The organism is Micrococcus sp. Mcc89, from assembly GCF_024519795.1.
GTDB lineage: Bacteria > Actinomycetota > Actinomycetes > Actinomycetales > Micrococcaceae > Micrococcus > Micrococcus luteus.
Genome location: NZ_JALJRI010000030.1, coordinates 112,372 through 162,616 on the forward strand (window position 1 = coordinate 112,372; position 50,245 = coordinate 162,616).

The following is a 50,245-nucleotide window of genomic DNA, read 5'->3' on the forward strand; positions in this document are numbered from 1 at the left end:
GCGCGATCCGCGCCCCGCGCGACGGCGAGAAGCAGCAGCACCACGGTGGCGGCTCCAACCGTCAGAAGTTCAACGCCCTGGTGAAGATCTCCTCGGTCAACGGTCAGCCCGCCGTCGAGCACCCGCAGCGCGTGGAGTTCGGCAAGCTCGTGCCCCTGTACCCGCAGGAGCGCCTGCGCCTGGAGACCGATCCCAAGCTGATCGGCCCCCGCGTGATCGATCTGGTCAGCCCCATCGGCAAGGGCCAGCGTGGCCTCATCGTCTCCCCGCCCAAGGCCGGCAAGACGATGATCCTGCAGTCGATCGCCAACGCGATCAAGACGAACAACCCCGAGGTCCACCTCATGATGGTGCTCGTCGACGAGCGCCCCGAGGAGGTCACCGACATGCAGCGGTCGGTGGACGGCGAGGTCATCGCCTCCACGTTCGACCGCCCGGCGGACGACCACACCACTCTCGCCGAGCTGGCCATCGAGCGCGCCAAGCGCCTCGTGGAGATGGGCCGCGACGTCGTCGTGCTGCTCGACTCCATGACCCGCCTGGGCCGCGCCTACAACCTGGCCGCCCCGGCCTCGGGCCGCATCCTCTCCGGCGGTGTGGACTCCTCGGCGCTGTACCCGCCGAAGAAGTTCTTCGGCGCCGCCCGCAACATCGAGAACGGCGGCTCGCTGACCATCCTGGCCACAGCGCTGGTCGAGACCGGCTCGCGCATGGACGAGGTGATCTTCGAGGAGTTCAAGGGCACCGGCAACATGGAGCTGCGCCTGTCCCGCCACCTCGCGGAGCGCCGCATCTTCCCGGCGGTGGACGTCAACGCGTCCGGCACCCGCCGCGAGGAGGCCCTGCTCTCGCAGGAGGAGGTCAAGATCATGTGGAAGCTGCGCCGGGTGCTCTCCGGCCTCGAGCAGCAGCAGGCCCTCGACCTGCTCACCAACAAGATCAAGGACACCGCGTCCAACGCCGAGTTCCTCATGCTGGTCTCCAAGACCACGCTGGGGTCCAAGGGCGACGACTGACCGTCCCGTCGCACGGCCCCGTCTCGCCCGGGGGAGCTCGTCTCCGCCGGACGGGGCGGGGCCGTCCGCGTCGGACAGCCCGGCCCGTTGAGGCCGGAGGAGGAGAGGCACGCACGTGTTCGATTCGGACCAGCGGCGCGAGGCCGTGGATCGGCTCCTGGCGGAGCATCGCGAGCTGACGGCGCGCCTGTCCGACCCGGCGGTGCACCAGGACCCGGCACTCGCCCGGCGGCTGAACCGGCGGTTCGCCGAGCTCGGCGCCGTGGTGACGGCCCACCGCGCCTGGTCGGCGGCGGCGGAGGAGCTGGCCGACGCGCGGGAGCTGGCCGCGGCCGGCGACGACGACGCGGCGGCCTTCGCGGCCGAGGTGCCCGGTCTGGAGGCGGCCGAGGCGGAGGCCGCCGAACGGCTGCGCCGGCTGCTGATCCCGCGCGACCCCGACGACGCGCGCGACGTGATCCTCGAGATCAAGGGCGGCGAGGGCGGCGAGGAGGCGGCCCTGTTCGCCGGCGACCTGCTGCGCATGTACCTGCGCTACGCCGAGTCCCGGGGCTGGAAGACGGAGGTCCTCTCCGCCACGCACTCCGACCTGGGCGGCTACAAGGACGTCCATGTGGCGGTGCGGGGGAGCGCGGCCGACCCGGCCGACGGCGTCTACGCCCGGCTCAAGTTCGAGGGCGGCGTGCACCGCGTGCAACGCGTGCCCGTCACCGAGTCCCAGGGCCGCATCCACACCTCCGCCGCCGGCGTGCTCGTGCTGCCCGAGGTGGACGCCCCGGACGAGGTCCACCTCGATCCGAACGACCTCAAGGTGGACGTCTTCCGCTCCTCCGGGCCGGGCGGCCAGTCCGTCAACACGACCGACTCCGCGGTGCGCCTGACGCACCTGCCCACGGGGATCGTCGTCTCCATGCAGAACGAGAAGTCCCAGATCCAGAACCGCGAGGCCGCGCTGCGCGTGCTGCGGTCGCGGCTGCTCGAGCGGCAGCGGGCGGAGCAGGACGCCGAGGACTCCGCGGCGCGCGCCGCGCAGGTGCGCACCATGGACCGCTCGGAACGCATCCGCACCTACAACTTCCCGGAGAACCGGATCGCGGACCACCGCACCGGCTACAAGGCGCACAACCTCGACGCGGTCCTCGACGGCGACCTCGAGGCCGTGATCGCCTCCTGCCTCGCCCTCGACGAGGAGCGGCGGCTCGCCGCGCTGGGCGGGGACGCGTGAGCGCACCGGCCTGGTCCGCGCTGCTGCGCGACGCCGCCGCCCGCCTGACCGCGGCGGGCGCCGACTCGCCGCGCGTGGACGCCGAGCTGCTGCTGGCCCATGTGCTCGGACTCGACCGCGGCGCGCTGCTGGCCCGGGTGTTCGCCGGGGCCGTGGCCGAACCCGCGCAGGCGGCGGCGTTCGAGGCGCTCGTCGGGCGCCGCGCCGCCCGCGAGCCCGTCCAGCACCTGACCGGTGTCGCGCACTTCCACGGGCTCGACCTGGCGGTCGGCCCGGGCGTCTTCGTTCCGCGGCCGGAGACCGAGCTGCTCGTGGAGACCGTCGTGGCCGACCTGGCCGCGCGGCCCGCGGCGGGCGTCGTGGTGGACCTGTGCACCGGCTCCGGTGCGATCGCCGCGGCCGTCGCGGCGTGGGGCGAGGCGCGGGGCCGCCCGCTCGCCGTCACCGCCGTCGAGCTCGACCCGACGGCGGCCGACTGGGCCCGGCGGAACCTCGCCCCGCGCGGGGTCGACCTGCGACAAGGTGATGCCCTTGTCGCATGCCCCGACCTCGAGGGCCGCGTGGACGTCGTCGTGAGCAACCCGCCCTACGTGCCCGAGGCCGAGGTGCCCGTCCAACCGGAGGCCCGACTGGACCCGGCGCGGGCGCTCTACGGCGGGGACGCGCCCGGGCTGCGGATCCCGCGGGCCATCGCGCACCGGGCGGCGGACCTGCTCGCCCCGGGCGGCCTCTTCGCCATGGAGCACCACGAGACGCAGGGCCCGGCCCTCCTGGCCGCCCTCGGCGCGGACCCCCGGTTCACGGGCGTCCGCGTGCACCCGGACCTCACCGGACGAGACCGGTTCCTGACGGCGCGCCGGTCCTGCGAAGCCGCGGCGGGCGCGGAGGTGGAAGAATGACCTACGTGAGTGACTTCATCGACGTCTCGGATCCGGCCGCCCTCGAGAATGCCGTGGCCCGCGCCCGCGAGGTCCTCGCGGACCGCGGCTGCGTGGTCCTGCCGACGGACACCGTCTACGGCATCGGAGCGGACGCGTTCTCCCCCCTGGCCGTGGCCGTGCTGCTGGCCGCCAAGGGCCGTGGCCGCACCATGCCGCCGCCCGTGCTCATCGCGGACCGCCGCGTCATGGCCGGCCTCGCGTACGACGTGCCGGAGGAGGCCGAGGCCCTCGCCGAGCGCTTCTGGCCCGGCGCCCTCACGCTCATCCTCAAGTCCCAGCCCACGCTGACCTGGGACCTCGGCGAGACCCGCGGCACCGTCGCCCTGCGCGTGCCCGACGACGCGGTGGCCCGCGAACTGCTCTACGCCGTCGGCCCCATGGCCGTCTCCAGCGCGAACCGCACCGGCATGGACGCCGCCACCACCGCCGACGCCGCCCGCTCGATGCTGGGGGAGTCCGTGGCCCTCTACCTCGACGCCGGCCCCCGCGAGAGCCGGGATCCCTCGACGATCGTGGACTGCACCGTCACCCCGTTCCGCGTCGCCCGGCAGGGCTCCGTGCCCCTGGAGGAACTGCGCGCGGTGGTGCCGGACCTGCTCGCCGAGGGCGAGGAGCCGCCGGTCGCCGCCGAGCGGATCGCGGCCGCCGAGGACACCGCTGCGGCGCGCCCCGCCGACCGGGAGGCCTGACCGGCCCCCATGCGCGCGTATCTCGTCCTGGTCATGGTCACGGCCGTCGCCTGCGGGGCCCTGACGCCCCTCATGCGCCGGCTGGGGCTGCGCGCGCGCGTGTTCACCCCGCTGCGCCAGCGGGATGTGCACCGGCACCCCGTGCCGAAGCTGGGCGGCGTGGCCATGGCCGCGGCCGTGCTGGTGGGATTCGCCGTCGGGGGCATCGTGCCGTTCCTCCAGGGGATCTACGCGGACGACGCCGCGATGCGCGGGCTCCTGGTCGCCGTCGCCGTCGTGCTCGTCGTGGGCATCGCCGACGACATGTGGGACCTGCGCTGGTGGGTGAAGATGGCCGGCCAGGTGCTGGCCGGACTCGCGGTGGCCCTCGGCGGGATCCGCATCGAGGCGATGCCGGTGGGCTGGATCCCGGTGGGGAACGAGACCACGCAGGTCATCCTCACGGTGTTCGCCGTGGTGCTGACGATGAACGCGATCAACTTCGTGGACGGTCTGGACGGCCTGGCGGCGGGCGTCGCGCTGATCGGCGGCTCGGCCTTCTTCGTCTACTCATATCTGCTGACGCGGACCATCAACCAGTTCGACTACGCCAACCTCGCCACCCTGCTCATGGCCCTGCTCGTCGGCGCGTGCGTGGGCTTCCTGCCGTGGAACCTTGCCCCGGCCCGCATCTTCATGGGCGAGGTGGGGGCCATGCTCATCGGCCTGCTGATGGCCGCGGCCGCGGTCGCCGTGACCGCCGACGTGAACGCCCTGGACGGGATGCGCTTCCGCAACGTCCCCGCCTACATGCCGATCCTGCTGCCCGTCGCCGTCCTCGCCCTGCCGCTCGCGGACCTCGCCCTGGCCGTGCTGCGACGGACGGCCAAGGGCACCAGCCCCTTCTCGGCGGACCGCGGGCACCTGCACCACAAGCTCGTGGACGGCGGCTACACCCAGGCGCAGGCCGTCGCGCTGCTCTGGCTCTGGGCGTTCCTCGTGGCATGGGGCGCTGTGTCCCTGAACTTCGTGGACCACATGATCGTCCTGCCCGTGCTCGCCGTGGCCCTGGCCGGAGCCGGCTACCTCACCCTGCATCCGATCGTGGAGCGCCGTCGCGCGGTCCGGAACGACGCCGCGGCCCACCCGGACGAGCGGGGGGACGCGTGACCGGGGCGGGCGGCCGCCGACGCCGGCGCCGCTGGGAGAACCGCCGTGGCTGGTGGGGGATCCTCGGGTGGTCCCTGGCCGCGGCGGGGGCTGCCCTGGCGATCACGTGCGCCGCGTGGCTGCTCTCCGCCGGCGGGGAGGCGGCCGGGAGCGCCCTGCTGGGCGGCGGCGCGGTGCTTGCGCTCTCGGCGCTCACCGGGGCGACGACGGCACTCGTCTGGGACCGGGCGCGCGAGGCGGCGCTGCCGGTCAGCGTGGGGCTGTTCGTGCTCAAGATCGCGGTGTTCGCGGTGCTGCTGGGGGTCCTGCCCCGCCCCGGCTGGGTCCGGGCGGACGCGGCGGCGATCGCCGCCCTCGTGACGATCCTCGTCTGGCAGGCCGCGGAGGTCCTCGTGTTCGCCCGGACCCGCCGCGGGATCTACGCCGACTGACCCGCCCGAGGGGCGAAGACACCGAGCCGGGGGCCATGCCGTGGGTCCCTTCTGCGGTACGGAGCACGGGTCACCGTTTGGTATCGTTGGCGGCGAACACTTCGACGGCGCCCATCTGCCGCCATCCGTGTCTCGCATCGCACCGGTACCCCCGCAATGTCGCGGCGCCCGCCTGTGGTCCGGGGACGAGGCTGCGGTCCCGTCGACTGCATCACTTCGGAGAGGAACCGCGTGCTGACCCTCGTGCTGGCCAACGCATCATTCGTGCCCCCCACCATCTCTGATGGTCACCTCCCGGAGATCTTCCCCTGGGGTGCGGAGTACGGCACCGGCTTCGGCAAGCAGATGCTGCTCGTCCTGCTCTCCGTGGTGCTCATCACCGCCTTCTTCGCGTGGGCCATGCGCCGTCCCCGGCTCGTGCCCGGCAAGGCCCAGTGGCTCGCCGAGTCCGGCTACTCCTTCGTCCGGAACGACATCGCGAAGGACATCCTGGGCGAGAAGAACTTCAAGCAGTGGGTCCCGCTGCTCTTCTCCATCTTCTTCTTCGTGCTGCTGAACAACCTGTTCGGCGCCATCCCGGTGCTGCAGCTGCCGACCTTCTCCCACGCGGGCGCCGCCTACGGCCTGGCCCTCATCGTCTACGCGATCTGGATCGGCGTCGGCATCAAGCGCCACGGCGTGCGCTACCTGAAGCTGGCCGTCGTGCCCTCCGGTGTGCCCGGCTGGATCCTGCCGCTGCTCGTGCCGCTGGAGATCATCTCCAACTTCATCGTGCGCCCGCTGACCCACTCCCTGCGTCTGATGGCCACCATGCTCTCCGGCCACATGATCGTGATGCTGGCCGGCGCCGGCGCCGCCTACCTGATCACGCAGACCGGCAGCCTGGCCCTGCAGGGGACCGGCATCCTGGTCATCCTCGGCTCGGTGGCCCTGTACTTCCTCGAGCTGCTGATCATGTACCTGCAGGCCTTCGTCTTCACGCTGCTGACCGCGATCTACATCCAGGGCGCGATCGACGCGAACGACCACTGATCTTCCGGGGCCGCCTCGGGCACGACCCAGGCGGCCGCGGTACGGCGGGAGAGCCCGCCACCAGTCTTCCCGGCCCTCCGCAGGAGGACCACCCGGGAGGCCGACCCTCCACAACCCGGCCGGACACCTCGGCCTCGTGAAAGGAACACCATGGAACTGCACGGTTCGCTCAACATGATCGGCTACGGCCTCGCCGCCATCGGCTCCGCCATCGGCGTGGGCCTGATCTTCGCCGCCTACATCAACGGCGTCGCCCGTCAGCCGGAGGCCCAGCGCATCCTGCAGCCGATCGCCCTCCTGGGCTTCGCGCTCGCCGAGGCCCTCGCCATCCTGGGCCTCGTCTTCGCCTTCGTCATCGGCGCCTGACGCGCCGCGTCCACGGAGCGCCCGCACGGTGTGACCGTCGGTGCTCCCTCTCCACAGGACTCTTGACCGAAGGATGGTTGAAACATGATCAGCAACGGACTGATCCTCGCGGCGGCTGAGGGGGCCAACCCCCTGATCCCCAACCCGTGGGAGATCCTCGTCGTCGTGGTGGGCTTCGCCCTGCTCATGTTCATCGTCATCAAGTTCATCGTCCCGACCCTCGAGAAGTCCTACCAGGACCGTGTCGAGGCGATCGAGGGCGGTCTGGCCAAGGCTGAGAAGGCCCAGGCCGAGGCGAACGCGATGATGGCGGACTACGAGTCGCAGCTGGCGGACGCCCGCACCGAGGCGAATCGCATCCGCGAGGATGCCCGCACCGAGGCCGCCGAGATCGTGGCCGAGGCGCGCGAGCGCGCGACCGCCGAGGCGACGCGCATCTCCGAGCAGGCGCAGGCGCAGATCGCCGCCGAGCGTCAGCAGGCCGCCGCGCAGCTCAAGGCCGAGGTCGGCTCGCTGGCCACGACCCTGGCCGGCAAGATCGTGGGCGAGTCCCTCGAGGACGACGCCCGCTCGCAGCGCGTGGTCGACCGCTTCCTGGCTGACCTGGACCGTCACCAGAGCGCAGGTGTCGCCGAATGATGACGGGCGCATCGAGGGACTCCCTGGCCGCCTCCCTGGAGGCTGTCGGTCCGGTGCTGGACGAGGGCGGCGTGGCCCTGGCACGCGAGCTGTTCGGCGCGCTGGACGTGGTGGACGAGCACGGCGCCCTGCGCCGCGCCCTGACCGACCCCGCCTGGACCACCGAGCGCCGTCACGGCCTCGTCGACTCGCTGTTCGGCGCCCGGGTGACCCCCGGTGCACTGCAGGTCCTCAAGGACCTGGCCGGCCGCCGCTGGTCGGCGGAGCGCGATCTCGGGGACGCCCTCGAGACGGTGGCCGCGCACGCGGCCGCCGCGGAGGCCGCACGCGGCGGACACGCGGGCCTGGCTGCCCTCTCGGGCGAGCTGCTGGCCTTCAACCGCACGGTCGAGGACTCGCACGAGGTGCAGCGGGCGCTCACCGATCAGCACGCACCCCTCGAGGCACGGGCCGCTCTGGCCGGTCGTCTCCTGGGTGAGTCGGCCAGCCCGGCCGGCCGACTGCTGGTCGAACGCGCCGTCTCGGCCCCGCGCGGCCTGAAGCCGTCCGCCGCCGTCCGCAAGGCCGCGGACGTCGTCGCCGAGCGGCAGCGCCAGTGGATCGCCGAGGTGACCGTGGCCCGGCCGCTCGAGGCCGAGCAGCAGGAGCGGCTGGCCCTGGGCCTGCGCCGCGCCTTCGGCCGCGATCTCGTCATGGACGTGACGGTGGACCCCCACGTGGTGGGCGGCATCCGCGTCCAGGTCGGCGACGACGTCGTCGACGGGTCCATGGCCTCGCGTCTCCACGACCTCCAGCGGCGGATGGCCGGCTGACGCCGGCTCCCGCCCGTATCCGGAACACCCACGAACGTAAGCATCATCGTCACGTCGATGATCACCAAGCACAGAGAGCAGGGACTGCAGATGGCCGAATTGACCATCAACGCTGACGATGTCCGCAATGCCTTGAACGATTTCGCGGCATCGTACGAACCGTCGGGCACCGATCGCACCGAGGTCGGCCGTGTCATCTCCGCGGCGGACGGCATCGCTCGTGTGGAGGGTCTGCCCTCCGTCATGGCGAACGAGCTGCTGCGCTTCGAGAACGGCATCCAGGGCCTGGCCCAGAACCTCGACACCCGCGAGATCGGTGTCGTCGTCCTCGGCGAGTTCCAGGAGATCCGCGAGGGCATGGAGGTGCAGCGCACCGGCGAGATCCTCTCCGTCCCGGTGGGCGACGCCTTCCTGGGCCGCGTGGTGGACCCGCTGGGCCAGCCCATCGACGACCTGGGCCCGATCGAGGCCGAGGGCCGCCGTGCCCTCGAGCTGCAGGCGCCGACCGTGACCGAGCGCAAGTCGGTCCACGAACCGCTGCAGACCGGCATGAAGGCCATCGACGCCATGATCCCGATCGGCCGTGGCCAGCGTCAGCTGATCATCGGTGACCGCCAGACCGGCAAGACCGCGATCGCCGTCGACACGATCCTCAACCAGAAGGCCAACTGGGAGTCGGGCGACGTCGAGAAGCAGGTCCGCTGCGTCTACGTGGCCGTGGGCCAGAAGGCCTCCACCATCGCCGGCGTCCGCGCGACGCTGGAGGAGCACGGCGCCCTGGAGTACACCACCATCGTGGCCTCCCCGGCGTCCGACCCGGCCGGCTTCAAGTACCTCGCCCCCTACGCCGGCTCGGCCATCGGCCAGCACTGGATGTACGGCGGCAAGCACGTGCTGATCATCTTCGACGACCTGTCGAAGCAGGCCGAGGCCTACCGCGCCGTCTCCCTGCTGCTGCGCCGCCCGCCGGGCCGCGAGGCCTACCCGGGCGACGTCTTCTACCTGCACTCCCGGCTCCTCGAGCGCTGCGCCAAGCTCTCGGACGAGATGGGCGCGGGCTCGATGACCGGCCTGCCGATCATCGAGACCAAGGCGAACGACGTCTCGGCCTACATCCCGACCAACGTCATCTCCATCACCGACGGCCAGATCTTCCTGCAGTCGGACCTGTTCAACGCCAACCAGCGTCCCGCCGTGGACGTGGGCATCTCGGTGTCCCGCGTGGGCGGCGCCGCCCAGGTCAAGGCCATGAAGAAGGTCTCCGGCACGCTGAAGCTGGACCTGGCGCAGTACCGCGACCAGCAGGCGTTCTCCATGTTCGCCTCGGACCTGGACCCGGCCACCCGCCGCCAGCTCGCCCGCGGTGAGCGCCTCATGGAGCTGCTCAAGCAGCCGCAGTACTCGCCCTACCCGGTCGAGGAGCAGGTCGTGTCCATCTGGGCCGGCTCCAAGGGCCACCTCGACGAGGTGCCGGTGCAGGACGTGCTGCGCTTCGAGCGCGAGTTCATCGACCACCTGCGTCGCCACACCTCCGTCCTGACCGACATCGCCTCCACCGGCAAGCTCGAGGACGGCACCGTGTCCGCGCTCGAGTCTGCCGTCGCCGAGTTCTCCAAGGGCTTCCAGTCCTCCGAGGACGGCGGCGTGCAGGCCGGCCACGAGGAGCACCGCGCGATCGAGCAGGACCAGGTCGCGCAGGAGCAGATCACCAAGCAGAAGCGCTGACCGCCGGTCGGTGAGGGAGCGGTCCGGCGTCGGACCCCACGGGGACGACGCCGGACCGCCCTCCCGCCAGGGAAAGGACCACCATGGGAGCCCAGATCCGGGTCTACCGTCAGAAGATCGCGTCGACGTCGTCGATGAAGAAGATCTTCAAGGCGATGGAGCTGATCGCCACGTCTCGCATCACCAAGGCACGTGAGCGCGTCAGCGCGTCGCTGCCCTACGCGAACGCGATCACCCGCGCCGTCTCGGCCGTGTCGAGCCAGCACGATATCGATCATGTCCTCACCACGGAGCCCGAGAACCCGACCCGGGCGGCCGTGCTCATCATGTCCTCGGACCGCGGCCTCGCCGGCGCGTACTCCGCGAACGTGCTGCGCAAGGCCGAGCAGCTCCTCTCCCGCCTCGGCGAGGAGGGCAAGGACGTGGACGTGTACGTCGTCGGCCGCAAGGCGCAGACGTACTTCGACTTCCGCGGCCGCGGCTACAAGAAGCTGTGGACCGGTCAGACGGACGCCCCCGTCGCCGAGCGCGCCGCCGAGATCGGCGAGGTGCTCGTGGACGCGTTCCTCACGGACACGGCGGACGGCGGCGTGGACGAGATCCACGTCGTGTTCACCGAGTTCGTCTCGCTCGTGAAGCAGAACCCCCACGTGGTGCGCCTGCTGCCCCTCGAGGTCGTCGAGGAGGAGGCCGCCACCGCCGAGGACGTGCTGCCGCTCTACGAGTACGAGCCGGACGCGGAGGAGGTCCTCGACGCACTGCTGCCCAAGTACATCGAGTCGCGCATCTTCAACGCGATGCTGCAGTCGGCGGCCTCGGAGCTCGCCAACCGTCAGCGCGCCATGAAGTCGGCGGGCGACAACGCCACGAGCCTCATCAAGGACTACACGCTCCTGATGAACAACGCCCGTCAGGCCGAGATCACCCAGGAGCTCACCGAGCTCATCGCGGGCGCGGACGCGCTCAACAACTCCTGAGCCCGTTCGGGACTCACCAGACTCGCCATCCACACACGATAGAAGTGAGAGAGATGACTGCCACCATCACTGACCAGGGCACCGGGACCCCCACCGGCGGTGCCACCGGACGCGTGTCCCGCGTCATCGGCCCCGTGATCGACGCCGAGTTCCCGGCCAACGCGATGCCGGAGATCTACAACGCGCTGACCACCGAGATCGACCTCAACGGCCAGCGCCGCACGGTCACCTTCGAGGTCGCCCAGCACCTCGGCGACAACATGGTCCGCGCCATCTCCCTGCAGTCCACCGACGGCCTGGTGCGCGGCACCGACGTCGTGGACACCGGCGCCCCCATCTCGGTGCCGGTCGGCGACGCCGTGAAGGGCCACATCTTCAACGTGCTCGGCGAGACCCTGGACATGCCCGCCTCGCAGCTGCAGGCCGAGGACCGCTGGCCGATCCACCGCCCGGCCCCGAACTTCGCGTCCCTCGAGGGCTCCACCGAGATGCTGGAGACCGGCATCAAGGTCATCGACCTGCTGACCCCCTACATCAAGGGCGGCAAGATCGGCCTGTTCGGCGGCGCCGGCGTGGGCAAGACCGTGCTCATCCAGGAGATGATCACCCGTGTGGCCCGCAACTTCGGCGGCACCTCCGTGTTCGCCGGCGTCGGCGAGCGCACCCGTGAGGGCAACGACCTCTGGGTCGAGATGGACGAGGCGGACGTCCTGAAGGACACCGCCCTCGTGTTCGGCCAGATGGACGAGCCGCCGGGCACGCGTCTGCGTGTGGCCCTGTCCGCGCTGACCATGGCGGAGTACTTCCGCGATGTGCAGAACCAGGACGTGCTGCTGTTCATCGACAACATCTTCCGCTTCTCGCAGGCCGGTTCCGAGGTCTCCACGCTGCTGGGCCGCATGCCCTCCGCCGTGGGCTACCAGCCGAACCTGGCGGACGAGATGGGTGTGCTCCAGGAGCGCATCACCTCGACCCGCGGCCACTCCATCACCTCGATGCAGGCCGTGTACGTCCCCGCGGACGACTACACCGACCCGGCCCCGGCCAACGTGTTCGCGCACCTGGACGCGACCACCAACCTGACCCGTGACCTCGCGTCCCGTGGCCTGTACCCGGCCGTGGACCCGCTGGCCTCGACCTCGCGCATCCTCGACCCGCAGTACGTGGGCCAGGACCACTACGACGTGGCCATCCGCGTGAAGCAGATCCTGCAGAAGAACAAGGAGCTGCAGGACATCATCGCGATCCTCGGTGTGGACGAGCTCTCCGAGGAGGACAAGATCACCGTGGGCCGCGCCCGCAAGATCGAGCAGTTCCTCTCGCAGAACACCTACACCGCCAAGCAGTTCACCGGCGTCGAGGGCTCCACCGTGCCGGTCAAGGACACCGTCGAGGGCTTCAAGGCCATCGCCGACGGCGACCTGGACCACGTCGCGGAGCAGGCCTTCTACAACGTGGGCGGCCTGGACGACGTCGAGCGCGAGTGGGCCAAGATCCAGGCCGAGGGCTGATCGATCATGGCTGAGCTCAACGTCGAGATCGTCTCCGAGGAGCGGTCCATCTGGTCGGGCGCCGCGTCGGCCGTGTCGGCGCGCACCGTCAACGGTGAGATCGGCATCCTCCCGGGCCACACCCCGATGCTCGCCGTCCTCGGCGACGGCGAGGTCGTGGTGCGGACCACGGACGGCGGCACCGTCACCGCGCAGGCCCGCGGCGGCTTCTTCTCCGTGGACCACGACCGTGTCGTGATCGCCGCGACGTCCGCCCGGCTGGGCGACGCCGCGGCGGCCTGACGCGGCGCGGCAGGACCTGACGGTGGAGGGCCCGGTGCTCATCGCCTCGGCGACCGTGGTGGCAGTCATCGTGCTGTCGGCACTCGCCCTGGTGATGCGGCGCCGGGCCCTCGCCCGTGTCACGGCCGCCTTCCCTGCGGTCCTGGAGCGGGAGGGCCCGGGGCGTGAGCGTGTGATCGGCGTGTACGACGAGTCCCGCCTGCGCCTCACCGGGGGCTGGCGCCTCTCGCGAGAGCGCTGGAGCGCGGACCGGAGCCGCCTGCAGATCGACCGCCTCCCGGCGGACGAGGCCGGCCGGGCCGTCCTGGAGCTGAGCGCCGGCACACGTCCGGTGCGCGTCGTCGTCGACCCCGACGACGCCGGCGCCCTGCGCGCCTGGAGCGAGGCGGGGCCGTCCGCGGCGTCGTCCTTCTGGCGCCGCTGAGCCCGCCCGGCGCCTCAGAACAGGCGGGACTCGGCGTCGTCCACGCCGCGCATCGCGTCGTAGTCGAGGGTGACGCAGCGGATGCCGCGGTCCTCGGCGAGGGTGCGGGCCTGGGGCTTGATCTGCTGGGCCGCGAACACGCCGCGCACGGGCGCCAGGAGCGGGTCCCGGTTCATCAGCTCGAGGTAGCGGGTGAGCTGCTCGACCCCGTCGATGTCCCCACGGCGCTTGAGCTCGACCGCCACGGTGCCGCCGTCGGCGTCGCGGGCCAGGATGTCCACGGGGCCGATCGCCGTCATATACTCGCGGCGCACGAGGGTGTGGCCGTCGCCGAGCAGGCTGATCTGCTCGGCCAGCAGACGCTGCAGATCCGCCTCCACGCCGTCCTTGACGAGGCCGGGGTCCACGCCGAGCTCGTGGGAGTCGTCCGCCAGGACCTCCTCGATGAGCACGATGAGTCGGTCGTCGGACTTCTTGGCCTGCACGCGCCAGACCTGCGTCACCCCCTGGTCGGCCTGATCGGGGGAGGGCTCCTCCACGTGCAGGGTCGCGGGCGGCGACATCCAGTTGAGGGGCTTGTAGGAACCGCCGTCGGAGTGCACCAGCACCGAGCCGTCCGCCTTCACCATGAGCAGGCGGGTGGCGGTGGGCAGGTGGGCGTTCAGGCGGCCCTCATAGGTCACGGAGCAGCGGGCAATGACGAGTCGCACCGGTCCATCCTAGGCGGACCGTGCCCACCCGCTCGTGTGTCAGCATGGGGACATGCCCCGTTCGAACCGTCCCCGCCGCTCGTCCGCGCCTCGGCGGAGCGAGCGCGGGGCCTCCGGCGTCTCCCGGCGGTCCCGGCCGTCGCCGGGGCGGTCCGACCCGCTCGAGGAGCTCCTCGGCCTGGACGCGGGCTACTCGCGCCATTCCGGGTCCGACGGCGGCTGGCACGTCCGGCAGATCCCCGCGTGGCGCGCGGTGAAGGACTACACGTGCCCCGGCTGCGGCCGGGTGATCCGGCAGGGCCAGGCGCACCTCGTGGCCTGGCGCGCCGACTGGATCATGGGGGACGAGGACGCGGGAGCGGACCGGCGGCACTGGCACCCGGTGTGCTGGCGCACCCGCCCGAGCCGCTGACCGCGACGGTCCGGGCCGCGCCGCCGTCGTGGGCCTACCGGGCGTCCTGACGGGGGATGAAGACCTCGCGGACCAGCAGCAGCAGCGCGGCGGCGAGCGGGATCGCCATGAGGGCGCCGAGGACGCCCAGCAGCGCGCCTCCGGCGATCACCGCGATCACGGCCACGGCCGCCGGCACGGACACCGCGCGCGCCATGACGCGCGGCGAGATGACGTAGGCCTCGATCTGCAGATAGACGAAGTAGATGGCCGCGAACACGGCGGCGGTCTGCCACGACGTCAGCAGGCTCACGAGGGTCAGCAGCGTGCCGCCGATCGCGGCGCCCACCAGCGGGATGAACGCCATGAAGGCGGCGATCGCGGCGAGCAGGACGGCGAAGGGGGCGCCGGCGATGGCCAGCGCCGTGAACGCCACCGCGCCGTTGAGGGCGGCCACGAAGGACTGGCCCATCACGTAGTGGCCGACCGAGGAGGTGATCTGCTCGGACAGCGCCTCGATCCGGGGCCGGCGCGAGCGCGGTGCGAGCCGGTAGGCCCAGTACTTCATGTGCGGCAGGGAGGAGAGGAAGTACAGCGTCAGCACGACCACCACGAGCACCGAGAAGACGGCGTTCAGCACGGTCTGGCCGAAGCCGAGGAGCCCGCCGAACAGGTCGGTGACGGCGACGCCGTCGGCGGCGAGGCGCTCGGTCTGGGCGCGAACGGCCTCCTGGAGGTGGAACTCCTCGTCGAGCTGCACGAACCACTCGGCGGTCATCACCCCGTCGATGATGGCCGGCAGGTCCTGGACCAGCTGCGTGGACTGCTCGATCACCGTGGGGACCAGGAGGGCGACGAACGCCCCGGCCACGGCGGCCAGGCCGAGCGCGGCCGTGAGCACGCCGACCCAGCGGGGCGCGCCCCAGGACTCGACCCGGCGCACCAGCGGATCCAGGCCCAGGGCGATGAACAGGGCCGCGGCGATCCACACGATGAGCTGTCCGTTCGTGCGCAGCACCGAGACGACGCCGATGGCCAGGGCCACGCCGACTGCGAGCAGGAAGCCGGTCAGCCCGGGGGACTCGACGGCCACGGCCGCGACCGCCGGATCCTCGGCGCCGTCGACGGGGACCGACTCGGGGTCCACCCGGTCCTCCTCGAGGAAGGGTCGGCGCCGCCGCAGGACGGAGCCCAGGCGGGGCAGTCGACGACGCCCGGCGGGCGTCGGCCCGTGCGACGGCGGCGCGGCGGCCACCCCGACCGGCTCCACGGGGATGCCGGCCACGGGCGGCTGCTCGGTGCCCTCGGGCTCGGCCGGGGCGCGGACGTCGGCGACGCCGGCGGCGTCCGGGCCGGATGCGGTCTCCTTCTCCTCCACGCGCTCAGCGTACGTCAGGGCCCCGGCCTGACCGCGCCACGCCGGGGAGGCTACCGTGGGGCGCAGTGACAACGCCCCTCGCGCCGGCGACGGGGCGGACCCGGACCGGAAGGATCGTGACCGACGTGACCGCCCAGCCCCCCTCCGACGCCCCGTCCCACCTGCGCGGCGCCGTCGACCTGTCCTCGCTCGGCACCCCGGCCCCGGCCGGGCGGACCGCGCCGGGGGCCGACGCCGGCGCCGGCGGCGGCTCGTGGGTGATCGCGGACGCCGACCAGGGTCTGCTGCAGCAGCTGGTCCAGCTCTCCGCCCAGGTGCCGGTGCTGCTGCACCTGCACGTGCCCGGGGACGCGGCGAGCGAGGCGCTCTACCGGCAGTTCGCGGACGCGGTCGACGCCCAGGCGGGACGGCTCGTGCTCGCGCGTCTGGACGTGGCGAAGGAGCCCGCCGTGCTGCAGGCGCTCGGCCTGGGGGCCGGCCCCGCGGTCATGGCCGTGGTGGCGGGGCAGCCGGTGCCGCTGGTCAATCAGGAGGTGCCGGAGGAGACGCTGCGCCAGCTCATGGGGGAGATCCTCGAGGTGGCCCGTCAGAACGGCGTCGCCGGCACCGTGCCCCCCGTCGCCCCGGCGCGCCAGGACGCCGACGCCGCGGCCGCGGAGGCTCCGCCCGTGCCGCCGCTGCACCGGGCCGCCCATGAGGCCCTCGCCGCCGACGACCTGCCCGGGGCCGTCTCGGCGTGGGAGGCGGCGCTGGCCGACAGCCCCGCGGACGCCGTGGCCCAGCAGGGCCTGTCCGCGGCCCGCCTCATGCTGCGCACCCGTGACGCCGACGCTGCGGCGGTGCGCGCGGCCGCCGCGGACGGCCCGGACGACGTCGCCGCCCAGCTCGCCGTCGCCGACCTGGACGTGCTCGGCGGCCACGTGGAGGACGCCTTCGCCCGGCTCGTGCGGTTCATCGCCCTCCACCCCGGCGACGACCGGGAGACGGCGCGCGCCCACCTCGTGGACCTCTACACCGTGGTGGGCACGGACGACCCCCGTGTGCAGGCCTCGCGGCGTCGGCTGGCCGCAGCGCTGTTCTGAGGGACCCTCAGTTCATCCCTGAGGAGGACGCCGTGTCCGCCTGACGGTGGGTAAGGTCCCAGGCATGTCTCCGCATGCGCCCGAGCCTGCCCCCGCCCACCTGGCGGCCGCCGCCCGTCGGCGTGCGGCCGACGCCCCCGATCCGGACCTCGCCCTCGTCACGCGCGGGCTGACCCAGCGGTTCGGGGACAAGCTGGCGCTGGACGCGCTGGACCTGGACGTCCCGGCCGGATCGTTCTTCGGGGTGGTCGGGCCCAACGGGGCGGGCAAGACCACGGCCCTGTCGATGGCCACCGGGCTGCTGCGCCCGGACCACGGCCGCGCCTGGATCCACGGCGTCGACGTGTGGGAGCAGCCCCTCGAGGCCAAGCGACGGGTCGGCGTGCTCGCCGACGGCGTGCGCACCTTCGACCGCCTCACGGGCACGCAGCTCATGACCTACGCCGGGCTGCTGCATGGCCTCGACGCGGACACCGTGGCCGAGCGGACCGCGGACCTGCTGCGGGTGATGGACCTGGAGGACGCCGGCCGCAAGCTCGTGGCCGACTACTCCGCCGGCATGACCAAGAAGGTGTCCCTGGCGGCCGCCATGGTCCACGCCCCGGACCTGCTCGTCCTGGACGAGCCGTTCGAGGCCGTGGACCCGGTCTCCGCCGCGAACATCCGGGACATCCTGCACTCGTACGTGGAGCGGGGCGGCACCGTGATCGTCTCGAGCCACGTGATGGACCTCGTCCAGCGCATGTGCACCCACGTCGCCGTGATCGCGGCCGGGACGCTGCGGGCCGCCGGCACGCTCGAGGAGGTCCGGGACGGGCACGACCTCGAGGACCGCTTCGTGGACCTCGTCGGCGGCCGCCACGGCTCGGAGGGGCTGGCATGGCTCTGACGCTCGTCCGACTGCGCTGGACGCTGACCCTGAACCAGTGGCGGCGGTCCCCGTTCACCCTGGTGATGAGCGTGCTCGGCGCGCTGTACGTGCTCGGCATGGCCGCCGTGGCGGTGACGCTGCTCGTCACGGGCCTGCCCGCCCTGCCGGACGAGGCCCGCGGCGCCACGACCGTGCTGGCCGCCGCCGTCGTGGTGCTCGCCTGGCTCGTCATCCCGCCGTTCGTCACGGGCGTGGACGCCACCCTCGACCCGCACAGCTTCGTGCTCTTCCCCGTCCCGGCCCGCACCCTCATCGCCGGGCTGGTCCTGAGCGCCTTCACGACGCCGGTCGGGCTCGCCACGCTGGCCGTGCTGGTGGGCCTGGGGGCCAGCTGGTGGGACCGGCCGGCCGCGCTGGCGGCGGGCCTGGCCGGGGGCGCGCTGACCGCGGTGACCGCCGTGGCGATCGGCTCCGGCCTCGCCGGCCTCCTGGCCGCCTACGCGAGCCGGCGTCGGGTGCGGGACGTCGTCTCCGTCCTGCTGTTCATCCCGCTCATGCTCGGCGGCGTCGCCCTCTCGCAGGCCATCGCGTCGTTCGAGGACTTCCTGGCGATCGCGCCCCAGGTCGCCCGCGGCGCGGCGTGGACCCCGTTCGGGGCGGGCCCCGCCGCGGCGTGGGCGGCCGCCGAGGGCCGCGGCGCCGCCGTCGCGCTCCACCTCGCGGTGGCGGCGGCCTGGTGCCTGGCCGCCCTGGCCCTGTGGCACCTGGCCGTGCGCCGCACCGTGGAGCCGGTGGCCGTGGGCGGCGGTCGGTCCCGCCGCGTCGCCGCGGGAGCGGACCCGATGCCGCTGCGCTGGCTGGGCCGACGGGCCACGGGCCCGCGCACCGCGATCGCGGCCCGCGCCCAGCGCTACTGGCTGGCCGATCCGCGGTACGCGGCCGGGCTCATCATCATCCCGCTCATGGCCGTCCTGCTGTGGTTCACCGGGGGCATGGCCGCGGAGGGGGGTCCCGGACTGGGCCTGCTGCTGATCCTCGGGCCGATCACCGCCTGGTCCCTGGCCTACTCGATCTCCGCGGACATCGCCTACGACCACACGGCGTTCCACCTGCAGGTCGTCTCGGGCGTGCGGGGCGTGGACGACCGCTGGGGCCGGGTCCTGGGCCTGGCGGGCTGGGGCGTGCCGATGATCCTGCTCGTGACGACGGCGACGGTGGCGGCGGCGGGGGACTGGTCCCTGCTGGCGCCGATGCTGGGCCTGGCCCTCGGCCTGTTCGGGACGACCGCCGGGCTGTCCGCGTTCGTCTCCGCCCGCTTCGTCTACCCGGTTCCGAAGCCGGGGGACAGCCCGTTCGCGACGCCGCAGGGCGCGGCCATGCGCACGATGCTCGTCCAGGGCGCCGCGATGCTGGTCAGCCTGGCGCTCGCGGTGCCGTTCCTGGTGCCCTTCGTCGTCCGGCTCGTCACCGGGGCCGCCGTGTGGGGGTGGGTGACGGTGGCGCTCGGGCTCGCGTGGGGCGCCGTCGCGCTGTGGCTGGGTGTGCGCCTGGGGGCGCGCTGGTACGACCGCGCGCAGGCCGAGACCTACCAGGCCGTGGCCGCCTTCTGAGGGGCGCGGCTAGACTGGCCCGCATGAGTGTGACCGGCGAACCCGACCTGAACGACCCCTTCGCGCCCGCCGGCGGCGGCACGTCCGTCCTCGAGCGTGAGGAGCTGCGCCAGGAGATCGAGCCGGGCGACCACGAGCGCTTCGCCCACTACGTCCGCAAGGAGAAGATCACGGAGTCCGCCGTCACCGGTGCCCCCGTGATCGCCCTGTGCGGCAAGGTGTGGGTGCCGGGCCGGGACCCGAACAAGTTCCCCGTGTGCCCCACGTGCAAGGAGATCTACGAGGGCCTGCGCGAGCCGCAGGACGGCGGCGACGGCGACGGCAAGCGCGGTGGCTGGTTCGGAGGCCGCGGCCGTGGCTGACGGCCGCTCCCTGACGAGCGGCACCCCGGACGGCAGCGTCCAGCACGACCTGTTCCACATCGGCGAGGACCTTCCCCCCGCCATGCCCGAGCGCGCGGCGTGGGGGACGGCCCCCAAGCTGCGCCAGTGGCAGCAGGAGGCGCTGGAGCGCTACCTCCAGACCGCGCCGCAGGACTTCCTGGCGGTCGCGACCCCCGGCGCGGGCAAGACGACGTTCGCGCTGCGCGTGGCCAAGATCCTGATGGACTCCGGCGTCGTGCAGCGACTGACCGTCGTCGCGCCCACGGACCACCTCAAGCGCCAGTGGGCGGACAACGCCGCGCGCGTCGGCATCGCGATCGACCCGAACTTCAAGAACGCCGACGGGCGGCACGGCGCCGAGTACCGCGGGGTGGCGCTGACGTACGCCCAGGTGGCGAACAAGCCCGTCCTGCACCGGAACCGCACCGAGGCCGCCAAGACGCTGGTGATCCTGGACGAGATCCACCACGGCGGCGACGCCCTGAGCTGGGGCGAGGGCATCCGTGAGGCGTTCGAGCCGGCCACGCGGCGGCTGTCCCTGACCGGCACGCCCTTCCGCTCGGATACCGCCTCCATCCCCTTCGTCCGCTACGAGCTCGGCCAGGACGGCATCGAGCGCTCCAAGGCCGACTACACGTACGGCTACGGGCCGGCGCTGCGCGACCACGTGGTCCGCCCCGTGATCTTCATGGCCTACTCGGGCCAGATGCGCTGGAAGACCTCCACCGGCGAGGTCATGGAGGCTCAGCTCGGCGAGGCCGCCACGAAGGACATCACCGCCTCCGCCTGGCGCACCGCGCTGGACCCGGCGGGCGAGTGGATCCCGTCCGTGCTGCGCGCGGCCGACCGCCGGCTCAGCGAGGTGCGCCGCAACGTGCCCGACGCCGGCGGCCTCGTGATCGCCACGGACCACCAGGACGCGCGCGCGTACGCCGCGCAGCTCGAGGCGCTGACCGGCCAGCGGCCGGCCGTGATCCTCTCGGACGACAAGGGGGCCTCGGATCGCATCGAGGAGTTCGCCGCGTCGGACGAGCGGTGGATGGTGGCGGTGCGCATGGTGTCCGAGGGCGTGGACGTGCCCCGCCTGTGCGTGGGCGTGTACGCCACGTCCACGTCCACGCCCCTGTTCTTCGCCCAGGCCGTGGGCCGCTTCGTGCGCTCCCGCCGGCGTGGGGAGACCGCCTCGGTGTTCCTGCCGTCCGTGCCCGCGCTCATGCTGCTGGCCAACGAGATGGAGCTCGAGCGGGACCACGCGCTGGACCGCAAGGAGGGCGCCGTCGACGTCGAGGACCTCGAGGACGCCCCCGAGGAGGACCTCATCGCGGAGGCCAACCGGGCCGAGAGCGGCTCGGACGCGCTGACGCGGGAGAAGTTCGAGGCCCTCGAGTCCCGGGCGAGCTTCGACAAGGTGCTCTTCGACGGCGGCGAGTTCGGTCTCGGCGGCGCGGTCGGCTCGGAGGAGGAGCAGGACTTCCTCGGCATCCCGGGCCTGCTGGACGCCGAGCAGGTCTCCGCCCTGCTGCGGCAGCGGCAGGCCGAGCAGATCCAGCGCCGGCCGCGTGCGCAGGCGGTCGAGCCCGCCGACGTCGTGGACCACCGGCGGATGAAGGAGCTGCGCGCGGAGCTGTCCAAGACGGTGTCCGCCTGGGCGGCCCGGTCCGGCCAGCCGCACGGGGTGATCCACAACCGCCTGCGGGAGATCTCCGGCGGCCCCGCCGTGGCCCAGGCCTCCCGGGAGCAGCTGGAGAAGCGGCTGAGCACCCTGCGCGGGTGGTTCGTCGGCCGGACCTGAGGTTCAGATTCGAGACTCTAGGGGGCGGGTGTGTCAATCGTAATCGGATCTTTAGGGGGAATATTTTTATGGCTAATTTACCAGGCTATTGGTACTAGATGGCCCGAAGTTTATGCGACAGCTCGGGACTCTCTTGATTTAATGCCAAGAAGAAGCTCGGTAAAGTATCTACTTATATACAGGGGAATACCTACGTTTTCCGTGACTGTCCTGGCCCTGAACTTGGCCGTGGAGTCGGGAGGGGACCCGTATTGGACGTCAGCATTCGTATTTTGGACCTATTCGACCTTGGCGGAAATTCGGTCTACTTTCAGCCCAAAGGGCGCATTGAGACAATTGTCTACAGTGAATACTGTCTATCTTTCGGCGTCTGTAGTCGTCACAACGATTTATTGCAGTGTCGCAGTATTGGTATACCCGCACTTCTCTGTCCTGGTTCCGTCGGTCAGGGAGCTTGTTATTGCACTCTGGACAGCCCTGTTCGCTTCCGTTTTGGCGATATCTTTCCAGCGATTCAACACCCGGTCCGGTCCGGATGTGCAAATGGAAATCGATTACTCCATTAAGGACATCGGACAGAAGACGTGGTCTCAAATCGATTCCATATGTATGCGTGAAAATATTGACCCTTGCCTCATTAAGGCCCTTGCTGCTGCCGAAGCGCAGCAGCGGCCTCGGTGGATCCGGCAGGCGGAGCGCGTGGCGGGGCGACTCTTCGGCGGTGGGACTTTTGGTGTCGGCCAATGGCCGTCATCACGGCCAATTGATGATCTAACGTCTATAGAGTTCCGCGCTAAGCAGCTGGCGCCTGTGGGCGCAACTCCGCATGAGTGCGACATTGCTGAGGTCTATGATTTCCTTGATATTGACTATTTCATCTATTCATGGAACTCGGATGAATCATTTGCAGATAGCGCGAGGGGATTTTACTCTGCATTCAGGAGGGCAAAGATGGTTGAGCATGTTGCCGAAAGCGATGCGTGACATGCCATCCCGTCAGCGAGGCGCTCCGCCGACTTGGCCTGAAGGCCCGCACGCGGCGGTCTGAGGTTCGCCTCCCCTGGCTGGCACCCGGCACGGGGACGGGCTGGAATGGGGGCACGATGTCAGGAGTCGCCATGCCCGTGTCCGCCCCGTCCCCGTCACGTCCCGCCGTCCTCGGCTTCGCCGCGCGGTACCCGTGGGTGCTCGCGACGCTGGTCGTCGTCGCCCTCACCCTCGGCCTGCACCTGGCGGGGGCGGAGGATCCGGCGCGCTGGATCGCCTCGGCGTATGCCCTGGTGGTGGCCGCGTGGACCTCGGTGGGCATGGTCAGGGACCTGATGCGCGGGCACTGGGGTGTGGACATCCTCGCCGTCACCGCGATCGTCGCCACCGTGCTGGTGGGGGAGCACCTCGCCGCCGTGCTCGTCTGCCTGATGCTCACCGGTGGGGAGGCCCTCGAGGACTACGCGGCCGGCCGCGCTCGGCGGGATCTGTCCGCCCTGCTGGACCGCGCCCCGCAGCGCGCGCATCGCCTGGGCCCGGACGGCTCCGTGGAGGACGTGCCGGTGGAGGAGGTGAGTGCCGGCGACCGGCTCCTGGTGCGTCCCGCCGAGGTGCTTCCCGTGGACGGCACCGTGGCTTCCGCCGAGGACGGCGGGGAGGTCGCCGTGGACCTGGACGAGTCCTCCCTGACCGGCGAGTCCCTGCCCGTCACGCGCCGCACCGGCTCGGCCGTGATGTCCGGCGCGCTCAACGGCACCCGCGCCTTCGTGCTCGAGGCGACCGCCTCCGCGGCCGACTCGCAGTACGCGGCCATCGTCTCCCTCGTGCAGCAGGCGGCCGAGTCCCGCGCCCCCATGGTGCGCCTGGCCGACCGCTACGCCGTGCCGTTCACCGCCGTCGCCTACCTGATCGCCGGCCTGGCCTGGTGGCTGTCCCAGGACCCGGTCCGCTTCGCCGAGGTGCTCGTGGTGGCCACGCCGTGTCCGCTGCTCATCGCCGCTCCGGTGGCCTTCCTCGGCGGCATGTCCCGCGCCGCCACGTCCGGGGTGATCGTGAAGTCGGGTGGGACCATCGAGGCCCTCGGCTCCGTGCAGACCGTGGGCTTCGACAAGACCGGCACCCTCACCGCCGGCCGCCCCGAGCTGGTCGGCGTGCGCCCGGCCGCCGGCTTCGCCCAGGACGAGCTGCTGCGCCTGGCCGCCTCCGCCGAGCAGTACTCCGTGCACGTGCTCGCCGACGCCATCCGCGCGGCGGCCGAGGAGCGCGGGCTGTCCCTGGCGACCGCGCAGGATGCCACGGAGGAGGCCACCCACGGGGTCGTGGCGGTGCTCGAGGGTCGGCGCGTCGTCGTCGGCAAGCGCGCCTACGTCACGCAGGCCGCCCCGGACACCGTCACCGCCGACCTCGCCCCCGGTCAGTCCGCCGTCTACGTGGCCGTGGACGGCGCCTTCGCCGGCGTCCTGCTGCTGGCCGACCGCATCCGCCCCGAGTCCGCCGCCACCGTGCAGGCGCTCCACCGCCTCGGCGCACGACAGGTCCTCATGCTCACCGGCGACGCCGAGGCCACCGGACGGCACATCGCCAGGGAGGCGGGCATCGACGAGGTCCACGCGGACCTGCTGCCCGCGGACAAGGTCCGCCTGCTCTCCGAGCGCCCGGAGCGCCCGGTGATGATGGTCGGCGACGGCGTCAACGACGTCCCCGTGCTCGCCGCCGCGGACGTGGGCGTGGCCATGGGCGCCCGCGGCTCGACCGCCGCCTCCGAGTCCGCCGACGTGGTGGTGCTCGCCGACGACGTCTCCAAGGTCGCCGTCGCCGTGGCCGCCGGCCAGCGCACCCTGCAGGTGGCCACGCAGTCGATCTGGGTCGGCATCGCGCTCTCCCTGGTCCTGATGGTCATCGCCGCCACGGGCGCCATCCCGGCTCTGGTCGGCGCGCTGTTCCAGGAGCTCGTGGACGTCGTGGCCATCGTCAACGCGCTGCGCGCCATGAAGCCCGGCCCGCACGAGGCCGAGCGGCTCGGCGATCTCGCCGCCGCCCCCGCCCGGGGGGAGCGGCAGGCCGTGTCGGCCTGAGCGCCGGGCTCAGCCGTCCCGGGACTGGAAGCGCACGAAGGCGCGCAGCTCGTCACCCTCCACGTCACGGGACTCGCGGAATCCATGGGCCTCGTAGAAGGCGCGCTGGCGCTCCTCGGTGTCCGTGAGCAGCACGTGCTGACGCACCTGGCCGAACCGGGCGAAAACGCGGCGCAGCAGCTCGGAGGCGATGCCGCGGCGCTGGTGCCCCGGATCCACGAGGATGTCCTGCAGGTAGGCGATGGTGTGGCCGTCGGAGACCACGCGGGCCAGGCCGACCAGACGGCCGCCGTCGAAGGCGGTCACCACGGTGGCCGAGCCCTGCAGCCCGCCCATGAGCGTGTCCATGTCCGCCGTGGAGGCGGACCAGCCCACGGCGTCGTAGAGGGCGCGGACGTCGTCGGCGGCCGGGATCGCCCCGGAGAGGTAGCGGATGCCGTCCCGGTCTGCGGCGATGGGGGAGTCGGTCATGGCTGCTCTCCTCGTCGACGTCGGGCACCGGCTCCGGCACGCCCGCCGGGGCCGCGTGCCTCCATCATGCCGCATCGAGTGACATTCGTCACTGTCTCGGCGTGCGGCGCCTCAGAGGCGACGCCGGTGCCGCTCGGGGCCGAACCCGCTCACGAGGTCGCCAGGATGGCCCCGGCGGCCTCCATCTCGTGGAGCGCGGCCTGGGCGGCCGCCTCGTCGACGCCGGCCACCAGGTCGGTCAGCACGGTGACCTCGTAGCCGGCGTCGAGGGCGTCGAGCACGGTGGCGCGCACGCAGTGGTCCGTGGCGATGCCCACCACGGTGATCGCGTCCACGCCCTGCTCACGGAGCCACTCGTCGAGGCCGGGGGCGCCGGACTCGACGGCGGCCGCGGCCACGGCGGTGGCCCCGTACGGGCCGACGGTCCCGGAGGGGCGCTCGCCCGCGGCCCCGGTCGGGACGGCGTCGGGCTCGCCGAGGGCGCCGTCGAAGCCGGAGTAGGCGTCCGTGTGCAGGCCCTTGAGGAACTCGGCGTCGAGGTGCTCGGCGTCCAGGTCGGGATGCAGCTCGGCGCCGGCGGTGCCGGCCACGCAGTGCACCGGCCAGGTGGTGCGGAAATCCGGCTCGGCGCCGGTGGCCGCGGCGAAGTGCGTGCCCGGGTCGACGTGCCAGTCGCGCGTGGCGGCCACGGACGCGTAGGCGTCCGCGTGCTCGGCCAGGTGCTCGCTGACCCCGGCCGCGACGGCGGCGCCGCCGGTCACGCCGAGGGCGCCGCCCTCGCAGAAGTCGTTCTGCACGTCCACGATCACCAGGGCGCGGTTCAGGTTCTCCATGGGTCAGTCCTCCAGGAAGATGGTCGGGATGGCGGGGTCGCCCGGCTGCAGGCGGCCCACCGAGGCGGGCAGCTCGCGCAGGGAGGCGGCGTGCCGCTCGGCGGCGCGGGTGACGGCCTCGGGGCCGGTCCAGCCCTCGGCCAGCTCGCCGGCGTGCACGAAACGGTGCAGCAGGGGACGGTCGTCGGCGTCGGGCGCGGCGCCGCGGTTGACGCCGATCACCTCGGCGGTGGCCCGGCCCCGCGGGTCGCGGCGGCGCGCGGCCTCCTTGCGGCCGCCCCGGCTGGCCTTGCCGGAACTGGCCTTGGCCACGTCCACCCACGTGCCGTCGTCGTCCTGGCGGGCCACGAGCTTGTAGACCATGGAGGCGGTGGGCGCGCCGGACCCGGTGACCAGGCGCGTGCCCACGCCGTACGAGCTGACGGGGGCGGAGCGCAGGGCGGCGATCGCGTACTCGTCCAGGTCCGAGGTGACCATGATCCCGGTCTCGGTGTTGCCCAGCTCGTCGAGCAGCTCGCGCACGCGGTGAGCCTGGATCACGAGGTCGCCGGAGTCGACCCGGACGTTCCGCAGGGCCGGGCCGGCAACCTCGACCGCGGTGCGCACGCCCTGCTCCACGTCATACGTGTCCACGAGGAGGGTGGTGTCCGCCCCGAGCGCGGCGACCTGGGCCTCGAAGGCGGCGCGCTCCGAGTCGTGCAGCAGGGTGAAGGAGTGGGCGGCGGTGCCGACGGTCGGGATGCCGTACCGGCGGCCCGCCTCGAGGTTCGAGGTGGCGGTGAAGCCCGCGATGGCCGCGGCGCGGGCGGCGGCCACGGCAGACTCCTCGTGCGTGCGGCGCGAGCCCATCTCGGCGCACGGGCGGCCGTCCGCGACGGCCGTCATGCGGGAGGCTGCGGAGGCCACGGCGGAGTCGTAGTTGTAGATGGAGAGCAGGTAGGTCTCCAGGATGCACGCCTCGGCGAACGTCGACTCCACCTGCAGGAGGGGGGAGTGCGGGAAGTAGGCCTCGCCCTCGGCGTAGCCCACGATGTCACCCGTGAACTCGTAGTCGGCCAGCCAGGCCAGCGTGGCGTCGTCGAGGGCGGTGGTGTCCGCGAGGAAGTCGAGCTCGGGCGTGTCGAACCGGAAGCGGGACAGGCCCTCCAGCGCGCGGCCCACGCCGGCCACCACGCCGTAGCGGCGGCCGCTGGGCAGGCGTCGGGTGAACAGCTCGAAGCGGGAGCGGCGGTGCGCGGTGCCGGCCTTCAGCGCGGCCTGGAGCATGGTCAGCTCGTAGTGGTCGGTCATCAGCGCCGTGGGGATCTGCCAGTCGTCGGCGGTCCGCGGGGCGCTGGGCACGGGGTTCTGGCTCACGCCCCCACCCTAGTGGACCGTGGCGGGGCCGGTCCTGGCCCGCCCGCCTCGTACACTGGGGCGCATGTCCGTGCTGACCCGCCACGATCCGTCCGCGCCGCGCGCCGTGCGTCCGGCGCCGGGTGAGTCCGTCCCCGCCGGCGCCACCGACACCGCCCTGCTGGAGCGGCCTCACGAGGACACAGCCCGGGACCGGCCGTGGAACGTGGTGGTGTGGAACGACCCGGTGAACCTGATGAGCTACGTGGCCTACGTGTTCCGCACCCACTTCGGCTACTCCGCGGCCAAGGCGCAGCGGCTCATGCTCGAGGTCCACGAGCGGGGCCGGTCCGTGGTGGCGACGGGCACCAAGGAGAAGGCCGAGCTGCACGTGGGCGCGATGCACGGCTACGGGCTGTGGGCCACGCTGGAGCAGGCGGAGGACTGAGGAGGGGCATGGCAGAACGGTTCCGCTGGACGCGGCGGGGGTACACGGCGCAGCTGGAGCTGCCGGAGGTGCGCCTGCTGCGCGGGCTGGTCAGGGACGTCGTCGCCCTGCTCGAGGGCCGACGCGCGGACGTGCGCCCCGCCGAGGCGGACCCCGCCGAGGCCCCGGCCGCCGAGGACGGCGTCGACACGCCCGAAGATCCCCCGGCGGCGCCGCCGTCCGTGTCCGCCGCGCAGGACGCGGGCCCCGTGGCCGGGCTGGACGCGTCCGACGCCGCGTTCTGGGGGCTGGTCTCCGGGCTGCACCTGAGCCAGGACCCGGAGCCGCAGCGTTCGGCCCCCACCGACCCGGCCGTCGCACGCCTCCTGCCGGATGCGATGCCCCAGGCCGGCGCCGCCGAACAGGGCGCCCACCGGGCCCTGACCGAGGACGCCCTGTCGGAGGGGAAGCTCGCGGACGCGCGCCTGGCACTCGAGCTGCTGCGCTCGACGCGCGTGGAGGTCCCGCACGACCAGGCGCCGGCCTTCGGCCGCGCGCTCAACGACGTGCGCCTCGTCCTCGCGGCCCGCCTGGGCGTCGAGACCGAGGAGGACGCCGCCCGCGTGCACGCCGTGGACGACTGGCGCAGCGCGGAGGACGTCGAGTCCACCATGGCCCTGCTCTACAACTTCACCTCGTGGCTGCTGGAGACGCTCATGACGGAGATGCTCAGCGAGCTGCCCGAGGGCGCGGACGAGTCCGCGCCGGGCGCCGGGGACGCGGAGGGCGAGCAGTGAGCGGCCAGCGCGCCGCCGTGGACGCCGCCGCGCCGATCGGCGTGTTCGACTCGGGCGTGGGCGGGCTGACCGTGGCCCGGGCGATCATGGACCAGCTGCCCCACGAGTCCATCCTCTACGTGGGCGACACGGAGCACTCGCCGTACGGCCCGCGGCCCATCGCCGAGGTACGGGCCCTCGCCCTGGCGATCATGGACGAGCTCGTCGCGCGCGGCGTCAAGGCGCTCGTGATCGCGTGCAACTCCGCGTCGGCCGCCGTGCTGCGCGACGCCCGCGAGCGCTACACGGGAGGCCACGGCATCCCCGTGATCGAGGTGATCCAGCCCGCCGTGCGCCGCGCCGTGGCAGCCACCCGCACGGGCCGGATCGGTGTGATCGGCACCGAGGCGACCGTCGGGTCCCGCGCCTACGAGGACTCGTTCTCGGCCGCCCCGCACCTCGAGATCACCTCGGTCGCGTGCCCGCGGTTCGTGGAGTTCGTGGAGGCCGGCATCACCACCGGCCCCGAACTGCTGGAGACCGCCCGGGAGTACACGGCCCCGCTGCGTGCGGCGGGCGTGGACACCCTCGTGCTGGGATGCACCCACTACCCGCTGCTGACCGGCGCGCTCTCCCTCGTGATGGGGGAGGACGTCACGCTCGTCTCCTCCGCGGAGGAGACCGCCAAGGACCTCTACCGGGAGCTGGTCCGCCTCGGCCTCGAGCACCCCCACTCGGCCGCGGGCTCCGGCCAGGCCACCCGCCACCGCTTCGCCGCCACCGGCGACCCCGACCACTTCCAGGCCCTCGCGCGCCGCTTCCTCGGACCCGAGGTCGAGTCCGTGCGACGCCTGGAGACGATCGGCGCGCCCCGCCCCGCGGCCGCGCCGGTCCCGACGCGCTCGGCGGCCTCCGTCCGGCCGGGCCCCGAGCAGGAGGGTGTGACGTGAAGCTGACCATCATCGGGGCCTCCGGGTCCTTCCCCGGCCCGGGCTCGCCCGCCTCGTGCTACCTCCTCACCGCCGAGGGCGTGGCCGAGGACGGCGTCACCCCGCGCACGTGGCGGATCCTGCTCGACCTCGGCAACGGCGCCCTCGGCGTGCTGCAGCGCTACGTCGAGCTCGAGGACCTGGACGGCATCCTGCTCTCCCACCTGCACCCGGACCACTTCATGGACCTGTGCGGGATGCACGTGGCCATCCGCTGGAACCCGGCCGGCTGGGGACGCGGCCGGCTGCCCGTCTACGGACCCGCCGGCACCGCCGACCGCATCGCCGAGGCGTACGGGATGGACCCCGAGCCGGGGATGCACCAGGACTTCGAGTTCCGGTGCTGGGCCGCCGGCCGCCCCGAGCGGCTCGGTCCGTTCCGGTTCACCCCGGTCCCCGTGCGCCATCCCATCGACGAGGCCTACGCGATCCGGGTCGAGGTGGACCGCGTCGACGACGACGGCGACGTCACCACCCGCGTGCTCACCTACTCCGGGGACACCGACGCGTGTGAGGGGCTCGTCGAGGCCGCGCGGGACGCGGACGTGTTCCTGTGCGAGGCCGCCTTCCACGAGGGCCGGGACGACGGCATCGACGGCGTCCACCTGACCGGCCGACGGGCCGGCGAGACGGCGGCGCAGGCCGGGGCCCGGAAGCTGCTGCTCACACACCTGCCGGTGTGGAACGATCCGCAGCGCGCCGTCCAGGAGGCCCGCGAGGTGTACGACGGCCCGCTGGCCGTCGCCGTCTCGGGGCTGAGCTACGGCGTCTGAGGGCGTGCCTAGACTGGAGGCCATGAGCTCTCCCGCCCCCACCGCCCCCCGCCCGGACGGCCGCGCCGTCGACGAGCTGCGCCCCATCACCATCACCCGGGGCTGGTCCCGGCAGGCGGAGGGCTCGGCCCTGATCGAGTTCGGGAACACCCGCGTGCTGTGCACCGCCTCCTTCACCGAGGGCGTGCCGCGCTGGCTCAAGGGCGAGGGGACCGGCTGGGTCACCGCCGAGTACGCGATGCTCCCGCGGGCCACCAACGAGCGCAGCCAGCGCGAGTCCGTCAAGGGCCGGATCGGCGGGCGCACCCACGAGATCTCCCGCCTGATCGGCCGGTCCCTGCGCGCCGTCATCGACCTGTCCGCCCTGGGGGAGAACACCATCGTCCTGGACTGCGACGTCCTCGACGCCGACGGCGGCACCCGCACCGCCGCCATCACGGGCGCCTACGTCGCCCTCGCCGAGGCGGTGGCCTGGGCGCGGCGCGAGGGGATCCTCGCCAAGGGCGCTGCCGTCCTCAAGGACTCCGTCGCCGCGGTGTCCGTGGGCATCGTGGACGGGGTGCCCGTCCTCGACCTGCCGTACGTGGAGGACGTGAAGGCGGAGACGGACATGAACGTGGTCGTCACCGGGGCCGGGGAGTTCGTGGAGGTGCAGGGCACCGCCGAGGGCGCGCCGTTCACCCGCGCCGAGCTGGACACCCTGCTGGACCTGGCCCTGATCGGCACGGGTGAGCTGGCCCGCATCCAGGCCGAGACCCTGGCCGCCGCCACGGAGGACCGGGCGTGAGCGCGCCCGCCTCCTCGTCGGCGGGCCTGCCGGAGGGCGCCCGCATCGTGCTCGCCACGCACAACGCGGGCAAGGTGCGCGAGCTGCGGCAGCTGCTCGCCGGCGCCGTGCCCGGCCTCGACGTGGAGGCCGCGGTGGTGGACGCGGGCGCCGTGGGCGCCCCGGACGTCGTCGAGGACGGCGTCACGTTCGCCCAGAACGCGCTGAAGAAGGCCCGCGCCGTGGCCGCGCACACCGGGCTGATCGCCGTCGCGGACGACTCCGGTCTGGCCGTGGACGTGCTGCACGGCGCCCCCGGGATCTTCTCGGCCCGCTGGGCCGGGCGCCACGGGGACGACCGTGCCAACCTCGAGCTGCTGCTGGCCCAGCTGGCCGACGTGCCGGACGAGCATCGGGGTGCCCAGTTCGTGTGCGCCGCCGCGCTCGCGGTCCCCAGCGGCCCGGACGCCGCGGGCGCCCGGGCCATCCACGTCGAGCACGTCGAGCACGGCCGCCTGCCCGGCACGCTGCTGCGCGAGCCCGTGGGGGACGGCGGCTTCGGCTACGACCCGATCCTGCGGCCCGAGGGCCGGGACGTGTCCACCGCGCAGCTGAGCCCCGAGGACAAGAACGCGATCAGCCACCGGGGGCACGCCTTCCGCGCCCTGCTGCCCTACCTGGTGGACGCGCTCGACGCGCGCCCGTGAGCGGCGGGCGCGTCCCCGTGCCGGGGCTGGACTTCACCGCGATCGACTTCGAGACCGCCAACGGCTTCCGCGGCTCCCCGTGCGCCGTGGGCGCCGTCCGGGTGCGGGACGGGGTCATGGTGGACCGTGCCGAGTGGCTGATCCGTCCGCCCGTCGGCTTCGACCGGTTCGATCCCCGCAACGTGCGCATCCACGGCATCACCGAGGACCGCGTCCTGGACGCCCCCCGGTTCGCGCAGGTGTACGACGAGCTCGCGGACTTCGTGGGGACGGACGTGCTCGCGGCGCACAACGCGGGCTTCGACGTCGGCGTCATCGAGTCCGGCCTCGAGGTCTCCGGCCGGGACGTGCCGGGCCTGGAGTTCGTGTGCACCCTGGTGCTGGCGCGCCGCGTCTACGACCTGCCCTCGTACGCCCTGCCCTCCGCGGCGCGCGAGGCCGGGTTCACCCCGGGGCGCCACCACGACGCACTGGCCGACGCCGAGGCCTGCGCGGCCATCCTCGTGGACATCGGCCGGCGCGTGCTGGGGGCGCCGCCGGCCGACGCGGAGATTCTGCCCGGGCTGACCGACGCGCCGGCCGGCCGCGGCGTCGACCGCCTGATGCGGGCCCAGGGGCTGAGCGTCAGCGTCCTCGCCCCCCGGGCGGCGGGATCGGGCGCCGAGTCGAAGGCCACCCGCCAGGCCCGGCGTACCGAGGGCGTCTTCGACGCGCGGGTCCCGCTGCGGGACGAACGCGCCATGCCCGACTTCATGCGCTGGCCGGACGAGGGCGTCAATCCGCTCCCGAACCCGGCCGCCGACCCGGGCCACCCCCTGTTCGGCCAGACCGTGGTGTTCACGGGCGGCATCGGCATGTCGCGTCAGAGTGCCAAGACGCGCGCGGCCGCGCACGGCGCGCAGACCGCGAACCGGGTGGGCGCGGCCACCACGATGCTCGTCGTGGGGGACGGCTTCGAGGCCGCGGACCTGCACCGCCCGCGCGCCGAGGACGGGGCACCGCAGGCCGTGACCACGGCGCTGGCGCACCGCAAGACGCGGGACGCCCTGCGCCGGCGGGACCGTGGGCAGGCCATCGCCCTGGTCTCCGAGGGGGAGTTCCTGCAGATGCTCGACGGGAACTGGCCGGACGCCGCGCGCTGAACCACTCAGGTGGTCGCGGCGCTCCAGCGCCGGGCGGCCTCCAGGACGACCTCGCGCTCGGCGACCCACCCCGGGACGGAGGCCTCGGCCGCGGCGCGGTCCGCGGGGTCGTGCGCACCGAACACGGCGGTGCCGTGCGCCACGCCGAGCACCTGCCCGGCCAGCGAGGCCGTGGAGTCGGAGTCGCCGTCGTGGTTCACGCCGATCCGCAGCGCCAGGGCGAGCGCCGCCGCCGGATCGGCCGGGTGCACCGCCTGCGCGGTGAGCGCGGCATACAGCGCGATCGCCAGGGCCTCCTCCGCGACCCAGCCCTCGCCGAGCGCGGTGGGGAGGGCGCCGGGGGCGCCGGGGTCGGCGTCGACGGTGCCGGCCAGGTCGACCGCCGCGGTCACGGCGGCGCGGGTCTCCGCGGCCTCCTCGCCCAGGCCGTCGAGCCACGCGCGGGCGTGCGCGACCGCGGCGGCCAGGTCCAGGCCGCGCAGCAGGGCCGCGATGACGAGGGCGTACGCGCCCGCCGCGACCCACGCGGTGGGGTGGCCGTGCGTGAGGACGGCCCCCTGGCGGGCGAGGGACACGACGTGCGGGTCCTCGAGCCCCGGCACCATCCCGTACGGGGCCGAGCGCATGACCGTCCCGCAGCCCTTCGAACCCGGGTTGTGCGGGTCGCCCGGCAGGCCCATCCCCGGTTCGGCGAGCCCGGTCAGGCACGCGGTGCCCGGCGCGCGGCGCACCTTCAGCTCCGCGTGCGCGTCGATCCAGCGGGGCGGGGCCGGGGGAGCGCCCTCGGGCAGCGCGCCGTCCTGCGTGGCGAACCAGCGCAGGCACGCGAGCCACACGCACGCCGCAGGATCGGCCGGGACGCCGTCGTTCTGCCACTCGATCCACTCGAGCAGGCCGTCGAGCACGTACAGCGTCAGCTGCGTGTCGTCGGTGATCGGCAGGGCGTGGGCGCCCTCCTGGGCGAGCAGGTCCGCGGCGTCGGTGACGCCGGCGGGGCCGTGCACCGCCGCGATCCCCGACGCGGGGGTGAACTCGACGACGCCGCCCAGCGCGTCCCCGGCGGCACCGGCCGCGAGGAGGGCCAGGACCCGGTCGGCGTGCTCGGGGCCGGGCAGGGGCGTGGACGAGGAGGCGGTGGGCTCGGGCGCGGTGGCGGACATGCCGCCATCGTACGAGCTGCACCGCGTCGTGCTTATCCCGTCCACACCCTCCCTAGAGTGGGCCGCATGATCCTGCTGCACACCTCGGACTGGCATCTGGGCCGGTCGTTCCACGGCACCGGGCTGCTCGAGGCCCAGGAGGAGGTCCTGGACGCCCTCGTCGCGACCGTGACGGAGCGCGGCGTGGACGCCGTCCTGCTGGCCGGGGACGTGTACGACCGCGCGCTGCCGCCGGCGGACGCCGTCCGGCTGCTGGACCGGACGCTCACCCGGCTGCACGCGGCCGGCGCCCAGGTGGTGCTCACGAGCGGCAACCACGACTCGGCGGTGCGCCTCGGCTTCGGCGGCGGACTCCTGGCGGCCGCGGGCGTGCACGTGCGCGCGGACGCGGCGGAGCTGGACCGCCCCGTGCTGCTCACCGAGCCCGGGGTCGACGGCGGCGCGGGCCAGACCGTGGCCGTCTACGGCATCCCCTACCTCGAACCGCGCCACCAGGGACCGGCCTGGGGCGTGGAGCCCCACCACACGGCCGTGCTGACGGAGGCGGTCCGCCGCGTCCACGCCGATCTGGCCGCCCGCCGCGCCGAGACGCCGGAGCCGGTGGCCGCCGTCGTGCTGGCCCACCTGTTCGCGGCCGGGGGCCACGGCTCCGAGTCCGAACGGGACATCGGCGAGGGCGAGCACGTCGAGCCGGACGCCCCGCCCGAGATGCTGGTGGGCACGCTGGGGCAGGTGCCGGTCTCCGTGTTCGACGGGCTCGACTACGCGGCCCTGGGCCACCTGCACGGCCGCCAGCGGCTGGCAGAGCACGTGCGGTACTCCGGCTCACCGCTGCCGTACTCCTTCTCCGAGGCGGGCCACCGCAAGGGCGGCTGGCTCGTCCACGTCACGGGCGGGGCCGTCACCGACGTCGAGGCCGTGGACTGGGACGCCGGACGGCGCCTGGCGGTGCTGTCCGGGCCGATCGAGGACCTGCTGGAGTCCCCGGAGTTCGCGTGGGCGGAGCAGTGCTGGGTGCAGGTCACCGTCACCGACGACGAACGCCCCGAGCGGGCCCTGGAGCGCCTGAAGACCCGGTTCCCCTCCGTGCTCGTCTTCCGCCACGAACCGGCCGGCGGGAGGCGGGCCCGGGAGCGGACCTACGCCCAGGTCCTGCGGCAGGCACCCTCGGACCACGCGCTCGCGGTCGGTTTCGTGGACCACGTCCGGCAGCGGCCGGCCAGCGGGGCCGAGCAGGACCTGCTGCGGGACGCCCTCGAGGCCGCTCGCGCGGGGGAGGTGCGCGCATGAGGATCCATCGGATGCGCCTGGAGGGGCTCGGGCCCTACGCCCAGGCGCAGGACGTCGACTTCGACCGGCTCAACGCGGGCGGCCTGTTCCTGCTGGACGGGCCCACCGGCGCGGGCAAGTCCACGGTGCTGGCCGCGCTGTGCTTCGCCCTCTACGGGACCGTGCCGGGCGGACGGTCGGCCGAGTCGCTCGTGACCACGCTGCGCGAGCCCGGCGCGGTGATCCCCGAGGTGCAGGTCGAGTTCACCGTGCAGGGCCGGCGCTTCGAGGTGGTCCGCTCGCCCAAGCACGAGCGGCCCCGCCGGAGACGCAGCGCGGCGGGCGGCGCCACCGTCACCACGCAGGCCACGGTCTCCCTGCGGGAACGCGTGGACGGGGAATGGACGGCGCCGCTCACCCGGGCGGACGAGGTCGGCCAGCAGATCGCGGCCGTCCTGCACCTGGACGCCGAGCAGTTCATGCAGGTGGTCCTGCTGCCTCAGGGACAGTTCGCCCAGTTCCTCACCGCGAAGTCGGATGAGCGCCGCGTCCTGCTGCGGCGGCTCTTCGGCACGCAGCGCTTCGACGGCGTCGAGGAGCACCTGCGCGTCGAGACGGCCCGGCTGGACACCGCGGTGGCCGTGGACGCGGACGTGGCCCGGACCGCGCGGGCACAGCTGGCCGAGGCGCTCCACGAGGCGCTCGGCCCGGACTGGCATGCGCCGGAGCCGTCACCGGACACGGACGACCGGCTGCTCGGCCTCGCCGCCGAGCGCGCAGGTCGCGCCCACGAGGACGCGCGGGCCGACCTCGCCACGGCCCGCGCCGCGGAGCAGCGGGCCCGGGTGACGGCGCGTGAGCTGGAGACCCGCGGGCGGGACCTGGCCGCGGCCGAGGCGTGGGCGAGCCGTCGACGCGACCACGACGCCGAGGCCGAGACCGCCGCGGCGCGGCGCCGCGCCGTCGACGCCCATGAGCGCGCCGGGCGGGTGCTCGCGGCCGCCCAGCGGGCCACCGCGGCGGCGGACGCCGCCGGCACCGCGTCGGAGACGGTGACGGAGGCCCTGGCGCACGTCGAGGACGAGCCGACCGCGGCGGCGTGGCTCGCCGCCGCCCGGGCGGACGGGGCCGCCGACGCGCCCGCCTCCCGCCAGGCGCTGGGGGAGGCCGAGCGCGCCGCGGAGGCGGTGGCACGCGCCGTCCAGGACCGTGCCCGGATGGGCGAGCTGGAGCAGGAGGCGGCCGCCGCGGCGGAGCGTCGGGCCGAGATCGGCCGCGACCGCGCCGCCCTGGTCGAGTCCCGCCCCGAGCGTGAGGCGGCCGTCGCGGCACACCGCGCGGCCGTCGAACGCGGCACCGAGCGTCTCGGCGCCCGGGAGGCCGTGGACCGCGCCGTGTCCGAGGCCGCCGCTCGCCGCACGGCCGCCGAGGCCGCGGCCGCCCGCGCCGTCGAGGCAGAGACCGCGGCCCGGGCCCACCGGGAGGCACAGGAGCGGCGACGCGAGGCCGCCGAACGGCACGTCGGTCTGCTGCGTGCCCGGTACGAGCAGGCCGCCTCCGAACTGGCGGAGCGGCTCGTGCCCGGCGAGCCGTGCGCCGTGTGCGGCTCGCCCGAGCACCCGGCCCCGGCCGCCACCGCGGACACCACGGTGACCGAGGCGGACGTGCGGGACGCCGAGCAGGCCCGGACCGCGGCCGACCGGGCCGCGACCGACGCCGAGACCGCCCTGCGCGCCGCCGAGCAGACCCTCCGCACGGCGCGCGAGGCCGCCGCCGGGCTCGCACCCGAGGCCGCGCGAGAGGCGCTCGAGCGCGCCGAGGCCGAACGGGCCGCGCTGGACCAGGCGGCGAAGGACCTCGCCGCGGACCGCCGGCGGCTGACCGCCGCCGAGAAGACGCTCGCCGGGGCCGACGAGACCGCCGCCGCGCTCGCGGCCGAGGACGGTCGGCTCGCCGAGGCCGCCGCCCACCGTGCCGCCCGGCTGACCGAGCTGCGGGACGCCGTCGAGGCCGCCCGCGGTGACGCCGAGACCCTCGACGCCCGCCGCGACCAGGTCACCGCCGCACGCCGGGTCCTGGCCGCCCTCGCTGCGGCGCAGGACGAGGACGCGCGCGCCCGGGCGGTCGCCGACGAGACCGACCAGGCGCTCACCGCCGCGCTGGCCGAACAGCACTTCGACGACGTCGACGCGGCGCGCGCGGCCCGCCTCGAGGAGACGGAGGCCGCCGCGCGCACGGCCGCCGTGCAGGAGTGGCACGCCGAACGGGCCCGCCTCGCCGAGCTCGAGGCGAGCGAGCCCGTCCGCCGGGGCCGCGCCCTCGCCGAGGCGGGCGTCGAGCCGCCGACCGAGGAGCAGACCCGCGCCGCCGCCGAGGCGCTCGCCGCGGCCGAGGCCGCGAGCTCGTCCCGGGCGACGGCGGTCGGGCGACTCGATTCACTCGTCGCCACGGTGCGCCGCCAGTCAGCCGCCCTGACCGAGGTCCTGGAGCGGTCCGCCGGGCTCATCGCCGAGCACACGCGGGTGCGGGGGCTGCTCGACCTCGTCCGCGGCGGCGGGGAGAACCTGCTCAAGATGCCCCTGACGAGCTACGTCCTCGCCGGGCGGCTCGAGGAGGTCGCCGCCGCGGCCACCGAGCGTCTGCTCGCCATGACGGACCAGCGGTATTCGATCGAGTACTCCGACGCCGTGGGCGGGCGCGGGAACAAGGGCCTCGAACTCGTCATCCGGGACCACTACGTGGACGAGACGCGCCACCCGGCCACGCTCTCGGGCGGCGAGACCTTCATGGCCTCCCTCGCCCTCGCCCTGGGGCTCGCGGACACCGTGCAGGCCGAAGCCGGCGGCATCGAACTGGACACGCTCTTCGTGGACGAGGGCTTCGGCTCGCTCGACGCGGACACCCTCGACGACGTCCTGGACGTCGTGGACACCCTGCGGACCGGTGGCCGGACCGTGGGCCTCGTCTCCCACGTCGAACGGATGAGGCAGGAGATCGGCGTGCGCCTCGAGGTGCGCAAGGACCGGCGCGGCTCGAGCCTCGCGGTGCACGACGGCGCCTGAGCGACGGGGGTGCGCCCCGCCGCCCCGGCCCGCGCCACGCGTGAGGTCAGGCCCGGCGCCACCGCCGGCGGAGGCGCTGCCGGAGTCGGCCGAGGCGTCCGGCGTCGAGCTCGGACGGGGCCGCCCAACGCTCCTCAGCCCGGCGCGCCTGCTCGGCCGCGCGCTCGGCCGCGACGCGCTGCGCCTCCCGCTCGGCCGCGACACGGCGCTCCTCCTGCAGGCGGCGCTCCCCGCGGACCTCGGTGAGCCGGTACAGCACGGGCACGAGCACGAGCGTGAGCAGGGTGGAGGACACCAGGCCGCCCACCACGGCCACCGCGAGGGGCTGGGAGATGAACCCCGCGTGCCCCGTGATGCCCAGGGCCATCGGGGTCATGGCCAGGACGGTGGCCAGGGCCGTCATCACCACCGGGCGCACGCGGTTGAGCGCGCCCACCTCGATCGCCTCGTCCAGGGTCATGCCGCGGTCGCGGCGGTACTGGTTGATCAGGTCGATCAGCACGATCGCGTTCGTCACCACGATGCCCACCAGCATGAGCAGCCCGATCATCGTGGACAGTCCCAGCGGCGTGCCGGTGGCCAGCAGCGCCAGGAACACGCCCGTGGCGGCGAAGGGGATCGACACGAGCAGCACGAGCGGCTGGCGCAGCGAGTTGAACGTCGCCACCATCACGACGTACACGGTTGCCACGGCGGCCAGCAGCGCCAGTCCGAGGTCCCGGAACGTCTGCGCCTGCTGCTCCGCCGCGCCGCCCACGGCCGCGGTGACGCCCTCGGGCAGGTCCAGCTCCGCCACGGCCTGCGTGACCCGGCGCGAGACGGCCCCGAGGTCCTCGTCGTCCGGGGTCACCGTGACGACGGCGGTCCGCTCGCCGTTCGAGGACGTCACCCGGGCGGGCACCGGCACTCGCGAGACCTCGGCGAGGTCCCCCAGCGGCACGGGCCCCTCGGCCGTCTCCACGGGCACCTGGCGCAGGGCGTCGAGGGACTCGACCGGCTCCGGGTCACCCAGCTGCACCGCGAAGCTCTCGAACCCGAAGCGGACGTCGCCCACGGGCACGGCCTGCAGGGCGGCGGCGGCCTGGCCGGCCACCGCCTCCTCGGTCAGGCCGAGCCGGGCGGCGGCGACGGTGTCCACGTCCACCTGGAACGTCGGGCGCAGGTCCGAAGCCGGCGTCGTCACCTCGCGGGCACCCTCGACGGGCCGCAGCGCCTCGGCGACCTGATCGGCGGCCGCGGTGAGGGCCTGCGGGTCGGGGGCGGAGACGGCCACCTCGATGTCCTGGCCGCCGCTCGGCCCCTGCTGTGTGGAGACGGACACGTCGCCCACGCCGTCGAGACCCGTGAGCTCGGCGCGCACCCCGTCCTGGAGGGCCACCTGGTCCGCATCCGGGTCGGTCACCACCGTGAACCGCGCCCGGTCCGCCGAGGAGCCGCCGAAGGCCCCCATCGGACCGGCGGTGGTGCCGGCCGTCCACTGGACCGTCTCGACGCCGTCGGTGTCCAGCAGCACCCGCTCGATGCGCTCGGCGGCGGCGGCCGTGGTCTCCAGCGACGTCCCCGGCTCCTGCTCCGCCGTGACGACGAACGAGTTCTGTCCCGAGTCGCCCAGGAGGTTCGTGGGGATCAGCGGGACCAGCGCGGCCGTGCCGGCCAGCAGCGCCAGGGCGGCGGCGAGGGTGACCACGGTGTGCCGCTGTGTCCAGCGCAGCACCGGGCGGTAGGCCCGGGTGAGCCATCCGCCGGCCGCCACGGGCCGGTCGCCGGGGACGGCGGGCGCGGCCGTGGTCTCGGCCCCGCGCCGCGGGGCGCGCAGGAACCACCAGCACAGCACCGGCACGATCGTCAGGGCGACGACGAGGGAGGCCAGCAGGGCGACCGTGGCGGTCACGGCGAAGGGCCGGAACAGCTCGCCGGCCAGGCCGCCCACGAAGGCGATGGGCAGGAACACGGCCACGGAGACCAGGGTGGAGGCGGTGATCGCGGTGGCGACCTCGCGCGTGCCGTCGAGGATCGCGGTGCGCCGGTCGGCGCCCAGGCCGAGGTGCCGGCGGATGTTCTCCACCACCACGATCGCGTCGTCCACGACCCGGCCGATCGAGATCGTCAGCGCCCCGAGCGTCAGCGTGTTGAGGGAGTAGCCGAAGGCCGCGACCCCGATGAGGGCGGCCAGCAGGGACAGCGGAATGGACACGGCGGTGACGAGGGTGGAGCGCACCGAGAGCAGGAACACGGCGATCACCAGCACGGCGAACGCCAGGCCCAGCAGGCCCTCCTGGAACAGCGTGTCGATGGACTGCTGGATGAACGGGGCCTGGTCGAACACCACGGTCAGGTCCGCGCCGCCGCCGACCAGGGACGCCAGCTCCGGCAGGGCGTCGCGCACGGCCTGCGAGACCGCCACGAGGTCGGCGTCCGGGGTCGCGGTCACGGAGACGGACAGCGTCGGCACCCCGTCGGTGCGGGTCAGGGACGTGGGGGCCGCGGCCACGAGGGTGACGTCGGCGACCTCGTCCAGGGTGCGCGGTTCGCCGTCGCCGGAGGGAGCGACGACGATCCCGCGCAGGCCCTCGAGGTCCTCGACGGCGGCGCCCGCCTGGACGGGATAGGTGGTCGCGCCCTCGGTGACCTGGCCGACGGGGAAGAGGCCGGCGTTCTCCTCGAGTGCGTCGGTGATGTCGGAGGTGGTCAGCCCGGCGGCGGCGAGCGCGGCCGGGTCCGGGACCACGGAGACGTTCTCGTCCGTGCCGCCGAGGACGTCGGCGCCCCGGACGCCGTCGATCTTCTGCAGCCGCGGGGCCAGGACGTCCTCGGCGCGGCGGCGCAGGGTGTTGAGGTCCTCGTCCCCGGACAGGGCGAGGAAGACCACCGGGAAGTCGGAGACGGAGCCCGCGAAGGACGAGGTCTCCGCCTCCTCCGGCAGCTGGGGCCCGAGGTTGGCGACCACCCGGTCCACCTGGGACCGGGCCCGGTTCAGGTCTGTGCCGTAGGCGAACTCCAGCTGGACCGCGTTGAAGCCGGACTGCGACGTGGACCGCGAGGATTCGAGCCCCTCCACGGCCTGCAGGGCCGTCTCGAGGGGCTCTCCCACCTGCGCGTCCACGACCTCGGGGGACGCCCCCGGGTAGAGCGTCGACACGGAGATGACGGGCAGCTCGAGCGGGGGGATCAGCTCCCGTTTGAGCTGCCCGGCGGAGAGGACGCCGAACACCGCGATGAACACGGTGACGAGCGCCACGAGCGCCCGCCGGCCGAGTGAGAACCGTGCGAGCGCTCCCATCACGGCGTCAGGCCAGCTTCAGTGCGGCGTCCGTGGCGGTGCGGACCTCGTCCAGCAGCGCCGGGTCGTCGTTGAGCGTGTGGCCCAGGGACGGGATGAGCTCCTTGAGCGTGCCGTCCCAGCCGGCCATCTTCGCGGGGAAGCAGCGCTCGAGCAGCTTCACCATGATGGGGGCCGCGGTGGAGGCACCGGGCGAGGCGCCGAGCAGGCCGCCGAGCGAGCCGTCCGCGTGGGTGACGACCTCGGTGCCGAACTGCAGGACGCCGCCGAAGCGGCCCTTGCGCTTCATCACCTGCACGCGCTGGCCCGCGGTGATCAGCTCCCACTCGCCGCCGTCGGCCTCCGGGTAGAACTCGTGCAGCGCGTCGATCTTCTTGTCCCGGGACTTCAGCACCTCGGTCACGAGGTACTTGGTCAGGTCCATGTTGTCCTTGGCCACGTCCAGCATCGTGCTGAGGTTGTGCGGGCGCACGGACAGCGGCAGGTCCAGGTAGGAGCCGGTCTTGAGGAAGTTCGTGGAGAACCCGGCGTAGGGGCCGAACAGCAGGGAGCGCTTGCCGTTGACGAAGCGGGTGTCCAGGTGGGGCACGGACATCGGAGGGGCGCCGACGGCGGCCTGGCCGTACACCTTGGCCATGTGCTGGTTGACCACGGACTCGTCCGTGCAGCGCAGGAACTGGCCGGAGACCGGGAAGCCGCCGAAGCCCTTGGCCTCGGGGATGCCGGACTTCTGCAGCAGGGGCAGGGCGCCGCCGCCGGCACCGACGAAGACGAAGCGGGCGCGGTCCACGAGCTCGGAGCCGGCGGCCTTGTTCTTGACCTTGACCTCCCAGCGGCCGTCCGTGCCGCGGGTGAGGCCGGTGACCTTGTGACCGAAGCGCACCTCGGCGCCGGCGCCGGCCATGGCCGTGATGAGCTGGCGGGTGAGGGAGCCGAAGTCGACGTCGGTGCCGCCGGTGTTGCGGGACGCCGCCAGGCGCTGGCCCGGCTCACGGCCCTCGATCAGCAGCGGGGCCCAGGCACGGATCTGCTCCGGGTCCTCGCTGTGCTCCATGCCGGCGAACAGCGGCTGGGCGGACATGGCCTCATAGCGGGTGCGGAGGTAGTCCGCGTGGTCGTCACCCCACACGAAGGACATGTGCGGCAGCGGGTTGATGAAGGACTTGGGGTCCTTGAGCGTGCCGTCCGCCACCAGGGAGGACCAGAACTGGCGGGTGGTCCAGAACTGCTCGTTGATGCCCAGCGCCTTGGTGACGTCCACCCGTCCGTTCTTGTCCATGGGCGAGTAGTTCAGCTCGCACAGGGCGGCGTGGCCGGTGCCCGCGTTGTTCCACGGGTCGGAGGACTCCAGGCCGGCCTGATCGAGGCTCTCGTACAGGGCGATGGACCAGGTGGGCTCGAGCTTCTGCAGCAGCACGCCCAGGGTGGCGCTCATGATGCCGCCGCCGATCAGGACGACGTCGTGGGTGGCGGTGGACGAGGTGGTGGGCACGGTCAACTCCTGAAGCAGAACGACGGCGGGTGGGCGCAGTGCGACCAGGCCGAGCAGTGGCGGTCGGGCCGGGCGCCGTGATCTCCCACTGTACTACCGGTGCGTTCAGCCTTCGGTCAGCCTGACGCGCGAGAAGGGCTCGTCCAGCTGCGGCGACGTCGGGTAGGAGGCCACGCGCGGGCCGGTGGCCAGGGCCGAGATCGGATAGACCAGCGGCAGCGCCGGCAGGTCGAGGGCCATGGCCCGGACGACGCGGCGGAACAGGGCGCGGCGCGCGTCGTCGTCGGTCTCGGCCGCGGCCGCGTCCACGTCCTCGACGACGCGCGGGTTGCGGTAGCCGGTCTCGGCGCGGCCCGAGCGCGCGAAGGGCTCGAGGAACGCGTGCGGGTCGCGGTAGTCGCCGGTGCGGCCCATCAGGTGCAGGGCTCGGGTGGGTCGGGAGACGACGGCGTGCAGGTAGTCCTGGTCCTCCGGCACGGGCACGGGCACGATGTGCATCCCCACCGCGCCGAGGTCGCGGGCGACCATCGCGTAGACCCGCTCCGGCTCGGGCAGGGAGGGGCGGGCCGTGCCGGCCGGGTAGAGGAACTCCAACGGCTCCCCGTCGTATCCCGCCAGGCCGAGGAACTCGCGGGCCCGGCCCGGGTTGACGTCGTAGCGCCGCGCCTCCTCGTCGCCGACGCCGAGGGAGGGGGGGACGAGGTCGTGGGCCAGGCGGGTGCCCTCGAGGAAGACGTCGCTGCCGGCGATGCGCGGGCGGTCCACCGCGTACGCGATCGCCTGGCGCAGGTACTGCGAGCGCACGCTCGGGTGGTCCAGGTTCATGCCCACGTAGAGCACGCCCAGGGGGTCCCGGGGCAGCACCTGGGTGCCGGCCTCGACGAGGGGGCGCAGCTGGCCGGGGGCGACGACGTCGATCACATCCGCCGTGCCGCGCCGCAGCTCCCGCAGGCGCACGGAGGCCCGACCCCACGCCTGCACGGCCACCGGGTACGCCGCCGGATCGGAGCCGCGGTGGCGGGCGCTGGGGACCAGGATCGTCGCGCCCGAGGCGCCCGGGTGGGCGCGCGTGAGCTCGGCGGTCTCCGCGGCGTCGGCCCAGCGGTAGGGGCCGGTGCCGGCGGGGGGGGTGACCTCGGAGCCGTCCACGTCGACCGTGCGGTCCCACGAGGCCGGCGAGGAGATCGCGAAGGCCGGCGAGGCCAGCGCGGCCGCGAGGTGACGGCGGGGGGAGTGCAGGCGCAGCCGCACCTCGAGCTCTCCGCGGGCCTCGACGCCGGCGAAGGCGGAGTCCGCGTCCCCGGCGTATCCGCCGAAGGCCGAGACGAACGAGGAGGGCGGGGCGACGGTCCCGTCCACGGGCGCAGGGGCGGAGGCCCACCGCTCGATGTTCGCGACCACGGCGGCGGCGTCGCACGGCTCGCCGTCGTCGAACACCACCCCGGAGACCAGGTGGAACGTGTGGAGGCGGCCGCCGTCGGACTCCTCGTGCCGCTCGGCGAGGCGGGGCGTGGGGGCGCCGGTGTCCGCGTCCACGCCGAGCAGCGTCTCGAAGACCTGGCGGATCAGACGGAAGGACTCGACGTCCAGCGCGCGGGCCGGATCCCGCGTCAGCGCCCGCGCCGGGGCGCCGACCACGAGCAGCCGGCTCGGGCCCGAGGAGGTCGGGGCGGCGGAGGACGGCGCCGCGGGCGACGTCGCGCAGCCGGCCACGCCCAGGCCGAGCAGGCCCAGGCCCCCGCCGAGGAAGGCGCGGCGAGTGGGCTGCATGGCGGCCTCCTGTGGCGGGTGACGTCGGGGTCGGGCGGGCCCGGGGAGTGCGGGCGGGGGGACTCGAACCCCCACGTCCAGGACACTGGAACCTAAATCCAGCGCGTCTACCAGTTCCGCCACGCCCGCGCACACCCCGCGCGGGCGGGGCGAGGCCCGATCCTACCGTGCGGCGCCCGGGCGCGGCGGGCGGGGATCAGGCCTCGTCGAGGCCGAGGGTGCGGCGCAGTCGGGCCACGTGGCCGGTCGCCTTCACGTTGTACTGCGCGTGGGTGACCTTCCCGTCCGGGCCGACGACGATCGTGGAGCGGATCAGACCCTCGAAGGTCCGCCCGTAGTTCTTCTTCTCACCCCAGGCGCCGTAGGCCTCGGCCACCGCGTGGTCCTCGTCCGAGAGCAGGGGGAACGTCAGGCCCTCCTGCTCGGCGAACCGGATGATCTTGCCGATCGGGTCGGGGGAGATCCCCAGGACGACGTAGCCGGCCGCGGTCAGGGAGGCGAGGCTGTCCCGGAAGTCGCAGGCCTGCGTGGTGCAGCCGGGCGTGGACGCGGCCGGGTAGAAGTAGACGATCGTGTGCTTGCCCGCGCTGTCGCGCAGCGAGACGGGCCGGCCCTCCTGGTCCTGGAGGGTGAACGCGGGTGCCGTGTCGCCGGGCTGGAGGCGGTGCTGGGTCGTGTCGGTCATGGGCCCCAGCCTACGGTGGGCCCGGGCGGGGAGCGGGGACGACGAAGGCCCCGTCTCCGTGGAGACGGGGCCTTCGCTTCGGTGGGTGCACCCCCCGGGACTCGAACCCGGAACCTGCTGATTAAGAGTCAGATGCTCTACCGGTTGAGCTAGAGGTGCAGGTGCCGCACCGCCTCTCGGATCTCTCCGGTGCGCCGTGCAACGAGGTGAAACCCTACCAGGGGTTTCAGACGCCGCGCAAATCGGGGGGCGTGACGTCCGTCGCGTCCGTCTCCGGGGTCGCGTAGAGGCGGTCCAGTTCGTCCATGAAGGCGGTCATGAAGGCGTGGAAGTCGGTGGCGTCCTCGGCCTGGTCGAGCTCCGCGGTGCCGTCCTCCGTGAGGTCGCCCACCGGCACCCGCGTGTGCTCCGGGACGTCGAACCACGTCCGGAAGCCCGTGACGGTCTCCACCTGATAGCCGCTGCCCGTGTCCGCCACGGTGGCCACGTTGGCCAGGCCCACCTCGACGACGTCGGCGCGGTCCGTGGAGGCCTCGGTCACCGGGCCGTGCGGGTCGTCCTCGGCCACGCCCGGCGCGCGGCGGTCGTGGTCGTCCGGGGTGGAGGTGGGGTCGAACGGGCACAGCAGCATCTCGAGCGGCTGGTGGCGGTAGCCGATCACGAGGGGGGAGGAGGAGCCCGAGGGCTGGCCGTAGACGACGTTGTAGTCGCCGTGGTTGAACACGCGCGCATCGAAGACGCGGCGCAGCCGTCTGTGCAGGGTGGGCGTGTCCATGGGCCCAACGTACGCGGACCCGTCCGCGCGTGTCATGCTGCGGCACCCGTCACACGGGGACGTCGCGTCGGCCCGGTGGCGCCGTGCTCACTAGACTCCGCGGCATGGACTCCGCCGCGTCGACTCCCAGCACCCCGTCCGCCGCTCCCGACATCAAGCCGCGCTCGCGCGACGTCACCGACGGGATGGAGCGCACCGCCGCCCGCGGCATGCTCCGCGCGGTCGGCATGGGGGACGAGGACTTCGGCAAGCCGCAGATCGGCATCGCGTCGTCCTGGAACGAGATCACTCCCTGCAACCTCTCCCTGGACCGCCTCGCCCAGGCCTCGAAGGACGGCGTCCACGCCGCCGGCGGATATCCGCTGGAGTTCGGCACGGTCTCCGTCTCGGACGGCATCTCCATGGGCCACGAGGGCATGCACTTCTCGCTCGTCTCCCGCGAGGTGATCGCGGACTCGGTGGAGACCGTGATGATGGCCGAGCGCCTGGACGGCTCCGTCCTGCTCGCCGGCTGCGACAAGTCGCTGCCGGGCATGCTCATGGCCGCCGCCCGCCTGGACCTGGCGTCCGTGTTCGTCTACGCCGGCTCGATCATGCCGGGCGTGGCCCGCCTGACCGACGGCACCGAGAGGCAGGTGACCATCATCGACGCCTTCGAGGCGGTCGGCGCCTGCGCCCGCGGTCTCATGTCCGAGGAGGACCTGCTCCGCATCGAGAAGTCCATCGCCCCGGGTGAGGGCGCCTGCGGCGGCATGTACACCGCCAACACCATGGCCTCCATCGGTGAGGCCCTCGGCATGTCCCTGCCCGGTTCCGCCGCCGCCCCCTCCGCGGACCGCCGCCGCGACGCCTTCGCGCGCCGCTCCGGCGAGGCCGTGGTGAACATGCTCCGCCAGGGCATCACGGCCCGGGACATCATGACCAAGCCCGCGTTCGAGAACGCGATCGCCGTGACCATGGCGTTCGGCGGCTCCACCAACGCCGTGCTGCACCTGCTCGCCATCGCCCGGGAGGCGGGCGTGGACCTGCAGCTGTCCGACTTCAACCGCATCGCCGACCGCACCCCGCACATCGCCGACCTCAAGCCGTTCGGTCAGTACGTCATGACGGACGTGGACCGCATCGGCGGCGTCCCGGTGGTCATGAAGGCCCTGCTGGACGAGGGCCTGCTGCACGGGGACACCCTCACCGTCACCGGCAAGACCCTCGCCGAGAACCTGGCCGCGCTCGATCCGGACCCGGTGGACGGCAAGGTCATCCGGACCATGGACGACGCGCTGCACCCCAACGGCGGCATCGCGATCCTCCACGGCTCGCTGGCCCCGGAGGGCGCTGTCGTGAAGTCCGCCGGCTTCGATGCGGACGTCTTCGAGGGCACCGCGCGCGTCTTCGACCGGGAGCGCGCCGCCATGGACGCCCTCGAGGACGGGACCATCGCCGCCGGCGACGTGGTGGTCATCCGCTATGAGGGGCCGAAGGGCGGCCCGGGCATGCGCGAGATGCTCGCGATCACCGGCGCGATCAAGGGGGCGGGTCTGGGCAAGGACGTCCTGCTGATCACCGACGGGCGCTTCTCCGGCGGCACCACCGGCCTGTGCATCGGCCACATCGCCCCCGAGGCCGCCGAGGGAGGGCCGATCGGGCTGGTGCAGGACGGCGACCGCATCCGCGTGGACATCGCCGGACGCACCATGGACCTGCTCGTGGACGAGGCCGAGCTCGCCGCCCGCCGCGAGTCCTGGGAGCCGGTGGAGCCGAAGTTCACCACGGGCGTGCTGGGTAAGTACGCCAAGCTGGTGCACTCCGCCGCCGAGGGCGCCTACCTGGGCTGAGGCCCGGTCGGCCCGCACGCCGAGACGAGCAGAGGATGAGCATGCACGCGATCGACGCCCGGGCCGGGGGACCCGCGCCGCGTCCCGGGCGGGAGGCGCGCTGATGGAGGTCGTCATCCTGCCCGACGCCGCCGCCCTGGGCCGGCACGGCGCGGACGCGGTGGCCGCCCACGTGGCGGCCCGTCCCGAGGCCGTCCTGGGGCTGGCCACCGGCTCCTCGCCCCTGCCCGTCTACGACGAGCTCGCCCGCCGGGTCCGGGACGGGGAGCTGTCCCTGCGCTCCTGCCGCGCGTTCCTGCTGGACGAGTACGTCGGCCTGCCCGCGGGACACCCCGAGTCCTACCGCACCGTGATCGAGCGGGAGTTCGTCGTGCGCACGGACATCGCCCCGGAGGCCGTGCACGGTCCGGACGGCGGGGCGGCGGACGTCCCGGGCGCCTGCGCCGCCTACGAGGAGGCGCTGCGCGAGGCCGGCGGCGTGGACGTGCAGCTGCTCGGCGTGGGCACGGACGGGCACATCGCGTTCAACGAGCCCGGCTCCTCCCTCGCCTCCCGCACGCGCATCAAGGTGCTCGCCGAGCAGACCCGGCGGGACAACGCCCGCTTCTTCGACGGCGACCTCGACCAGGTCCCGACCCACTGCCTCACCCAGGGCGTGGGCACGATCCTCGACGCCCGACACCTGGTCCTGCTGGCCCGGGGCGAGGGCAAGGCCGAGGCGGTGCGGCAGCTCGTGGAGGGCCCCGTGAGCGCGCGCTGGCCGGTCACGGCCCTGCAGCTGCACCCGCATGTGACCGTCCTCGTGGACGAGGCCGCCGCAGGGCGACTCGAGCTCGCGGGGGAGTACCGCCACATGTGGGAGGCCAAGCCGTCCTGGCAGGGCCTCTGAGCGCCCCTCGTCCATCGACCCGCCCACCCCGGAAGGTGCATCCGTGCCCGCCTCGGTCCCTCACCGGCCGCGCGCCGAGCAGGCGCCGCAGGCCGCCGCGTCCCCGTCGGTGCTGCGCGCGGACCGCGTCCATGACGGCGAGCGCCTCGGCGGCCCCGGCTGGATCGCCCTGGCCGAGGGCCGGGTGGTGGCCGTCGGGACCGGGGACCCGCCGCGCACCCACGGCCCCGTCCACGACCTCGGCGACGCCCTCCTCGCTCCCGGCTGCGTGGACGTGCACTGCCACGGCGGCGGCGGACACGCCGTCGAGTCCGGCGCGGCCGCGGCACGCGCGGCGGCCGCGGCCCACGCCCGCGCGGGCACGACCACGGTGGTGGCCTCCCTCGTCACGGACGAGGTCGACGCGCTCGCGGCGCAGCTGACGGCCCTGACGCCCCTGTGCGCAGAGGGGGTGCTGGCCGGCGTGCACCTCGAGGGTCCCTGGCTCTCGCCCCTGCACCGCGGCGCGCACCGGGCCGCGTCGCTGCGGGCGCCGGAGCCCGAGGACGTCGCTCGCCTCGTCGAGGTCGGCGCGGGCCACCTGGCGATGGTCACGCTGGCCCCCGAGCTGTCCGGGGCCCTCGACGCGGTGGGCCGGCTGGCGGAGGCGGGCGTCGTCGTCGCGATCGGCCACACGGACGCCTCCTACGAGACCACGCGCGCGGCGATCGACGCGGGGGCGCGGATGGCCACGCACCTGCACAACGCGTGCCGGCCCACCCACCATCGCGAGCCCGGGCCGGCCGTCGCCCTGCTGGAGGACCCGCGCGTGGGGATCGAGACCATCGTGGACGGCGTCCACCTGCATGCGGCCACGGTGCGGCGGGTCGCCCGGGAGGCCGGGGAGCGGTGGATCCTCGTCTCGGACTCCATGGCCGCCGCCGGCTGCGGCGACGGCGAGTTCCCCCTCGGGCCGCTGCGGGTCCGGGTCCACGACGGCGTCGCGCGGGTGGTCGGCGCGGACGGCGCAGCCGGGGCCATCGCCGGGTCCACGGCCACGGTCACCGGCTCGGTGCGCTCCGCCGTCGTCGCCGGGGTCGACCTCGACGCCGCGCTGCGGGCGGCGACGGCCGCGCCCGCGGACGCCCTGGGGCTTCCCGACGTCGGCCGGCTCCGAGCCGGGAGCCGAGCGGACGCCGTCGTCTTCGGCCCGGAGCTCGAGGTGCGCGGGGTGCTCCGTCACGGAACGTGGGTGGACGCGGCCGCCCCCTCGGCGGCTGACTAGGTGTTGTGGGTCATGAGGTTCTTGGCACGAGGGCCGGACTGAGATGAGAC

The 50,245-nt window shown here is 73.7% G+C and carries 46 protein-coding genes and 2 tRNA genes (1 of these 48 cut by a window edge); 35 read left to right on the forward strand and 13 right to left on the reverse strand.

Features of this window, described 5'->3' with window-relative positions:
- The 15 genes from rho to NR072_RS04575 form a co-directional block, all read left to right on the forward strand.
- On the forward strand, positions 1–1,016 hold the final stretch of the coding sequence (gene rho / locus NR072_RS04505) for a transcription termination factor Rho (protein ID WP_206481347.1). 1,066 nt of this gene lie to the left of the window's left edge; 1,016 of the gene's 2,082 nt are visible here — the last part of the coding sequence; its start codon lies off the left edge, out of view; the stop codon is at positions 1,014–1,016.
- Between the two features lie 115 nt (positions 1,017–1,131).
- Complete coding sequence (prfA, locus tag NR072_RS04510) at positions 1,132–2,241, forward strand: peptide chain release factor 1 (protein ID WP_044659208.1); 1,110 nt, start codon at positions 1,132–1,134, stop codon at positions 2,239–2,241.
- Positions 2,238–3,140 (forward strand): peptide chain release factor N(5)-glutamine methyltransferase, encoded by a 903-nt coding sequence (prmC, locus tag NR072_RS04515; RefSeq protein WP_044659207.1) that lies wholly within the window; start codon positions 2,238–2,240, stop codon positions 3,138–3,140. Before prfA ends, prmC begins: the two co-directional genes overlap by 4 nt.
- On the forward strand, positions 3,137–3,871 hold the full coding sequence (locus tag NR072_RS04520; RefSeq protein WP_044659206.1) for an L-threonylcarbamoyladenylate synthase: 735 nt from the start codon (positions 3,137–3,139) through the stop codon (positions 3,869–3,871). The genes prmC and NR072_RS04520 overlap by 4 nt, the downstream gene beginning before the upstream one ends.
- Positions 3,872–3,880: 9 nt before the next feature.
- Entirely contained in the window at positions 3,881–5,020 is a 1,140-nt protein-coding gene (locus NR072_RS04525; protein ID WP_203552478.1) for an MraY family glycosyltransferase, read from the forward strand.
- Complete coding sequence (locus NR072_RS04530; protein WP_036341344.1) at positions 5,017–5,451, forward strand: hypothetical protein; 435 nt, start codon at positions 5,017–5,019, stop codon at positions 5,449–5,451. The genes NR072_RS04525 and NR072_RS04530 overlap by 4 nt, the downstream gene beginning before the upstream one ends.
- A 231-nt stretch (positions 5,452–5,682) precedes the next feature.
- A complete protein-coding gene (gene atpB / locus NR072_RS04535; RefSeq protein ID WP_036382182.1) occupies positions 5,683–6,483 on the forward strand; it encodes a F0F1 ATP synthase subunit A in 801 nt (266 codons plus the stop codon).
- 150 nt (positions 6,484–6,633) lie between these two features.
- Positions 6,634–6,849, forward strand: coding sequence for an ATP synthase subunit C (locus NR072_RS04540; RefSeq protein ID WP_002857264.1), 216 nt, complete (start codon positions 6,634–6,636; stop codon positions 6,847–6,849).
- Positions 6,850–6,933: 84 nt separating this feature from the next.
- Positions 6,934–7,488: a F0F1 ATP synthase subunit B gene (locus NR072_RS04545; protein ID WP_044659204.1), complete on the forward strand. Its 555-nt coding sequence runs from the start codon at positions 6,934–6,936 to the stop codon at positions 7,486–7,488.
- Positions 7,485–8,300 carry a F0F1 ATP synthase subunit delta gene (locus tag NR072_RS04550; protein ID WP_052833434.1) on the forward strand — a complete coding sequence of 272 codons (816 nt, stop codon included), beginning with the start codon at positions 7,485–7,487 and terminating at the stop codon, positions 8,298–8,300. Before NR072_RS04545 ends, NR072_RS04550 begins: the two co-directional genes overlap by 4 nt.
- A 90-nt stretch (positions 8,301–8,390) precedes the next feature.
- Entirely contained in the window at positions 8,391–10,025 is a 1,635-nt protein-coding gene (gene atpA, locus NR072_RS04555; protein ID WP_036334989.1) for a F0F1 ATP synthase subunit alpha, read from the forward strand.
- Between the two features lie 83 nt (positions 10,026–10,108).
- Complete coding sequence (locus NR072_RS04560; RefSeq protein WP_044659203.1) at positions 10,109–11,002, forward strand: F0F1 ATP synthase subunit gamma; 894 nt, start codon at positions 10,109–10,111, stop codon at positions 11,000–11,002.
- A 53-nt stretch (positions 11,003–11,055) separates the two neighbouring features.
- Positions 11,056–12,513, forward strand: a complete 1,458-nt coding sequence (gene atpD, locus NR072_RS04565) for a F0F1 ATP synthase subunit beta (RefSeq protein ID WP_044659202.1) — start codon at positions 11,056–11,058, stop codon at positions 12,511–12,513.
- 6 nt (positions 12,514–12,519) lie between these two features.
- Positions 12,520–12,795: a F0F1 ATP synthase subunit epsilon gene (locus NR072_RS04570; RefSeq protein ID WP_036313044.1), complete on the forward strand. Its 276-nt coding sequence runs from the start codon at positions 12,520–12,522 to the stop codon at positions 12,793–12,795.
- Between the two features lie 34 nt (positions 12,796–12,829).
- Positions 12,830–13,219 (forward strand): DUF2550 family protein, encoded by a 390-nt coding sequence (locus NR072_RS04575; protein WP_230259842.1) that lies wholly within the window; start codon positions 12,830–12,832, stop codon positions 13,217–13,219.
- Between the two features lie 14 nt (positions 13,220–13,233).
- Here NR072_RS04575 and nucS read toward each other — a convergent pair whose 3' ends face one another.
- Positions 13,234–13,929 (reverse strand): endonuclease NucS, encoded by a 696-nt coding sequence (gene nucS, locus NR072_RS04580; protein WP_002857250.1) that lies wholly within the window; start codon positions 13,927–13,929, stop codon positions 13,234–13,236.
- Positions 13,930–13,981: 52 nt separating this feature from the next.
- On the opposite strand from nucS, the gene NR072_RS04585 reads away from it, so the two are divergent.
- Positions 13,982–14,341, forward strand: coding sequence for a hypothetical protein (locus tag NR072_RS04585; RefSeq protein WP_256836330.1), 360 nt, complete (start codon positions 13,982–13,984; stop codon positions 14,339–14,341).
- 34 nt (positions 14,342–14,375) lie between these two features.
- Here NR072_RS04585 and NR072_RS04590 read toward each other — a convergent pair whose 3' ends face one another.
- The gene (locus tag NR072_RS04590) at positions 14,376–15,698 is read right to left on the reverse strand and encodes an AI-2E family transporter (protein WP_036382174.1); all 1,323 of its coding nucleotides are present in this window, start codon (positions 15,696–15,698) and stop codon (positions 14,376–14,378) included.
- A gap of 125 nt (positions 15,699–15,823) precedes the next feature.
- Between NR072_RS04590 and NR072_RS04595 the strand changes: the two genes are divergently transcribed.
- The 7 genes from NR072_RS04595 to NR072_RS04625 all read left to right on the forward strand — a co-directional run bounded on the left by NR072_RS04595 (position 15,824) and on the right by NR072_RS04625 (position 24,498).
- A complete protein-coding gene (locus NR072_RS04595) occupies positions 15,824–16,780 on the forward strand; it encodes a co-chaperone YbbN (protein ID WP_225348405.1) in 957 nt (318 codons plus the stop codon).
- Positions 16,781–16,844: 64 nt separating this feature from the next.
- Positions 16,845–17,669: an ABC transporter ATP-binding protein gene (locus NR072_RS04600; RefSeq protein ID WP_044659201.1), complete on the forward strand. Its 825-nt coding sequence runs from the start codon at positions 16,845–16,847 to the stop codon at positions 17,667–17,669.
- Positions 17,660–19,261: a Tat (twin-arginine translocation) pathway signal sequence gene (locus NR072_RS04605; protein ID WP_036313027.1), complete on the forward strand. Its 1,602-nt coding sequence runs from the start codon at positions 17,660–17,662 to the stop codon at positions 19,259–19,261. Before NR072_RS04600 ends, NR072_RS04605 begins: the two co-directional genes overlap by 10 nt.
- 23 nt (positions 19,262–19,284) lie before the next feature.
- Positions 19,285–19,623 carry a DUF3039 domain-containing protein gene (locus NR072_RS04610; protein WP_044659196.1) on the forward strand — a complete coding sequence of 113 codons (339 nt, stop codon included), beginning with the start codon at positions 19,285–19,287 and terminating at the stop codon, positions 19,621–19,623.
- Entirely contained in the window at positions 19,616–21,436 is a 1,821-nt protein-coding gene (locus NR072_RS04615) for a DEAD/DEAH box helicase (protein WP_134416595.1), read from the forward strand. Before NR072_RS04610 ends, NR072_RS04615 begins: the two co-directional genes overlap by 8 nt.
- A 543-nt stretch (positions 21,437–21,979) precedes the next feature.
- Positions 21,980–22,420, forward strand: a complete 441-nt coding sequence (locus NR072_RS04620) for a hypothetical protein (RefSeq protein WP_256836336.1) — start codon at positions 21,980–21,982, stop codon at positions 22,418–22,420.
- A 134-nt stretch (positions 22,421–22,554) separates the two neighbouring features.
- Complete coding sequence (locus tag NR072_RS04625) at positions 22,555–24,498, forward strand: heavy metal translocating P-type ATPase (RefSeq protein ID WP_256836337.1); 1,944 nt, start codon at positions 22,555–22,557, stop codon at positions 24,496–24,498.
- 9 nt (positions 24,499–24,507) lie between these two features.
- Here NR072_RS04625 and NR072_RS04630 read toward each other — a convergent pair whose 3' ends face one another.
- The 3 genes from NR072_RS04630 to NR072_RS04640 form a co-directional block, all read right to left on the reverse strand.
- Positions 24,508–24,969: a GNAT family N-acetyltransferase gene (locus NR072_RS04630; RefSeq protein WP_134416601.1), complete on the reverse strand. Its 462-nt coding sequence runs from the start codon at positions 24,967–24,969 to the stop codon at positions 24,508–24,510.
- 149 nt (positions 24,970–25,118) lie between these two features.
- A complete protein-coding gene (locus NR072_RS04635) occupies positions 25,119–25,802 on the reverse strand; it encodes an isochorismatase family protein (RefSeq protein WP_036313018.1) in 684 nt (227 codons plus the stop codon).
- A gap of 3 nt (positions 25,803–25,805) precedes the next feature.
- Positions 25,806–27,158: a nicotinate phosphoribosyltransferase gene (locus tag NR072_RS04640; protein WP_036313014.1), complete on the reverse strand. Its 1,353-nt coding sequence runs from the start codon at positions 27,156–27,158 to the stop codon at positions 25,806–25,808.
- Positions 27,159–27,222: 64 nt separating this feature from the next.
- Between NR072_RS04640 and clpS the strand changes: the two genes are divergently transcribed.
- Genes clpS through NR072_RS04675 form a run of 7 tightly spaced genes read left to right on the forward strand, consistent with a single transcriptional unit; the run spans position 27,223 to position 32,717 of the window.
- The gene (gene clpS, locus NR072_RS04645) at positions 27,223–27,585 is read left to right on the forward strand and encodes an ATP-dependent Clp protease adapter ClpS (RefSeq protein WP_002857236.1); all 363 of its coding nucleotides are present in this window, start codon (positions 27,223–27,225) and stop codon (positions 27,583–27,585) included.
- Positions 27,586–27,593: 8 nt separating this feature from the next.
- Entirely contained in the window at positions 27,594–28,361 is a 768-nt protein-coding gene (locus NR072_RS04650; protein WP_044659192.1) for a DUF2017 family protein, read from the forward strand.
- The gene (gene murI / locus NR072_RS04655) at positions 28,358–29,290 is read left to right on the forward strand and encodes a glutamate racemase (protein WP_041103213.1); all 933 of its coding nucleotides are present in this window, start codon (positions 28,358–28,360) and stop codon (positions 29,288–29,290) included. The genes NR072_RS04650 and murI overlap by 4 nt, the downstream gene beginning before the upstream one ends.
- On the forward strand, positions 29,287–30,102 hold the full coding sequence (locus NR072_RS04660) for an MBL fold metallo-hydrolase (RefSeq protein WP_119217400.1): 816 nt from the start codon (positions 29,287–29,289) through the stop codon (positions 30,100–30,102). The genes murI and NR072_RS04660 overlap by 4 nt, the downstream gene beginning before the upstream one ends.
- A 22-nt stretch (positions 30,103–30,124) precedes the next feature.
- Positions 30,125–30,889 (forward strand): ribonuclease PH, encoded by a 765-nt coding sequence (gene rph / locus NR072_RS04665; RefSeq protein ID WP_036382145.1) that lies wholly within the window; start codon positions 30,125–30,127, stop codon positions 30,887–30,889.
- Complete coding sequence (locus NR072_RS04670; protein ID WP_044659188.1) at positions 30,886–31,575, forward strand: non-canonical purine NTP pyrophosphatase; 690 nt, start codon at positions 30,886–30,888, stop codon at positions 31,573–31,575. Before rph ends, NR072_RS04670 begins: the two co-directional genes overlap by 4 nt.
- Positions 31,572–32,717, forward strand: a complete 1,146-nt coding sequence (locus tag NR072_RS04675; RefSeq protein WP_069941943.1) for an exonuclease domain-containing protein — start codon at positions 31,572–31,574, stop codon at positions 32,715–32,717. Before NR072_RS04670 ends, NR072_RS04675 begins: the two co-directional genes overlap by 4 nt.
- A gap of 5 nt (positions 32,718–32,722) precedes the next feature.
- On the opposite strand, the gene NR072_RS04680 is transcribed toward NR072_RS04675, so the two are convergent.
- Positions 32,723–33,877, reverse strand: a complete 1,155-nt coding sequence (locus tag NR072_RS04680) for an ADP-ribosylglycohydrolase family protein (protein WP_134416605.1) — start codon at positions 33,875–33,877, stop codon at positions 32,723–32,725.
- 66 nt (positions 33,878–33,943) lie between these two features.
- Between NR072_RS04680 and NR072_RS04685 the strand changes: the two genes are divergently transcribed.
- Complete coding sequence (locus NR072_RS04685; RefSeq protein ID WP_069941941.1) at positions 33,944–35,167, forward strand: exonuclease SbcCD subunit D; 1,224 nt, start codon at positions 33,944–33,946, stop codon at positions 35,165–35,167.
- Entirely contained in the window at positions 35,164–38,208 is a 3,045-nt protein-coding gene (locus tag NR072_RS04690) for an AAA family ATPase (RefSeq protein ID WP_119217399.1), read from the forward strand. Before NR072_RS04685 ends, NR072_RS04690 begins: the two co-directional genes overlap by 4 nt.
- 46 nt (positions 38,209–38,254) lie before the next feature.
- Here the strand turns inward: NR072_RS04690 and NR072_RS04695 are convergent, their stop codons facing one another.
- From NR072_RS04695 to NR072_RS04725, 7 genes are all read right to left on the reverse strand, one after another.
- Positions 38,255–41,488, reverse strand: coding sequence for an efflux RND transporter permease subunit (locus NR072_RS04695; RefSeq protein ID WP_134416607.1), 3,234 nt, complete (start codon positions 41,486–41,488; stop codon positions 38,255–38,257).
- Positions 41,489–41,495: 7 nt separating this feature from the next.
- On the reverse strand, positions 41,496–42,986 hold the full coding sequence (locus NR072_RS04700; RefSeq protein WP_220478808.1) for a malate:quinone oxidoreductase: 1,491 nt from the start codon (positions 42,984–42,986) through the stop codon (positions 41,496–41,498).
- 99 nt (positions 42,987–43,085) lie between these two features.
- Positions 43,086–44,750, reverse strand: coding sequence for an ABC transporter substrate-binding protein (locus NR072_RS04705; RefSeq protein WP_256836342.1), 1,665 nt, complete (start codon positions 44,748–44,750; stop codon positions 43,086–43,088).
- Positions 44,751–44,798: 48 nt separating this feature from the next.
- Positions 44,799–44,879: transfer RNA gene (locus NR072_RS04710), tRNA-Leu, on the reverse strand.
- Positions 44,880–44,946: 67 nt separating this feature from the next.
- Positions 44,947–45,435 carry a thioredoxin-dependent thiol peroxidase gene (gene bcp / locus NR072_RS04715; protein WP_010078986.1) on the reverse strand — a complete coding sequence of 163 codons (489 nt, stop codon included), beginning with the start codon at positions 45,433–45,435 and terminating at the stop codon, positions 44,947–44,949.
- An 86-nt stretch (positions 45,436–45,521) separates the two neighbouring features.
- A tRNA-Lys gene (locus tag NR072_RS04720) sits at positions 45,522–45,594 on the reverse strand.
- Positions 45,595–45,661: 67 nt separating this feature from the next.
- On the reverse strand, positions 45,662–46,210 hold the full coding sequence (locus tag NR072_RS04725; RefSeq protein WP_095353806.1) for a hypothetical protein: 549 nt from the start codon (positions 46,208–46,210) through the stop codon (positions 45,662–45,664).
- 104 nt (positions 46,211–46,314) lie between these two features.
- Here NR072_RS04725 and ilvD point away from each other — a divergent pair, with 104 nt between their 5' ends.
- The 3 genes from ilvD (at position 46,315) to NR072_RS04740 (ending at position 50,195) form a co-directional block, all read left to right on the forward strand.
- The gene (gene ilvD, locus NR072_RS04730) at positions 46,315–48,042 is read left to right on the forward strand and encodes a dihydroxy-acid dehydratase (RefSeq protein ID WP_036382119.1); all 1,728 of its coding nucleotides are present in this window, start codon (positions 46,315–46,317) and stop codon (positions 48,040–48,042) included.
- 103 nt (positions 48,043–48,145) lie between these two features.
- Entirely contained in the window at positions 48,146–48,931 is a 786-nt protein-coding gene (nagB, locus tag NR072_RS04735; protein WP_036382115.1) for a glucosamine-6-phosphate deaminase, read from the forward strand.
- Positions 48,932–48,974: 43 nt separating this feature from the next.
- The gene (locus tag NR072_RS04740; protein WP_134416613.1) at positions 48,975–50,195 is read left to right on the forward strand and encodes an N-acetylglucosamine-6-phosphate deacetylase; all 1,221 of its coding nucleotides are present in this window, start codon (positions 48,975–48,977) and stop codon (positions 50,193–50,195) included.
- Positions 50,196–50,245: the final 50 nt, after the last annotated feature.

Bases quoted from the DNA above. Each gene is read 5' to 3' on its own strand.
- NR072_RS04520 (WP_044659206.1), top strand. From the start codon at position 3,137: ATGACCTACGTGAGTGACTTCATCGACGTCTCGGATCCGGCCGCCCTC.
- NR072_RS04525 (WP_203552478.1), top strand. From the start codon at position 3,881: ATGCGCGCGTATCTCGTCCTGGTCATGGTCACGGCCGTCGCCTGCGGG.
- NR072_RS04540 (WP_002857264.1), top strand. From the start codon at position 6,634: ATGGAACTGCACGGTTCGCTCAACATGATCGGCTACGGCCTCGCCGCC.
- NR072_RS04545 (WP_044659204.1), top strand. From the start codon at position 6,934: ATGATCAGCAACGGACTGATCCTCGCGGCGGCTGAGGGGGCCAACCCC.
- NR072_RS04550 (WP_052833434.1), top strand. From the start codon at position 7,485: ATGATGACGGGCGCATCGAGGGACTCCCTGGCCGCCTCCCTGGAGGCT.
- atpA (WP_036334989.1), top strand. From the start codon at position 8,391: ATGGCCGAATTGACCATCAACGCTGACGATGTCCGCAATGCCTTGAAC.
- NR072_RS04560 (WP_044659203.1), top strand. From the start codon at position 10,109: ATGGGAGCCCAGATCCGGGTCTACCGTCAGAAGATCGCGTCGACGTCG.
- atpD (WP_044659202.1), top strand. From the start codon at position 11,056: ATGACTGCCACCATCACTGACCAGGGCACCGGGACCCCCACCGGCGGT.
- NR072_RS04570 (WP_036313044.1), top strand. From the start codon at position 12,520: ATGGCTGAGCTCAACGTCGAGATCGTCTCCGAGGAGCGGTCCATCTGG.
- NR072_RS04585 (WP_256836330.1), top strand. From the start codon at position 13,982: ATGCCCCGTTCGAACCGTCCCCGCCGCTCGTCCGCGCCTCGGCGGAGC.
- NR072_RS04600 (WP_044659201.1), top strand. From the start codon at position 16,845: ATGTCTCCGCATGCGCCCGAGCCTGCCCCCGCCCACCTGGCGGCCGCC.
- NR072_RS04605 (WP_036313027.1), top strand. From the start codon at position 17,660: ATGGCTCTGACGCTCGTCCGACTGCGCTGGACGCTGACCCTGAACCAG.
- NR072_RS04610 (WP_044659196.1), top strand. From the start codon at position 19,285: ATGAGTGTGACCGGCGAACCCGACCTGAACGACCCCTTCGCGCCCGCC.
- NR072_RS04620 (WP_256836336.1), top strand. From the start codon at position 21,980: ATGGAAATCGATTACTCCATTAAGGACATCGGACAGAAGACGTGGTCT.
- NR072_RS04625 (WP_256836337.1), top strand. From the start codon at position 22,555: ATGCCCGTGTCCGCCCCGTCCCCGTCACGTCCCGCCGTCCTCGGCTTC.
- NR072_RS04630 (WP_134416601.1), bottom strand. From the start codon at position 24,969: ATGACCGACTCCCCCATCGCCGCAGACCGGGACGGCATCCGCTACCTC.
- NR072_RS04635 (WP_036313018.1), bottom strand. From the start codon at position 25,802: ATGGAGAACCTGAACCGCGCCCTGGTGATCGTGGACGTGCAGAACGAC.
- clpS (WP_002857236.1), top strand. From the start codon at position 27,223: ATGTCCGTGCTGACCCGCCACGATCCGTCCGCGCCGCGCGCCGTGCGT.
- NR072_RS04650 (WP_044659192.1), top strand. From the start codon at position 27,594: ATGGCAGAACGGTTCCGCTGGACGCGGCGGGGGTACACGGCGCAGCTG.
- rph (WP_036382145.1), top strand. From the start codon at position 30,125: ATGAGCTCTCCCGCCCCCACCGCCCCCCGCCCGGACGGCCGCGCCGTC.
- NR072_RS04680 (WP_134416605.1), bottom strand. From the start codon at position 33,877: ATGTCCGCCACCGCGCCCGAGCCCACCGCCTCCTCGTCCACGCCCCTG.
- NR072_RS04685 (WP_069941941.1), top strand. From the start codon at position 33,944: ATGATCCTGCTGCACACCTCGGACTGGCATCTGGGCCGGTCGTTCCAC.
- NR072_RS04690 (WP_119217399.1), top strand. From the start codon at position 35,164: ATGAGGATCCATCGGATGCGCCTGGAGGGGCTCGGGCCCTACGCCCAG.
- NR072_RS04695 (WP_134416607.1), bottom strand. From the start codon at position 41,488: ATGGGAGCGCTCGCACGGTTCTCACTCGGCCGGCGGGCGCTCGTGGCG.
- NR072_RS04705 (WP_256836342.1), bottom strand. From the start codon at position 44,750: ATGCAGCCCACTCGCCGCGCCTTCCTCGGCGGGGGCCTGGGCCTGCTC.
- bcp (WP_010078986.1), bottom strand. From the start codon at position 45,435: ATGACCGACACGACCCAGCACCGCCTCCAGCCCGGCGACACGGCACCC.
- NR072_RS04725 (WP_095353806.1), bottom strand. From the start codon at position 46,210: ATGGACACGCCCACCCTGCACAGACGGCTGCGCCGCGTCTTCGATGCG.
- ilvD (WP_036382119.1), top strand. From the start codon at position 46,315: ATGGACTCCGCCGCGTCGACTCCCAGCACCCCGTCCGCCGCTCCCGAC.
- nagB (WP_036382115.1), top strand. From the start codon at position 48,146: ATGGAGGTCGTCATCCTGCCCGACGCCGCCGCCCTGGGCCGGCACGGC.